This window comes from Rhodococcus sp. 27YEA6, assembly GCF_044908235.1.
GTDB classification, from domain to species: Bacteria; Actinomycetota; Actinomycetes; order Mycobacteriales; family Mycobacteriaceae; genus Rhodococcus_F; species Rhodococcus_F qingshengii.
Map to the genome: position 1 here is coordinate 111995 of NZ_JBIYCY010000007.1, position 57671 is coordinate 169665.

Below are 57671 nucleotides of genomic sequence, written 5' to 3' on the forward strand. Positions count from 1 at the left end.
TGTCGCCCGATCGTAGGTTCGCGCAATGCCGGCCAGGAGTAGGTAAGACGCCCAGAGGCGAAGTGTCGAACAATCGTCCAGGGCTGAGTCGACGCTGAGCGCATCAAAGTATGGATTGCAGAGTGTTTACCAACCGCGTGCTGGTTTCCGTCCAAACGCGGAGCCCAAATGGGGTAGGCGATGAAAACTATAGGTACGCAATGGTAATGGTGAGCAATGTTCACTCCTTCTTGTCGGAGGGTGAATAACTGACGTCAATGCTGGCGTCGGGAAGAACTTCGGAAAGCGCTATTGCCACGCTGTCCGGAATGTGGCAAACTCCTCACTGGTACTGACCAGCTAGCCGAAGAGTTGCCAAGATGTGAGTCCTGGCAATATCGAGGCCGGCGACGTCAGCGGGCGAGGAGAAATCGCCGATCGTCCTGTGTTTGGGTTGTTAGTGGACTCTGCTTCAATCATGGGGTGTGAGCTGCGGCAATGCCGCAATAATCGACAGTTGGGCCGAGGCCTGACAATAGTCGCCGGGTTAACTGCAAGGCGCACGTAATGCGACCATACGCACTGAACGCAGCAATGCGGAGCAGTTGCTTCGCTGTCGAAGTTTCGGGAATCGGCAAGGCGGTCCGATGGACCTCGGCCGGTGAACATCTTCAGGCCGAATTCTGTGCATGGGGAAAGGTTTCTGAACACATGACGGTTCTCGAGATGGCCGCGCCCACGAAAGAGCGGCCACAACAACACCGACGAGTAACGCCGGAGAGGGCCGGTGGAGTTTCCGCACGCAGGAAATGGCAATCTGCGTATCTTCGTCGTCTGGCGATCACCGACACGATCATCGTTGCGGCAGTTGTGTTTCTGGCTCAATGGTGGCGATTCGGTAGCGACGCGGATGTCGTCGACGGTGAAGCATTCGGCCATTTCAGCTACACCGCACTGTCTTTCGCCCTGATTATCGGCTGGTTTGCCGTACTGAGGGTATTTCGGACCAGATCTCCTCGTGTGATCGGAAGCGGCCCTGAAGAGTACCGATTGATCGCTGTCGGAACGCTCCGCCTGTTCGGACTGATTGCGATCGCCAGCCTTCTCCTTCACCTGGAGATCGCGCGCCTGTACCTTGCCGTGGCGTTTCCGATGGGATTGACCGCCTTGATCGCGAGTCGTTGGATCTGGCGACGGGTGATTGCTCGTGAGCGAGCCCGAGGTGAATTTCGAACTGCCGTACTTGTGGTCGGTGTGCGAGGGGCGGTTGTCGATCTTGCACGCAACCTCGAGCGCGACGATGCCCATGGATACCGAGTTGTCGGAGTCTGCGTACCCGGCTACGGAGGAGACGTGGGCGAAGTTGTCACAGTGAACGGTCGGGACATTCCGGTGCTCGGAGACGAGCACAGTGTCACCGACGCACTCGAACAGGTCGGTGCCGACACGGTGGCGGTGACGGCGTCGGAGCGACTCGGACCGGAAGGGCTGCGCAAGCTGGCCTGGGATCTCGAGCGCGATCATGTGGACCTTGTTGTCGCACCGGGGATTCTGGATGTGTCCGGGCCGAGGCTCTCGATGCGCCCGGTCGCAGGATTTCCGCTGATTCATGTCGAGCGTCCGCGCTATCACGGCGCACAGAAGTTCTCGAAGACGACCTTCGACGTTGCTTTCGCGGCGCTCGTGCTGGCCGTGATCAGTCCGGTGCTTCTGGCGGCTGCGATCGCCGTCAAGCTCACGAGCAAGGGTCCGGTTCTGTACAAGTCGGAGCGGATGGGGTTGGACGGTCAGCCGTTCCCCATGCTCAAGTTCCGCTCGATGGTCCAGAATGCGGATTCACAGGTCACGGCACTGATGAAGGAGAACGAAGGCGCCGGAGTGCTTTTCAAGATGCGAGACGATCCGCGTGTGACGACGGTAGGTCGATTCATGCGCCGATACTCGATCGACGAGTTGCCCCAGTTCGTCAATGTCCTCCGGCGAGAGATGAGTGTTGTAGGCCCGCGGCCACCGCTTCGGCGCGAGGTCGAGATGTACGACGACGCGGTCAGTCGTCGGCTACTGGTCAAGCCCGGTGTCACCGGCCTGTGGCAGGTCAGCGGACGTTCTGATCTTTCGTGGGAAGACACTGTCCGCCTGGATCTTTCCTACGTCGACAACTGGTCGATGATGGGTGACGTCATGATCGTCGCGAAGACGCTCAAGGCGGTGGTGGGAAGTGATGGCGCCTACTGACAAGAAGGCGGTACCGGCGCCTTGCGAAAATGAGGCACCGAACAATCCGCTGATCTTGCGAACGGCATTGGTGATCGCGGTCATCGGCGCGAGCGGAGCCTTTCAGGCGTACACGCAGATGACAGCGCTCGGATCGTTGCTCGTACACGGTTCGGCCGTTCTTTCGGCGACAATTGCGTTGGTCTACTTCCTCGACCGGCGATTCTCACGCAATACGACGTGGCCTGTCTTCACGCTTATGATCTCGGCCGGCGTCCCGGCAACCAGCTGGTACTGGTCGACACTGCCCCGGAACTCCGCCGTCGCCGGCATCGTCGTCGTGTGCCTGGCGATCACGGGAATCATCGTCGCCCGTGAGTTGACCTTCGCGGTGCGAGTGCGGACTGTTGCCCTCACCTTGCTGGTACTTCTCGTGCTGTCGTTGATGGTCGTGTTCCTCGATCCTTCGACTGGCATCGACGTGGACACCCGCGCCGTTGCTTATCGCGGAATCTTCACGCACAAGAACACTTTGGGACGAATGGCTGCCATCGAAGTTGTACTTGTCGGTGTCATGCTCATGCTTCCCGACGTCAAGCGTATTCCGTGGGTGGCGGCGCTGGCTGTCGCCGGCATCGTGTTGTTCGAGGCCCGGAGCCAGACCGGTCTCGTTGCTGCGGGGATTGCGCTGGCGACAATGGTTGCTCTGAGGTGCTTTCGACGGACACCGAACGCTCACCTCGCCTCGACTGTGATCATCGGCCTGTACCTCGGGGTGTCCGGCGCGATGAAGGTGCTCGGACCCGATGTCGCGGCGCTACTCTCGCGAGATGTCACGCTGACCGGCCGGTTACATCTCTGGACGGTATCCGACTACTACGCCGAACAGCGGCCTCTGCTCGGATGGGGCTTCGGCTCGGTGTGGGCGCCGGACAGTGCAGTGGGGCAGATGATTCGGTCAAAGCTGTCCTTTCCGGCGACCAGCGCACACAACGGAATGCTCGACATTCGGCTGCAGATCGGTTGGATCGGATTCCTGCTGCTGTTGGCCGGCTATTACCTGCTTCTGAGCACGGCGCTCGGGCGAGCCCGCAGCAGAACGGAGTACATCGCCGTCGTCGCGATCATGGTTCTAGTCTTCTCGATGGACTTGACGGAGTCGACGCTCTTCTTCGGCGCCATGTGGCTGATCGCATGGGTCTTCCTGGCGCCGTACGGACCCTCGACCCACCGCTCTCACAGTGCGGGCAACGCCGAGTTGTCGATCCGTGGGGTTCGTGGCGACAAGAACGACGCGTACAGGTTCGCTCCGGAGCGAAGAGGAGGTCACTGAGATGTACAAGTCGTTCGATGTAGCGCGTTCGAAGCCTGAAGTGAACCCGACGTCCGCCGGTGGATTCACGCCGCCGAAAGCCTTGATGTTCCATGCGATCTATCGGAATCCGGGTGGTGAGGAGCAGAGCTTCGCCAACGAATCCAAGCTCCTGAAATCGATCGGATACGAGACGGTTCAGTGCACCACCGAGAATTCCAAGATCTCCCGGGGACCGTGGGCGGCAGTCACCGCAGTGTTCAGTCCTCGCGTACTCGTCGATGCGTTGCGCATCATCCGTTCGGAGCGCCCCGACGTCATCTACGTGAACAATCTCTGGCCGGCGTTCTCGGCTTCGTTGCTCGTGGCCGCAAGAGCCGCCGCAATTCCTACGTTGCAGGCGGTTCGAAACTATCGCCTCGCCACACCGTCAGCCAAGTTGCGCGCAGATGGCACGTGCACCGAATGCGGTTCCACCAAATACTTCACGAGTTGTGTCCGCAACGGATGCTACGGAAACAGCCGACTGCAGAGCCTTGTCTGCTACCTGAGCGCTACGGCGGTCAAGCTGAGCGTCTTGGGGTGGAAGCAGCACAGGTTCGTCGCAACGAGCGCGATGACAGCACGTCTGGTCGAAGGACGACTGATCAGTTCTGGCCGCGTCGTGGTTCGTCCGAACTTCGGATTCGAAGAAAATGAACCCGAGTTTCGGAGCACTGATTCGGTTGTGTGCGTCAGCCGACTGACACCGGAGAAGGGCGTCCTGGATTTGGTGCGCAACTGGCCGCAGGGCGCTGGAAGTCCCTCGCTCACAGTTCTCGGTGACGGACCGCAGTACGGCGAGATCTCCAGCATAAGCGCAGCTCTCGACAACGTCACGCTGGCCGGATTCACTTCGCACGAAGATGTGATCGAGATACTTCGCGACAGTGCGGCGTCCGTGGTGCCGTCTCAATGGGCAGAACCGTTCGGACGCGTTGCGATCGAATCGATGTCGGTTGGCACCCCGGTCATCTACGCAACCAACGGTGCACTCGCGGACATCGTCGGACCGGGCGGAACGCCTCTCCATACCTTGGAAGAGTCGTCGATACGCGAGGCCCTCGATCGAATCTTCGGAGCGGACGATCGATCGGCGATACGCAGATCCGCTTATCGTCACTACTCGAATCGCTTCACATCGCGCAAAGCGGCGACGTCGATGCGTGAGCTCATCGACGAGGTGAGATCGTGAAAGATCGCACTCGGCATGTGACATTCATGGCCGATCAAGGGCTTTCGAGCGTCCTCACTTTTGTCGTTCTCACCTCGGTGGCACGACTCGGTGGTCCGATCGAAGTCGGCCAGGTTGCCGTGATTCAATCGGCGGGTCTGTTGGCACTGGCACTGGGGAGAGCGATCGGCGTCGACGTCTGGCTGTCGCGAGGGGCGGGGTCCGACGAGCGTGGACCGGCGTTGGCGCCCACGATCGTGCTGGCGGCGGTATCGGTGACATCGGTGTGGGCACTGTTCGTGATCGCCGGCTCGGACTCGATGAATCTCACGGTATACGCCTTGGCTGCAGCTGGTTTCGTGGTGTTGGACGTGATACGCACGATGCTGATGCACGACGGTGCGAGTTGGATCTCTGTGTCGATACAGATCGTGACACTCTCGTTCGTCCTTATTGCAGCTTTCCTGGTCGAGAATCTGACACTTGCACTCGTGACCTATACGGTCGGTGTCTTCGTCGCGCTCGCTCTCGGTCACGCATCCATGCGTCTGGTACCGCCGGTACCGTCGATCAGGTACTCGCGCACTCACCGATATAGATCAGTGCCGTTTGCGATCGAGATATTGATGGGATCAGCTGCTCAGCAGGCGATGTTCTTGATACTCACTGTGGTGGCGTCGATCTCGATGATCGGTGAGATCAGAACTGCCCAGACACTGCTCGGTCCGCTGTCCTTGATGTTCGCGGGCATCTCGCCAATTCTGATGCGTAAGTTCGGCAGTGGTGTCGAAGCGATGAGCCCGAGCGAGTGCATGGCACTCGGCCGCCGAGTGGGCTTGCAGATCTTCTGGGTTTCGATCATCTGCGTTTCGCTGATCTGTCTCACGCTCGAGATTCGACTCTCGGGAGTGCGATTGATGGATCATCTGGTCGGGCCGCACTTTCCGAACTTGATACCGGTCATTCTGCTGTGCGGGTTGGCGGTGGCGTTCAACGGGATTCTTCTGGGCGTCGGTACCTCGATCCGCGTCGTGGACAAGACCGCAAACCTCAACACATTTCGCGCCATGCTGTTGCCTCTACAGTTTCTGATCGTTCTCGGGGCGGGACTGACCGACAGCGCCGTATACGTCGCAGGAGCATTGGCCGTGTCGGCGTGCGCCAGCGCGAGCGTCGCACTTCTGGTTTCGATGAACCGTGACGCCCGACCGAAAGTTGACCTCTCATGAAGAATCCCAACGGCGTCGTAGTGGCGATTCTGACCTTTCGTCGTGAATCGGAACTGGCTGTCTGCATCGAGAGCGTCCGGGCATCGATCCAGGCTTCCGGTGCCTCCGCCCAGGTCGTAGTAGGCGACAACGATCCGGAATCCACCACGCCGACGTATGTTGCCGACGGGATCGAACGACTGCATCTCGGATTCGGCGGGGTATCTCCGGCGCGACGTGCGCTGGTCGATCTCGCCCGTGCACGAGATCGTCGTTACATCGTCTTCGTCGACGACGACGAGTACGTCGATGTCGACTGGCTGTCGAATCTCCTCACCTGCGCCGCAGATTTCGACGCAGGTGCTGTGGCCGGTCCTGTGATTCCGGTGGGTCTGCCTGCCTCGGAACTTCCATTGCACACTCGCGTTCGCCATTCGACCGGCACCCCGGTTGCGTCTGCAGGCGCTGGAAATCTGTTGTTGGACCTGAAGGCTTTGAACGGCTTGAACTTCAGTGACGACTGGGATCTACCTGGCGGCGAGGACACCGAGTTCACGCTCAGGATGAGCGCCGGCGGTGTCCGGTTGGTGTGGTGCGACGAGGCGCTTGCGTACGAACCGGTAGACGAGGATCGGCGTCGGGATTCCTGGCTCTTCGCCCGGTATGTCAACAACGGACGAATCCTCGCGGTCTGTCAGGGACAGCTCGAGCTGCCACTGTTGGCGGCTCAGAGTGCCAAACGCGCTCTGCTCGTACTCGCGTCGGCGACGTTGATCCCCGTTGCCTTGATCAGTCCACGGATCAAGCGCGTGGTTCTCGACAACGGTGCACGCAACATCGGTTGGTTCTCAGAGCGATTCAGCCGCAGCGATTCTCGGACGCCGCGCGCACAGAGGCTGGTGGTAGCGCGATGACACGGTTGTTGATGACGGCATACGCCTGCGATCCGAATCAGGGGAGTGAATCCGGTGCGGGTTGGGCGCTTCTCTCGGCAGCTTCCGAACTGTGTGAGTCGATCACGGTGGTGACTCGCTCCGGTGAGGCTCCCGCATTGGAATCAGAGTGTGAACAGCTCGGTTGCGAGGTTCGTGTCGTGCGAATAGCGACTTTGCCCGCGGAAGAAGCCGGATCGTACGGTCGATACCTCCGATGGCTCTGGCACACTTCACTGTTCGTTCGGCGTGAAGCGGCAAACTTCGACGTCCTGCACCATGCAACTTTCGCCTCCGACTGGCTGCCCCCACCGGTGCTGTTCGGTGGAGCCGGCGGAGTACGACTGGTATGGGGGCCTGCTGGGGGCAACACCTACCCGCCGATGCGGCTCGCCAAGCGCATCGGTATGCGGTATCTGGCATCCACGGTAGTTCGAACCTGCTCGACGAAAGCCGTTCGGTCACTGACACACATCTTCATGTCCGGACGAGTTGACACTTTCATCGCGATGAACTCCGACAGCGGACGTGGCGCACCGCGGGCACGCAATGTCGTCGTCCAACCCAATTGTGTTCTGGGCTACGACGGAATCGAGAAGCAAGCGGTACCCAGACCGAAACGAAGACTCTTGTTCGTAGGAAGACTGTTGCAATACAAAGGAATCGACCTGATTCTGGATGCGCTCGAGCAGCTGGGTACCGAGTGGTCCATGACCTTTGTCGGGGAGGGACCCGCCCGCGGGCGGATCGAGAAGTCGCTTCCGTATCGGCGCGGTCAGATCACGCTTCGCGGATGGCGCGACAGATCGGAAGTGGTGGGCGAGATGGGGGCCTCCTCCGCTCTGCTCTTCCCGAGCATGCACGATTCGGGCGGCTGGGTGGCGGCCGAAGCGGCTGCGGTGGGCCTGCCGGTGGTCTGTTTGGAACTCGGCGGTGTGCCGACACTGGCAGGTAGGAACGCCGTGACGATCCAGGTTGCTCCGGCGTCGACTCTCTCCTCTCGTATCGCTCGATCGATTGTCGAGACCGAGCTTTCTCTCTTTGAACCGCAGCGTGATTGGACTCGGTCCCGGTTGACATCGGTCTTGTCGCGCAGCTACGGCCAGTGCAATGAACGTCGACATACGAACTCGGAAAAGTGGTGAGACAGATGAGCAGTCCGTTCGAGGTCATCGAGGTGGGTGGCATTCCGTTTGCCGCGACCAATCTCGAGAGAGCTACCGATTGGGTAGTCAACGACAGACGAGAGGGAGCAGGAACCGGAGTCTCCGTGAGGTTGTCGAATTCCTACTGCGTGTCGGCGGCGCACAGTGATCGCGACTACTCCGCGGTTTTGAAGGGTCCGGGTGTGAACTTCGCAGACGGAACCCCGGTCAGCTGGGTGATGCGCCTGATCGGCGGCACCGCCGATCACGTCGGTGTTCGACCAGTCCGGGGTCCGTCGTTCTTCGAGGCCACCCTGGACAAGGGACGCCGCTACAGCCTTCGTCACCATTTTGTCGGCACGACAGAAGAGACGTTGAATCTCTTGACGGATCGAGTCGAGGAGTTATACCCGGGAATCAAGGTGGCCGGCACATATGCCCCGCCGTTTGCCGCGTTCAGCAAGGAGTTCGTCGACGACATCATCACGAAGATCGATCCGACGTCACCGGACATCGTGTGGGTCGGTCTGGGTGCGCCGAAGCAGGACTTTGTCACGAAGGCGATAGCGGATCGAACCGACTACGTGGCCGTCGGTGTCGGCGCTGCCTTCGACTTCTTGGCCGGAACTGTTTCGGAGGCACCATCTTTCGTCCAGAACTCGGGTTTCGAGTGGTTGTATCGACTTGTATCCGAACCCAAACGTCTGTGGCGGCGCTACCTGTTCGGTAACTCGACATTCATACGGCTGGCATCACGTGACATACGAAAAGTCTTCGGCCGTTTGGGGGGACGCGCATGAGCGAGATCAAGACTGCCGAGCGATTCGGAGGACTACGGACCACGACCGTGGTTTCGCAACTATCAGGCGGGCTGTCCCGCAACGGAAGGAACGCAGGATGAAACGCGCACTGATTACCGGAATCACGGGGCAGGACGGCTCTTACCTTGCCGAGTTGCTGCTCTCCAAAGGCTACGAGGTTCACGGACTGATCCGTCGATCCTCGACGTTCAACACTTCGAGGATAAACCACATCTACGTTGACCCGCACGATGCGGATGCTCGACTTTTTCTTCACTACGGTGACCTCAGTGACGGAGCGCGCCTGGTGACACTACTCGCGCAGATCAAGCCGGACGAGGTGTACAACCTCGCTGCGCAGTCTCACGTCAGGGTCAGCTTCGACGAACCCGAACACACCGGGAACACCACTGGCGTCGGGTCGATCCGACTACTCGAAGCGGTTCGGATGGCCGGACTCGACTGCCGGTTCTACCAGGCGTCGAGTTCCGAGATGTTCGGTGCCACACCGCCACCGCAGAACGAGGAGACACCGTTCTACCCACGTTCGCCCTACGGTGCGGCGAAGGTGTACTCGTACTGGATCACCAAGAACTATCGTGAGGCATACGGGATCTTCGCTGTGAACGGAATTCTGTTCAATCACGAATCCCCTAGGCGTGGTGAGACATTCGTGACGCGCAAGATCACGCGCGCGGTCGCACGCATCCAGGCAGGTATCGAGGATCATCTGTACATGGGCAATCTCGATGCGATTCGCGACTGGGGATATGCGCCGGAGTACGTGGAGGGAATGTGGCGCATGCTGCAGGTCGACGAGCCTGAGGATTTTGTGCTCGCCACCGGTGGCAACTACTCGGTGCGCGACTTCCTGACCGTCGCGTTCGAACATGCAGGTCTGAACTGGGAAAACCACGTTCGATTCGACGAACGGTATCTTCGGCCGACCGAGGTGGACGCACTGATCGGGGATCCGAGTCATGCCGAGCGCAAACTCGGTTGGAAGGCCGGCGTGCACACACCCGAACTGGCCCGGATCATGGTCGAGGCAGACATCGAAGCGCTCGAACACGAAGGGCGACCGTGGATCGACACTCCGGCACTTCCCGACTGGTCGGCGACGCGATGAGTGATTCATTCGCAGCGCGACCACTCGATCGAGGCGCACCGTTCTACGTGGCCGGCCACCGAGGTCTGGTCGGCTCTTCGGTGTGGCGACACCTGGAATCTGCGGGCTTCACCAGGTTGCTCGGAAAGACGTCGGCCGAACTCGATCTACGTGACCGGGAAGCTGCTTTCGATTTCTTCGCCCGCGAAAAGCCGACCAACGTGATCCTCGCAGCAGCAAAAGTTGGGGGGATTGCGGCGAACAGCACTTTCCTCGTCGACTTCCTGTCGGAGAATCTGCGCATCCAGGTGAACGTGCTCGACGCTGCCCTCGCACACGGCGTCGAGCGTCTCCTGTTCCTCGGATCATCGTGCATCTACCCGAAATTGGCACCGCAACCGATCAAGGAGGAATACCTGCTCACCGGGCATCTCGAGCCGACCAACGACGCCTATGCAATAGCAAAGATCGCGGGAATACTCCATGTTCAAGCTGCCAGGCGGCAGCATGGTCGCCCCTGGATCTCAGCTATGCCCACCAACCTGTACGGCCCGGGAGACAATTTTTCGCCGCACGGATCGCACGTACTTCCCGCCCTCGTTCGGCGTTACGACGAGGCGCAGTCGTCGGCAGTCCAGTCGGTTGTCAACTGGGGGAGTGGCAATCCGCGACGTGAATTCCTGCATGTCGACGACTTGGCGTCGGCGTGTCTGCATCTGCTCGACAACTACGACGGTGCATCGCATGTCAACGTGGGAACCGGCGAGGACCACACAATTCGCGAGATCGCCTCGATGGTCGCCACGGAGGTCGGATACACCGGCGAGACGCAGTGGGACACCTCGAAGCCTGACGGAACGATGCAGAAACTGCTGGACGTGAGCATGATTCGGGAACTCGGATGGCGGCCGACAATCGGATTGCGCGAAGGAATCGCGTCGACGATCTCGTGGTACCGCGACAACATCGGTGCCGTACGTACCTGAATCACTTTTCCCATCAACACACTTCGCACACTCTCGAGAAAGCAGATCGAGCAACATGAGCACTCGCATAGCAGTATTCGGCACGGGATACCTGGGCGCGACACACGCGGCCTGTATGGCCGAACTCGGTCACGAGGTCCTCGGAGTGGATGTCGATGCGGCAAAGCTGGAGAAACTGGCAGCAGGTGAAGTTCCGTTCTACGAGCCAGGGTTGGGCGAGGTCCTACGAAACAACATCGATCGAGGGCGACTGAAGTTCACGTCGTCGTACGACGAAGCCGCAGAATTTGCGGACGTGTTCTTCCTCGGGGTCGGTACGCCGCAGAAGAAGGGTGAGTTCGCCGCGGACATGGTCTACGTGGATGCCGTGATCGAGACTTTGGCGCCGCTGCTCACCAAGCCCTCGGTCATCTTCGGCAAGTCCACGGTACCGGTGGGCACCGCGGAACGGCTCGGCAAACGCGCGCGGGAACTGGCACCGATCGGTGACGGCGTCGAAGTCGCGTGGAATCCCGAGTTTCTCCGTGAAGGATTTGCCGTCCAGGACACGTTGCACCCGGACCGACTTGTGCTCGGAGTCGATCGAAATGTCCGCGGTCGAGCGGAATCTGTTGCGCGCGAAGTTTATGCAGAGCTCCTCGATGAGGAGATTCCGTTTCTCGTCACGGACCTTGCGACGGCGGAGTTGGTGAAAGCGTCAGCGAACGCTTTCCTGGCCACCAAGATCTCGTTCATCAACGCCATCTCCGAAGTGTGCGAGGCCGCGGGCGCCGACGTCACAGTGCTCGCCGACGCGATCGGGCACGACGTTCGGATCGGACGTCGATTCCTCAACGCGGGAATTGGTTTCGGCGGAGGGTGTTTGCCGAAGGACATCCGCGCCTTCATGGCTCGCGCCGGTGAACTCGGTGCCGATCAAGCACTGACGTTCCTGCGCGAAGTCGACAACATCAATATGCGCAGACGTACACGCATGGTCGAACTGGCGCGGGAGGCATGCGGATCGCTTCTCGGTGCGAGAGTCGCAGTTCTGGGTGCCGCGTTCAAACCGGACTCGGACGACGTTCGTGATTCGCCGGCGCTCAACGTCGCGGGTCAGATTCAGCTCCAAGGTGCTGCAGTGAACGTGTACGACCCAAAGGCCATGGACAATTCGCGCGCGCTGTTCCCGACGCTGACCTACTCGGCAAATGCATTGGAGGCCTGCGAAGGTGCCGATGTCGTCCTGGTATTGACCGAGTGGCCCGAATTCTTGAAGTTGCAGCCGTCCGATCTCGATTCGGTGGTTCGCAAGAAAGTGATCGTCGACGGGCGCAATTGCCTTTCCCACGACGAGTGGCGAGGCGCAGGTTGGAACTACCGCGGACTGGGACGCCCGTGAGCACAGGACGTCTCGTCCGTCGCAGCTGATCTATATCGAAATGAGAAAGCCCGGTTCGCCCTCGCGGTCCGACCGGCAAAGACCGCTCAGACCCGCAGTGGACATGCGTGAGCCGAAGGAGACATCAAGATGGAAATTGTCGACTACCTGAAGATATTGCAAGCCAGATGGCGAATAGTCGCTGCTGTAACCGTGCTCGGAATCCTGGGAGCCCTTTGCGCTTCTCTTCTTTCGACGCCCGTTTACCAGGCCTCGACGAGGCTGTTCGTTTCGACGTCGGCGGGTACCTCGGTCAACGAGGCACTGCAGGGCAGTCAACTTTCACAGCAGCGAGTTCTGTCCTATACAAAACTCCTGACCGGCCGAACACTCGCACAGCGGACGATCGACGAACTGGGACGGAGGGTGGTCGGCGGGATGTCGGCTGACGAGTTGGCCTCCAAGGTCACTGCGACGTCGGCGCCCGACACTGTGTTGATCGACCTCGCAGTCAAGGACGCGTCACCGGAACTCGCACGCGAGATCGCGAACACTCTCTCATCCGAATTCGTGGCATTGGCAAAGGAACTGGAGACACCCGAGAACGGCGGAACACCGCCTGCACGTGTGGTCGTCGAACAGCAGGCTCAACAGCCGACTGTTCCGGTGTCACCCAAGACTTCGCGCAACCTCGCGCTCGGCGCGGTGGCGGGACTGGTTGTGGGGATCGCGCTTGCGTTGATTCGTGATCGACTCGACAACACGGTGAAAGATCGTCGAACTGTAGAAGAGATCGCGGGTTCGGCGATGGTGGGCACGATCCCGTTCGACAAGGACGTCGAAGTCAATCACGCGATCGCTTTCAGTGACGGAAGTTCCGTGAGTGCCGAAGCCTTCCGTGAGTTGCGCACCAACCTTCAGTTCCTCGAGGTGGACCATCCACCGCGTGTCATCGTCGTCACGAGTTCGCTTCCCTCCGAAGGTAAGACGACCACGGCCGTGAACATCGCTCTCGTCTTGGCGGAGGCCGGCAAATCAGTGTGCCTGATGGAAGGCGACCTCCGGAAGCCGCGAGTATCGAAGTATTTGGGATTGCTCGGAAGTGTCGGCGTCAGTTCGGTGCTCTCCGGTCAAGCGACGCTGGACGATGTGCTTCAGCCGACCGAGTTCGACGGGCTGACAGTGCTCGCCTCCGGACCGATCCCGCCGAACCCGAGCGAACTACTCGGCACGGACACGGCCAAACATGTTCTCGAGGAACTGCGGGCGCGATACGACTACGTCATCATCGACGCCTCGCCGTTGCTACCCGTCACGGATGCCGCGGTCCTGGCCGCGATGTCGGACGGTGCCCTGGTGATCGCCCGACACGGCTCCACGAAACGCGATCAACTGGCGCGCGCGGTCGGAAACCTACAGAGTGTGGGTGCGCACGTCCTGGGCACTGTCATCACGATGACGCCGTCTCGCGGACGCAATGCGTACGAGTACAGCTACTACTACGAGTCGGACAAGTCGCTACCGCAGTTGACCGCGGTGCCCGCGCTCAACGCTCACCGAAGCGAAGTCGGCTGAGCAGCGGGCCGAGGAGATCGGCGATCTCGAGTCCGATCTCGTGAAACACGTTCTCTTCCTTACCCATCGGATCCATGACGTCCTCGGGTTCGGTGGCACGAAATCGGGGTCTGGCGGCGGCGAGGTCCTCGACAGTTCCTGCATCTGCGAGCGAGCCCAACCGTGCGGCTTCTCGAAGTGTGAACGTGCGCTTGAGCCGCGCCGGAGCCATCGCCAGGACTTTGTCTCGCTGACTTTCGGTCATCGTGAGAATGAGGTCGGCGTCCGAGGCCAGCGCTGTTGTCATGCGTCGGGCTTGAAACTCCGTGGGGTCGCCGCCGAGCCCCGCGAGAACCCTCGCAGCAGTCGGCTCGATCGGGTGTCCGACCATCGCCCGGGTTCCGGCACTCGACGCGGTGAATCCGGTGACCCCGGCTTCGGCGGCATAAGCACGTGCAAGGCGTTCGCCCGTGGGTGATCGGCAGATGTTTCCCGTACAAACGAAGAGAACGTGCATGGCAGAAGCATAGGTTGCACACGCGACACACTCGTCGTACGCCCGATGTTGGTTTCGCGCCCACCTGGCGTACGCGTTTCGGAAAGTTCGGACGCATACCAACAACACATGAAGATGACCGTGTTCGGAACGGGATACCTGGGGGCGACCCACGCAGTGTGTATGGCCGAACTTGGCCACGACGTGCTGGGAGTCGACATCGACCAGTCCAAGGTCGACAAGTTGTCTCGTGGGGAGGTCCCGTTCTTCGAGCCGGGTCTGACCGACATGCTGGAGAAGAATCTGGCGTCGGGTCGGCTGCAGTTCACGACTTCCTACTCCGATGCCGCGGATTTTGCGGACATCCATTTCGTCGGTGTGGGGACGCCCCAGAAGAAGGGGGAGTACGCCGCAGATCTGAGTCATGTTCATTCGGTGATCGACATGTTGGCGCCGTTGTTGCGAAAGCCTTCGCTGATAGTCGGGAAGTCGACGGTGCCGGTAGGCACGGCAGCGGCTCTCGGCGAGCGGCTCCGAGCGACTGCGCCGGCGGGTGGCTCGGTAGAAGTGGCCTGGAATCCGGAGTTCCTGCGTGAAGGACACGCGATCGCGGACACCTTGAGCCCTGACCGGTTGGTTCTGGGGATCGATCGTGACCGGCCGGGAAACGCCGAAGGCCTTCTTCGCGAGGTGTATGCCGAGATACTGGACGCAGGGGTGCCCTTCCTCGTGACCGATCTGGCGACGTCCGAGTTGGTCAAAGGATCTGCGAATGCGTTTCTCGCGACCAAGGTGTCCTTCATCAATGCGATTGCGGAGGTGTGCGAGGCGACCGGGGCCGACGTCACGATGTTGGCCGACGCTCTCGGGTACGACGCTCGGATCGGTAGGCGATTCCTCAATGCGGGCTTGGGGTTCGGCGGTGGTTGCCTGCCGAAGGACATTCGGGCGTTCATGGCACGCGCCGGGGAGTTGGGTGTCGACCAGGCGCTGTACTTCCTCCGCGAGGTCGACAGCATAAACATGCGACGACGGACAAAAGCTGTGGAACTGGTGACGGCAGCCTGCGATGGCAGTTTGCTGGGAGCTAACGTGTCGGTGCTGGGAGCCGCGTTCAAACCCGAATCCGACGATGTACGCGATTCGCCTGCGCTCAACGTTGCAGGAATGATGCAGTTGCACGGGGCGGCGGTCACCGTTTTCGATCCGAAGGCAATGGATAATTCTCGCCGACTGTTTCCCACCCTTCACTACGCAACCTCCACGTCAGAAGCTTGCAGGAATGCTGATGTGGTCTTGATCGCCACTGAATGGGACGAGTTCGCCTCACTGATGCCCGCCGATTTGGAACCACTCGTTCGGCGGCGGGTGATCGTTGACGCCAGAAATTGCCTCGATCCGGACCTGTGGCGCGCCGCCGGTTGGAACTATCGCGGATTGGGGCGGTAGGTCGAACGTCCAGGTAGCGAAAAAATAGCTGCGAGAAGGCCTTAGGTGAGATGCGCGAACCTCGCAGACCATGCCCAGTGGGTAGACTTCCGGCCGGGGAATGACGGGGTCTGGTGACGGAACCCGTCGACGGTCGACGAAGGTGGATCATGAACTTGGTTTTGGGTGTGACGGTGGGAGCCAGCGCTGTGCGTTTGGCGCGCCCGGGGACGCCCGACCACAGTGGTCCGGTGTTCCGATCCAGAGCGGTCGATCGAGGCCGCGAGATTCCGGAGGAAGTCGCAGCAGAGGCAACCGGCGTGGCCTTGACCGAGAATGCCGACCTCGGCAGCAATACGGTCGTCGCCTACCGGGATCAAGCACAGGCCGGAGCACTCCAAACAGCGTTCGAACAGAAAGGCATCCACAGCTTCGAGCTGGTTCCCGAAGTAATCGCGACGCTTCGAATGCTCGAGGAGTCCGGTGCGTTGACCGACCAGAGCACACTCGTCGTCGTCGACATCGGTAGTTCTGGATCGACGATCAGCATTGTGGACAGGCAGATGCGGTCTACCGTCGTCACCGCCCGGTCGACGCGGGTCAGTGGAGATCACTTCGACGAGCTCGTCTACTCGGATCAGACCGTGCGTCGCCGTATAGCTACGCCGGCCGACCCGGGCGGCGATGCCGAACTGCAGGCGCGATGCCGACTCGCGAAGGAACAGCTGTCCTCACGAAGTGCGGTGTGCCTGCCCGGCCCCGGCGGGCTTCTCCTGCTGTCGCGGGAAGTTTTCGATTCGTTGGTCGTCACGTCGGTGGAGGCCTTCGCACGCGAGATACGAGAGGTCATCGCAACGTCCGGCCGTAACCCCGACGCGATTCTCCTGATCGGTGGCGGTGCACGCATTCCGATCGTGCGGGCGACCCTCGCCGCGTGGCTGGAGTGCCCCCTCATCGCGCCCGAGCAGCCGGAACTCGTGACTGCGCAAGGTGCTGCGCTGATCGCGGAGTCGTCGATGACGCCATCGGCGCGCGCGGTATCTGCCCCGGTTCAGGTTCCGGCTGTAGCGCCGATCTTTGCGCCGTATCCGATCCACACCCCGGCGGAGGTACCTGTTCCGGTTCAGGCGTTCAGCCACGGAGGGGTCGCAACGCTCGCGGAATCGGAGCGGCCGAATGCCTTGTCCGAAGTCACTTCCGGCACGAAGTCCGTTCCGCAAGAACAGGTGCCGAGCCCTTACGCGGTGGAACTGCCTCAGCCGCGACCGAACCGACACGAGCAACGATTCGATCCGGCCGCAGATCTCGTGGTCGCCGACAGCGACCCGGCCACGGACGGATTCAGCACAGAACGTGACGCAGACACCGAGGCCGTGATGGTTGACGCCCAGGCGTACTCGGCGATGTACGAAGGCGAGGGACCCGGAGCAGGAACCGCACACCCGTCCTGGCTCGCCGGGACACAACCCGTTGAATCGACATCCAAAGAGCCGAGAAACCCGCTACGGTTCGCGGGCCTCGGCGCCGGTGTGATCGCGGCGATCGTGATCGTGGGGTTGGGATTGGGCTACGGAGGAAAGGTCTTCGATTCCGAGGACGCCGGACCCGTGGCAACCGAGGTGACCACGACGGCACCGACGACCACGACTACTCCGCCGCCGACGACCACAACGACCGCGCCCCCGACGACGACGGAGGAAGCCCCTCCGGTCGTCGAGGCTCCGCCAGTCGTGCAGGACACTTACGTGCCTCCCGCGCCCGCGCCCGCGCCCGCGCCGCCACCGCCGGCGATCTACATCCCGGGGCTTCCGCCGATTCTGTTGCCGGTTCTCCCACCGATTCCCGGACTCTGAGCAGTTGATTCCTGGACCCTGAGTCGCCGATTCGTGGACTCTGGGGCCGGTTGGGCTGTTCCTGACGGGCGGCGCGGCCTTCGCAAAGCAGGTCCGGTGATCGACTTCACAGGGTTCCCGAAGGCTGGATAAGCAAATTTCTGGCTACTTTACTTTGGTACCGAATTTCTTTGCTTTCGTGTTCCAATAACCGGGTTGTTGGTCTCTTTTCGCCCAAAAATTCAGGCAATTCCCCCTTTGAGCTGTAATTATTCGCCTTGCGAACAGTATCTTGCGACGATTTGGCTTATGCGAACGAGGTCATGGTTTGCGCTCAGACGGATGACTATCCCGTGCATTCGGCGCAGATTCGTGTAGGTTTCGATTTGCTGATTGGTAGCGATTCGATGAATCTGTATCGATTGAGCATCACTGTGAGGCACACGACCGAAGGAAGCACATCATGGACAACGACGCCCCTGCGGCAGACGAGCGTATGCGTTCGGCGACGATGCGCCCCCGTGTCACGGTGATCGTGCCGGCGATGAACGAGGCGAAGAATCTGCCTCACGTGGCTGCTCAGATGCCGAAGGGAATCGACGAGATCGTGTTCGTCGATGGAAATTCGGTTGACGACACCGTCGAGGTCGCCACGATGTTGTGGCCCGACGCCACGGTGATCACACAAACGCGCAAAGGAAAAGGAAACGCCCTGGCGTGCGGGTTCGAGGCGGCGACCGGCGACATAATTGTCATGATCGATGCCGACGGGTCCACCAACCCCGGCGAGATTCCGCTCTTCGTGCAGGCACTCGTGGATGGGGCCGACTTCGCCAAGGGTTCGCGATTTATCGCAGGGGGTGGAAGTTCGGACATCACAAAGTTGCGGCGGCTAGGCAACTACGGCCTGAATTCCCTGGTGAATATCCTCTTTCGTACGCATTTCACAGACCTTTGCTATGGGTACAACGCGTTCTGGCGCAATGCACTCGACGTCATGCAGCTCCCGGATACAGACATTGCTGCAGCTCAGTGGGGTGACGGATTCGAGATCGAGACGTTGATCAATGTTCGTGTAGCTGCCGCCGGATTGGGAATTGCGGAAGTCGGAAGCTTCGAGGCCGATCGAATTCACGGTGTCAGCAACCTCAATGCCTTCTCTGACGGAATGCGCGTGCTGCGTATCATCGGGATGGAGTGGCGCCGCCGACGCAGCGCACGCAGGGGCGCTACCTCGCGTCGCTCCAGCCCTCTCGACCCGCAAAAATTGACGTTGCCTGAGTCGATCGTCAGCTGAAGCAGGTTGGAGCGCACATTAAATCGGTTCCTGTTCGCGTCTGGTTGCCGGTTCGGTACCCAGGACCGTCGCCAGCGCGATCAGTCCGATCAGTGACGGGTACACCGTGAACCTTTGGATCGTGCCCTGCCCGAGCATGCCGAGACCGCCGACTGTGTGGATGAAGTAGGCGCTCAGTCCGAGTACTCCGGCTGCGAGGGCGACCCATTTTGCTGCCGACGGTCTGCGGAGCGTCCGGGACGAGGTCGCGATCATGATCACGGCGGTGTTGGCAAAGACGAAATACATGTTTGCGCCGATTCCATGGAGGATCGATCCGCGGTCGAGGGGCGACACGGCGATCAGGATCAAACCGCTTGCCGACACGAGTAGAAAGGAGCCTTCTGTAGGCGATACGACTCGCGACTTCCACCACAGAAGTGTGCCGACAGATATTCCCAATGCAGTGGTCACGAAAGAAATGTTCATCAACCAGTACCAACTGCACACGCCCGCACGACTGTCGCAGACACGAACACCTAGTTCGCTTACGAATTGATTGCGGCGCGAGTAGTTTCCTCGCCAGCTCCACGCGGTCAAGAATTCACACACAAAAAACAGGGATGTCGAAATCCATGCGTATCTGGCGAACAGTTCGATAATGTGCGAGGATTTGCCATTTCCTTTGTTTGTGACGAATTCTTCGTTGTAGTCCGAGTGGATCATTCAGCGATTCCTTCTCTGAAGAACTTCAGTGGATTTTTGCATGCATTCTCGAATGCGGATCCGATTCTTTCGGCGTCGAATACATTGTCGTGAAACGAAAACGAGACATTGTTCAAGGTTCCCAGTCGTCCGACTGCAATCACGATATGTTCGGGACTTTCAGGTAACAAGGTCGCGATATAGACAGATTCCTTCGGGGTGCCGGTCAATGGAAAATTCTTGAACTGCGGAGCGCCTGACATATCGCTGTAAGCGATGCGCGCACGAGGGTGTGCCGGAGCGCTCGTCACAGCGTCTCCCACCGGCTTGCGCGTAATGCGACCGAGTCGGGACTTTACTGAAGTGGCGGCGAGATTGAGCAGCGGTCGACCCGAATCGGCCGCAGCGGAGATACCGTCCCCGACGGATGCAGGTGAGCCCGCATCGTCGAATGACAAGTCCAGGCCTGCCGCGAAGTTGGAGAGCGTCCGGTGGTTCTCGGGGAGGTACCGCCTGGCGTCGAACAGGACCTTCACGGTGTTGTCCACCTTGATACCTTCCTCTCGAAGTGCGCGCACTATGGAGGCGAAGAAGATCGACGACAACGACGCGGGAACGGCGTTTGCTTTCCTCCAAGCTGCGAGATCACCAAGCGCAGTGGGTGACGATGTTGCGAATCCGACGTGATGGGAAGGTTGCCACTTCGCTGTAATTGGTTGTGAAGAAACCTCTTTTGGTCTCCCTGCGGTCACGCTGCGGAGAAGCTTGCCGGGGCTCGACGCATAAAGATTCCAGGAGGCAGCCGTCAGCGGGAATCGTGTCGGTTGTAGCGCAGTGCACCATTGTGGGACTTTGCCGGTACGCGTCGCAGGGTCAGCGAGCGCGCGCGTGAGATTGACTGTGGTCTGGCCGTCTCCCACTCCGTGTGCAAGTCGCACGATCAGGTATCGGCCGCAGACCGTCACCGCAATAGGCAGCGACACGTCGGCCAGGCGGACCGCAGCGGCGAGGGTGGCAGGTAGGTCTTGTGTGTGAACAGCAGGGATTTCGTGCACGCCGCGCTGCAGTGAGTCCGGTTCGAACACCCAATTCCGAGTTCGACTGCTCGGGATCAGTCCGACTCGCGCGTGTGGGCCCGCGGACGCGATCGTGCGGAGCGCAGCGCGAACTCCTTCCACACCTCCATGGTCGATTGGCCCCATTGCGACTAATGTCCAGTTTTCAACCATGGCAACGTCGAGATCGGTAACTTTGTAGCGCGTGGGCTGAATCTCATTTCGCACGGTGAGGCCTTTCTAATAGTAGAAAGTGGGGAGATATGCGACATTTCGGAAATTATGTCCTCATGGCGCGTGATTCTTTCTTGGTATGCTAATTCAGTGACGCGTAGCGAGGTTATCAAAGTGCTTGGAGTGACGCTTTCGGAGAATGTCGGCGGAACCGATCACAGCTTCCGAAATCTAGCTCTCGTTCTTGCCTCGGAAGGTATTCAATTGTCGCTGGCAGGCCCGTCCGGAGATACCCCGACCCGGCGCTGGTGGACAGAATCGAACCTTGAATATGTTCCGCTGGAAATTCCCAAACGAGTTGGATTGCGTCCGACAAGCGGGGAAGGCTTCAACTCCAAGTATGACTTTTTCTCGCAAGTCCCGAAAAGTATGCGCGCGGTCAAGGCTTTGATCGGGAAGGTTCGTTCCTTCGATGTCGTCCATTCGAACGACTTGATGACTCACGTGGACGTCGTGCTCGCCGCGCGACTAGCAGGAAGGCCGTCGTTGCTCGAGTTGCACGACATCGTGCCCCCAGGTGGTGGGCGGCTGGTGATGAGTAGTGCGGTGTCCACCGCAAACGCAGCAGTCGCCGTGAGCGAGGCTGTATTCGAGCAGTTGGGCCCGCTGGCACGGAGGAAGACCCGGGTCGTCCATCAAGGTGTCGACTCTGTTCGATTTAGTCCGGGAGTGGCCGATCCATCGATTCGCGCCGAGCTGTCAGCAGATCCCCGAGCATTGCTCGTGGCGGTGGTGGGGAGGTTGGACAGAGAGAAGGGCATCGGCGAGTTGATCGAGGCACTGGGGTCGTTGCGTCGATCGGGAGTTGACGTACATCTGGCTGTTGTCGGCGCACCGGCCAAGAATGACGCTGCATTTGTCGACGCGTTGCACACCTTGGCGCGGGCATCGATGCCGGGCGCCCATCGGTTCCTGTCGCCCAGAAATGACATTCCGTCGATTCTGCGTGCCGTCGACGTCCTCGCGTGCCCGTCTCACGACGAGCCTTTCGGGCTGATCGCGTTGGAAGCTCAAGCCTCCGGAGTCCCGGTGATAGCCAGTGACAGTGGAGGATTGCGCGACTTCGTTCACGACAACAGGACCGGCGTGGTCTTCCGGACAGGGGACGTCGATTCTTTGACCGTTGCCGCACAACGGCTTCTCGGCGATCCCGCACTATGCACCCGAATCGCCGCCGAGGCGTTGGGCCGGTCCAGAGACGACCTGTCCATCGAGCGACGAGCAGATTCGTTCGCCACGACGTACAGAGCTCTGCTCCGTGACGCAGGACGGCGGAGGCGAATATCGAGGTTCGATTCGAACGGGCAGGGGTGATCATGTCTTCGTCGCCGGTTTCGAAGGTCGAATTCCTCTACAAGACAACATGTTCGGTATCCGTGGTGATCTGCGCGTACAGCATGAGTCGGCTCGAGATGCTGCTCGCTGCGGTTGATGCCGCCACTGTCCAGGCAAACGGCCCAGGCGACGAGGTCGTTGTTGTCATCGATCACAACGAGTCCATGCTTGCTCATGTTCGTGCACACGTACCAACGGGGGTCCGGGTGGTGCCCAACACTGCCGAGCAGGGCTTGTCCGGCGCGAGAAACTGCGGAATCAGTGCAGGCAACGGTCATCTGGTGGCATTTCTCGACGACGATGCGATCCTCCGGACTGGCGGGATCGACGCGATCCGAGCAACGATGAGTGCAGATCCCACGATTGCGGCAGTCGGAGGGGCAGTGCACGCACGGTACGAGGGGTCTAAGGCTCGGTGGTTTCCGGAGGAATACGGCTGGGTCGTCGGCTGCGACTACCGCGGCCTCCCACCAGACGGAGAACAGATTCGCAATCCGATCGGCGCATGTATGGCGGTTCGGCGCACCGCGCTCGAGTCCATCGGCGGGTTCTCGAGCGAACTCGGGCGGGTCGGCACGTTGCCGGTCGGTTGTGAGGAGACGCTGATGGGAATCAAGATCCGCCAGCGGGATCGCACTGCCAAGATACTGCGAGTCTGTGATTTCGCAGTCGATCATTTTGTTCCTGCCGACCGCCAGCAGTTTCGCTATTTTCGTCGACGTTGTTTCTACGAAGGTCGGTCCAAGCGAATTCTCACCCAAGCGGTGGGGAGCGCGGACGGGTTGTCCAACGAACGGGCGTACGTCGTCGGTGTCTTGAGCAGTGGAATCTTCACCGCAGCCAAGGATTCGATTCGAGGCGATCGCTTCGCGCCAGCCCGCGCGGCAGCTCTGATTTTCGGGTTCCTTGCCACCTTGCTCGGGTTCCTTTCGGCGAGAACCGTATTCGGTGGAGAGCACCTGGTTGACGACTGCGACGACATAAACGCCGATGAACTGGTGTCTGTGGTCGTGGCCACCGTCGGCCGTGATTCGCTCGCTCGGACACTGGACGCTCTGTTGGGTCAGAGCCACCACAATCTGCAAATTCTGGTGGTCGACAACAAACCTGATACCGATCGCGTGGACCAGGTCCTGTCGGCGATGGACGACGAGCGTTGCGTGATACTGAGACAACCAGTCAAAGGTGCTTCTGCCGCGCGTAATCTCGGACTTCACCACGCGAACGGGCGAATCGTGGCCTTCACCGACGACGACGCGGAGCCCGACCCATTGTGGATCGAGAAGATTTTGGACGTCTTCGTGCTCGACGCCTCCCACGAGGTTGCTGCGGTGACCGGTCGCGTTGTGGGAATTGGCATCGACACCGCCGAACAACGGTGGTTCGAGGAAGTGGGCATATTCGACAAGGGCGATACCACGACCTTGTGGGCGATGGAGACGCCGAAAATTGCTTCGATCGGATTGGGTCAGCGGGGGACTTCACCGCTTTTCCCCTACACGGCAGGCGAACTCGGTAGCGGCAACAACATGGCCTTCCGCACCGAAAGCATCCGACGTCTCGGCGGGTTCGACGAGGCACTCGGACCCGGAACACCGACGCTCGGAGGCGAAGACCTCGACCTGTTTCGGCGGGTAGTTCTTGCTGGAGCGACGCTGGTTTACGCCCCCGAGGCAACAGTAGGACACCATCACCGCGCGAGTGTCGCGGAGTTGCGGGACCAGATGTACGGCTACGGAACGGGAATGTCCGCGGTTTTGGTCAAGATCATTTCGGGCGGCGACCGGACTGCTCTGGGTTTGTTGAAGGTCGTGCCCCGAGGTGTGCGCATGCTTCTCGTTCCCGACACTGCGCGTTTCGGTGACAGAAGTACAACGATGCCCGGCGATCTCAAGCGAGTGGAACTGGCCGGGTATCTGGCCGGCCCCTATCTGTACGCTTCCAGCAAGCTACGCCTGCGTCGTAGGCGGGCGCAGGCGGATCAGTTGTCCCGATGATCGTCGGACAGGCGTCGACTAAGGGGGACGCGGAAACGAAGCGAGGTCGTCATCGAGGTGACCTCGATGACGGCGGAACCACTCGCACCGCACAACTGGGACTCGATCATGTCGTCCTCATCGCAATCGCTGTATTGACCTGTACCGCGCTGATTCTCGCGTTGCTTGTTCGCCGCGATGGAGGGGAGGGAGTTCCATTCTCACTGCGCGTGTTGATCGGGGTCGCGACGACGGTTCTGGTTCCTGGTGTGCCTATTGCACTCATGGTTCGCATTCCGGATCCAGTGATCACGACGGCAGTGGGGATAAGCCTCTCACTCTCGGTCAACATCATTGTTGCGCAGTCTCAGTTCGTTATCGGCGCATTTCATCCGACCTTGATTCAGACAGTGCTGTGCGGGCTGTCCCTCCTCTCCTGTGCGGTGGCGTGGAAGGTTATGCCCTATCGAGAGATCGGACCGCCGCGGGTAGGGCGTCGGCGAATGCTCGCCGGTGTGACGATCACGGTTGCAGTGCTCTTCTTCGCGGTGGCAGTTCGAACTCTGGACACCGCTGCCGCAGGCGCCGCAGGAATCATTCCAGAAATCGGGTGGGCGTACTACGTTGCGCTTTTCCTGGTCTCACTCGTAGCCGGGATCGCACTGACTTCGCGCAGACTCGACGCAGTAGTGCTGACTGTCGCAGCACTGACTTTGATCACATTCACGACTTTGCTGGTAAGCCTTGCAGACGGGGTGACATCAATCCCCACAGCTTACGTACATCGTGGTCTCATCGAGATACTCGTCCATTTCGGAGAACTTCCACCACCCTCCGACGCGCGCTTCAGTTGGGCTGGATTCTTCTCCGGGAGCGCCCAAATGAGTACCGCCTACGGGATTACCGATTTCACCGCCATTTTCATCTGGGCACCCGTGTTCTTCAACGCGATGATCGCGTTGCCGATCTACTCGATCGGGTTGTCGATATCACGGAGTCGACGTGTGGCATGGCTGGGCGTGTTTGTCTATTTGCTTTTCAACTGGTACCAACAGGACTACTTTGCGCCACAACCAACCGCAATGATGTTCTACACCAGCGTGATTGCAGTGCTCTTGTGGCAACTGCGTCGTGCTCCACTCCCCGTGGTCGAGGGAGGGTTGGTGGCGAGAACTGTCGGCGCATCTCGTCGCACTCCGGGGCGTGTGCCTGGGCAGAGTTCGGCGCAGACCCTCGCCGTAGAGGCGATTCTGGTTGTGATTCTGGCGGCGATGGTTGTGACACACCAGTTGACGCCGATGGTGATGGTCGGTGCACTGTTGATGTTCACGCTGACGGGATCGACTCGCTATCGGTTGTTGTGGGTGGCCGCCGGCGCGCTCTTTCTCGTCTGGTTCAGCTACGGCGCAGTCGACTACTGGAAAGGCCACCTTCAGGCGTTGCTGTCGGATGTCGGGCAGGTGAGCGGCGCGGTGCAAGGCGGTGTCAGCAAACGCATCGGCTCCGGGCCGACCTACCAAGCAATGCAATATCTGCGGCTCGCAGCTACAGGTTTCATGGGATTGCTCGGGTTCCTCGGCTGGGTTCTGACACGTGGACAAAAGACGTGGTTGATGTCGGGAGTGCTGTGTGTGGTTCCCTTCGGATTGGTGGCAGTACAGAGTTACGGCGGCGAAGTGGTCATTCGGTGTTTTGTCATGGCAGCTCCGATCCTGGCTCCACTTGGCGCCGTGACGATTGTGCGTAGTGCCGCTGCGCTTCGGAACGTTCTGATGAATTCGAGACGACGGCGTGGCGGGCGTATACCGCGTGTTGTCATGGCGTCGCTGTCGATTCTCGTTCTCTCCGTCATTCTCACCGCTACTCGAGGGTTGAACACCTCATTCGAGCACTCGTCGCCTTATCAGATCCGGATTGGTGATGCACTCCTCGCGTCAGTACCGGACGGTGCCACGATCATGGCGTGGGGACCGTCCGCGCAACTGGTCTCCCCGCGAATTCTCACCGGAGTGACGGTTTCTCAAGTTGATTCGATCGATTGCCTGGACAACTTCGATACATGTGTCGCTGATCGAGATCCGGACTACGTATTCGTTGCGCAGCAGGCTTCCTCCCAGATATCCCTTCAATACGGATACCCTGCGGGAATGTTCGACGATGCCATCGCCGATATGCTCGCGTCCGGCAATTTCGAGATCGTCGTCGAGAATGCCGATGTCACCGTGCTGCGTCGCGCTGGTGCCCCCGAGATCGACCTGGAACAGCGATGACAAATCTGTTGGGAGCATGCATCTTCGGATTGTTGTTCGTTGTGCTCACTCTGATTACGGTGACGCGGGAACGGCAGGTGCCGGACCTCGGCACCATCGGCCGTGGGAAGGCTGCGAGAGCTCTTACCGTTCTCGGGGTCGTCCTGGTCCTGTGTGCAGTCGCCGTGGTGTTCTTACGATTCGACCAGATCGCGCTGATCTCGAGTCAGGAGTGAAACACATTGTTGTTCAACAAAATAACGGCCCTCGGTGGAGTTGTCGCTCTGTGCTTGTCAGTGGGGTGTTCGGTCACGGGTGACGTGCCAACCGACGCATGTGAAGAAGGACCGAGCGCGCCAGGCACCACGAATGCGCCGACAGGGGATCTGCGCGGGTGGACGCAAGTATTCGTGGACAACTTCGATCGCTGCGAGCTGGGAGAAATGTGGGGGCGTACAGCGGCCAACCTGGGGGTGATCCTCACAGTTGGTGGGAGCCTGAGAAAGTCAGTGTCACCGAGGGGGTTTTGCGCCTGCGTGCGCAGCAGGATGGCGACCAGTGGGTCACTGGCGGTGTTTCTAACAGTGCAGTGTCGCAAACTTATGGGAAATGGATGGTTCGTCTGCGGGCGGGGGTATCGGACGAGATCAGCTATCATGTGTTGCTGTGGCCGCGAGACGAGGTATGGCCGCCAGAGATCGACATCGCGGAAAGTGTGTCGGGTCGACGTGAGTCGATGTCATCTTTCATTCATTGGTCCGACGAAGGTGAGCATCACTTCGCACAAGCGGACACAACTGGTCGATTCGACGAATGGCATACCGTCGGTGTGGAGTGGGGCCCGGGAATTGTTCGATACCTTGTCGACGATAGTGAGTGGGCTGAATTCGAATCATCTTTTGTTCCATCGACTTCCATGTGGTTGGGGATTCAGGCGCAAGCCGGGCATGTGACAAGCAGAGGGAGTGGGGAACGGGGGATTGCCCGGTTTCGGGGTCGCCGGCAATCGCTGACATCGATATCGATTGGGTCAGCGTCTACTCGCCCGATTTCGCGGCTCTGGCAGCTGTCGAGTCTGCGCGAAGTACTGATCTCGAACTGATCGAACTGACTCCACGTCGGTAGTAGCTGTGGATTAATTGTCGCTGAAAATTTATACCTTTAGTCCCAATTGGTGCGTTATGCTCGGGTAGCAGATGAACATTCACTGCGACTAGACGGTGGCATGATGGTAAATCCACGGCAGCGTGTTTCGAAGCGGTTCTTCGGTTGGCTCAATCTTCTTCTTCTGTCTGTTCTTGTGGGAATAGTGCCGCAGGCAACCGTGAGCGCAGCTCCGCTGTGTTCCTCGGTAGCGAGCTCCGGTACCAAACCTGCTCCGGTCGGGAATATTTCGACCTGGCCGAAGTGGCGCCAGATCTTCATCGACAACTTCGACCGGTGTTCGCTGGGCGGGGACTGGGGTCCTTACTATGGTGCACCAGGTGGCAATTCGGCGAGCTGGTGGGATCCGTCGATGGTTCGCCTCGACGGTGGCAAGCTGCAGCTTCGTGCGCAACAAGTAGATGGTCGATGGCTCACGGGTGGGGTTTCCAACTTCACCCGCGCGCAGCAGTATGGCAAATGGGAAATGAGATTTAGAGCAGACAAGTCCGACGAGATCAGCTTCCATCTTCTGTTGTGGCCGAAGAATGAAATATGGCCACCCGAGATCGACATTGCGGAAACTGTTGACGGAAACCGGAAGTCGATGTCGGCGTTCGTACACTGGAATACACCGACAGATGGATTCGGTCAGGGGCAAGCAGACATCACAGGCGACTTCAGCAACTGGAATACGGTGGGAGTGGAGTGGGGGCCAGGAATTGTTCGCGGCACTCTCAACGGTCGCGTGTGGACTACGTTCGAATCTGCAACCAAGGTTCCGGCGACGCCGATGTGGCTCGGACTGCAAACCGAGTCCGGGGCCTGCGCGCGGAAAGTGGCGTGGGGAGTGGGGTCCTGTCCATCTGCGGGTACGCCTGCGGTCTCGAACGTCGAAATCGATTGGGTGAGCGTCTATGCCCCCGGCTGGTGATCGACCGTCGATTCGTTGGATTCGATTTGAGTCGGAGTACGTGCGGCGCGTCGCAACATTCCGACCAGTGGAACCGAAACAATTGCTGCGGAGAGAATTTCGGCCGCGAGGTAGGACCAGCCGACACCGGCTATGCCGACGTGAGGTGTCAGGACAATTGATCCGGCGATGACCACGATGGTGTTGAGTACTTGCGCAACAACAGCCGAGCCCATTCTTTGGTACACCCTGGCGAGTGCGTTGTGTAGAACGACGAGTGCGGATATCGGAATGATGATCGCAGACAAGCGAAGTAGGGTCGTGCCTTCTGTCCGATAGTGATCGCCGACGGATCCCAGCGCAACCGGTGCCACGAGTGCGAGAAAGATTGCACCGAGAACGGCGAGTCCGGACAGTAGTGCGATGAATCGACGGGTCAGTGACTGTATCTGCGTCGGAAAGGCGCTCGCCTCTGAGACGAATGGGCCCATGAGCATGTAGAAGAGTACGAACAGGGCGCTCACCAATGCCCAGGTTATCGCGAAGTATGCATTCTCCTCCGCACCGAGAAGTGAAATGACAACGAGCGGCACTGCAAGCGGGGCAAGGGAACCGAGCGTCATGAGGCCGTACGAGTGGCCGAAGTACGACCACAGTTCACGTGCAGGGGGAAGTGCCGGTTGGGCCGCGGACTCACCTCGCGTGCGCAGCTTCCGACGTATCGCAACACCGAGGACCAGGGCCGCGATCGCCGCCGACCCACCCCAGGCTCCGACGACAGCAAGTTCATGCGCTGTGAATGCCAGTGACGCGACAAGAGCTAGTTTGGCGATGGCATGAACGATGTTCTTCGCGGCTGACCACCTCGCAACTCGAAGACCGTTGGTGGTCTGGTCTTCGAGGGCGAACAGCGCGAGGGTAACGACGAGCCCTACATACGAGAGCATGGCCCACCCCGAGGAGAACAGTTTTTCACGTGGACCGAACATCAACAGTGCGGTGGCGAGGATTGTCGCGAGGAGCGCTACGAGGAGATATCCGCGCGCCACCAGTGCGCCGGCACGGCTTCCTGCCAAAGGTAGGAATCGCTCGTACATCGATCCGAGGCTCAACGTAGACAGAGTGGACAGTACCACCGCCGAATTGATCACCGCAGATGCCCGGCCGACAACGTCGACCGGATACATCCGAGCTGTGACTGCCCAGAACACCAGCCCGAGTACTGCCGTGACGGCGCCCGAGATCAGCACGGCGATCGAGTCGTACTCGAACTTGCGCTTGTCTGTAGCTGGCGTTTCTGGTGATGCCACGGTTGTGACCGGTGATGAGTGCGTCATGTCCACTTTCGGAAGTCGATCTTCCGATGCTACTTGCCAGTAGTTAACTTGTGCATGTCGACGGGTCGGTCAAAATTGCTCTATTGAGAATCGTTGCACTTCAAGGCGGGTGATAGCGCGAATAAATTGTGAACTTCCATGTGCGAGCGATTTGCCTGATGCGACCGGCTGGTCGGGTTTGTGCAGTCCAGTACGATGGCGCCGTGGCTAATGGCGAGGGCGAAGTATGTGCATGCGGTCATGCAGAGGTGGCACACAGCCATCATCGTGCGGGAACCGACTGCGCCCTCTGTGACTGCGTCAGGTTCAAGCGTCGTGGGAGCATACTTTCCCGTCTGCTTCGCTGAACAGCTGGTGTCAACGCTTGGAGTGTCGGCCACCTGACGTGGGGCCGGCCTTGACCGCGCTACCGGGCGGACGGGCGAGAATCACGGCGATGGCAGTGGTGAGTGGAACCGAAAGCGCCAGGGCTATTCCGCCGACAGCGGACCTTACGATCTCGATTGCGACGGCGTCACCGACCAGGACGTCCTGAAGAGGGCGCCCGCTGACGCTGAAGAGCAGTAGCAGTGGCAGCGCCCCACCCGCGTACGCGAGAACCAAGGTGTAGACCGTGCTGGCGATGTGATCACGTCCGACCCGCATCGCACCGCCGAAGACTTTTCGACGGGACGCATGCTTGTCGAGTTCGGCCAACTCGAATGCCGAGGATGCCTGGGTGATGGTGACGTCGTTGAGAACGCCGAGCGAGCCGATGATGAAGCCCGCCAGCAGCAGGCCGGTGATGTCTATGTGCTCGATATAGGTCTGAACATTGGTGTTCTGCTCTTCAGACAAACCGGTGAGGTGTGTCAGTTCAATGCAGAGGTAGGAGAGAACCGCGGCGAGCACCATGGCGGCAAGGGTGCCGAGCAAAGCAGAACTGGTCTTGAGTGAGACCCCGTGCGCCAGATAGAGAACCGCGTACAAGATCACCGCCCCGGCGACCAGCGCAACCGGTATCGCAGGCTTGCCGTCGAGCAGAGCGGGTAGGAGAAACCCGACGACTACGCCGAAGGCGATCACCAGGCCGACGAGTGCGCGCAGCCCTCTCCACCGTGCGACTGCGATGATGACGACGGCGAACGCGATGACGATCAACGCCAGCGGGAGCCCACGCGAATAGTCTTCGAAGGAGTACTGCGTGTTTCCGTTCGGGTCGGTCTGACGCACCAGGCGAATGTGGTCACCCACGCGAAGGTCCGGCTGACCGGCGCCCGGAATGACCTCGAGCAATGTCTTCGTTCCGGCATTCGGCCCGGATTCGATATCGACGATACTTCGCTGGCACTGGTAGGCGGAGGTAGGCGGCGGTTGCGGGGCACCGACGAATACCCTTCCGGCAGAGGAACTTCCGCAGTCACCGAGATCCTGCATCGTGACGGTGCCCGCCTCGGTTTCCACCGAGCTGCCGTCGGCATTCTGGAAGGGGAGTGGGACGGGAATGGTGTTCTTGTCCGGCCACAGTGCGACAGCTGCCGCGACGACGACCATGCCGATGACGACGAGCAGCCCGATGACGACGCGTGATGCGGTGGGGCCGATCTGAATGGGGCCACCGTGGCCGTGGCCGTGACTCATCGGAAACTGAGTGTCGGACTGGGGATTTGCACCGGTGCAATGTTATCGGCTCCGAAGCGAATGGTCAGCTTCTGACGGCAGTGTCGGTGAAAGGCAGTGTCGCTTCAAGGCAGAGTCGGCGAAAACCGGTGCTACCGATGAGGGGTTGTGAAACTGGGATTGGTCGAGCTGGGTGGCGGGGAACAGGGGGGGTTGTCCCCGCCACCAACCTGGTATCCACAGGGGGGGGAGGGATACCAGGTGCTCGCGGCACCGAAGTGCTGCTAACTAATGTACCCAATTTCAAACCGATTTGGCGCGTTGTCCAACTACCAATTTTACAACGAATCACGTACCGGTTGGACCGTTTTCACATCGGGGCAGGTCACTAAATAGTTAAAGAGTCAATCAAACCGCATGGTTTGCGAAAAATGTGACCAAGGTCGCACAAATGCCCCGCAGTTTTACGTTTACGGGGCATTTGTACAACGAATTGTTTACTCGATTTCAGCCGGATTCAGCGTGAGAATCTACTGTTTGTAACTGGTGAGGAAGTTGCCGAATCGCTCGATGGCCACGGCGAGATCTCGGGCCCACGGAAGGGTGACGATCCGAAGGTGATCGTGATTCGGCCAATTGAACCCGGTGCCTTGAACCATCAGGATCTTCTCCTGGAGAAGCAGGTCCTGAACCAATTTCTCGTCGTCGTGGATCTCGTAGACGTTCGGATCCAGACGAGGGAACGCGTAGAGCGCGCCGCGAGGCTTCACACACGAAACGCCCGGAATCATGTTCAATCGCTCCCAAGCGACGTCGCGCTGCTCGAGCAGGCGGCCGCCGGGCAGGATCAGGTCTTCGATGCTCTGGTGACCGCCGAGGGCGACCTGAATGGCGTGCTGTCCGGGGACGTTGGGGCACAGACGGGTCGACGCCAAGAGATCGAGTCCCTCGAGGAAGCCGGCCGCGTGATCCTTCGGGCCCGTGATCGCCACCCAGCCGGAGCGGTAGCCGGCGACGCGGTAGGCCTTCGAGAGGCCGTTGAACGTCAGGCACAGCAGATCAGGGGCAAGTGTTGCCAGCGAGATGTGCTTGGCGTCGTCGTAGAGGATCTTGTCGTAGATCTCGTCGGCGAGCAGCAGAAGCTGATGCTTGCGTGCCAGATCGACCAACTGCTGCAGAACCTCCATCGAGTACACCGCACCCGTGGGGTTGTTCGGGTTGATGACGAGGAGAGCCTTGGTCTTGTCGGTGATCTTGGATTCGATATCGGCGATATCGGGATTCCAGTCGTTGGCCTCGTCGCAGAGATAGTGGACGGGCGTCCCTCCGGACAAGCTCGTCATCGCAGTCCACAGGGGGTAGTCCGGTGCTGGGATCAGAACCTCGTCGCCGTTGTTGAGGAGGGCCTGCATGGTCATCGTGATCAGCTCGGAAACACCGTTGCCGAGGTAGATGTCGTCGACGTCGAGCTCGGGGAAGCCGGGAACCAGCTCGTAACGCGTCACGATTGCGCGCCGCGCCGACAGAATGCCCTTCGACTCCGAATAGCCCTGTGCATAGGGCAGGGCGGCGATCATGTCCCGCATGATCACATCGGGGGCGTCGAATCCGAACGGTGCCGGGTTGCCGATGTTGAGCTTGAGGATCCGGTGTCCTTCCGCCTCCAACCGGGCGGCATGCGCGTGCACCGGTCCACGGATTTCGTACAGGACGTTCTGGAGCTTCGACGACTGCTCCAGCTCGCGCTGCGGCTGACGGTGGCGGACGGGTTCTGGTGTGCTCACGAGTTACATGATTCCACCACTGTGCAAGTGCATTGTCGGGGACCGTGTCGCACGCCCCGTTGGCTATTGTCGAGCGATGACCCCCAGCGAGCAGATTGCAGCCCCGTACGGATCGTGGACTTCTCCGATCGGAGCAGCTGATCTGGCTGCAGGTGGGCACCCTGTCGAGGGTGGACGATACGTCGGTGACGAGATCTGGTGGGCTGAACTTCGTCCGACCGAGGGTGGTCGGACCTCGATCCGTCGATCTGGTCTCGACAACCAACCCGTCGACATCCTCCCCGCGCCGTGGAACGCGCGTACCAGGGTTCACGAGTACGGCGGTGGCGCCTGGACGGTCACCGAGTCCGGAAAACTGGTCTTCAGTGAATTCTCCAATCAACGGGTGTACATCCTCGAAGGAGTCACTCCACGGGCTCTGACGCCCGAACCGGCGTCGCCGGCAGCGTGGCGATACGCAGACCTGCAGATCGTGAACGGCGAGGTGTGGGCGGTTCGGGAAGCGCACGCGGAGGACGGGGCGATCACTCGCGATATCTGCGCGATTCCGCTGGACGGTTCCGGCAACATCCGCTCGATCGTCGGCGGCTCGGACTTCCTCTCGTCACCGAGGCTTTCGCCGAGTGGAACCAAGATCGCCTGGATCGCATGGAACCATCCGCAAATGCCCTGGGACGGTACCGAACTGCGGGTAGCTCCACTCGTCGACGGCGTCGCTCAGGCGTATTCCGTGCTGATCGGCGGACTTGAAGAGTCCGTCCTGCAGCCGGAGTGGATCACCGACGACGAACTCTACGCAATCAGCGATCGCAGCGGCTGGTGGAACATCTATCGCGTCGGCGGCAAGATCAGCCCGATTTGCCCGGTGAACGCGGATTTCGGTGGCCCGCAGTGGCGCTTCGGTGGGCGCTGGTTCGTCGAACTCGGCAACGGGCACCTTCTCACCGCACGCACCGTCGGAACCGACACGCTGGCGGTACTCGACCCGGCGTCGGGGGAACTGCGCGACATCGCGACCCCGGGTGTCACCAGCATCGGCCTCATGCAAGTTCGCGGCGATCGGTTACTGCTCATCTCGGGAGGCGCGAAACTGGCGGGCGCGCTACGTGAACTGGACCTCGGTACCGGCGAACTCACCGAAATCCGTTCGTCGGTCGACGAATTGCCCGAGTCTGCCTACCTTCCGGAAGCGCGAGCCGTCGTGGCTCACGGACACGGGCGAGAAGTTCACGCCGTTGCGTATCCGCCGCGCAGTCCGCGATACAAAGGGCTCGACGATGAACGACCGCCGTATGTCGCGTTTGTTCACGGTGGGCCGACGGCGCACGTCGCACCGGCCCTCAACCTCGTCTACGCCTTCTTCACCAGCCGCGGAATCGGCGTCGTCGACGTGAACTACGGCGGGTCGACCGGTTACGGACGTGAGTACCGTAATCGATTGCGTGGTCAGTGGGGTGTCGTCGACGTGCAGGACGTCGTCACCGCCGTCAACGGGTTGGCCGAGCAGGGGCTTGCCGATCCGGCCCGCCTTGCCATCGAAGGCGGATCCGCCGGTGGTTGGACCGTTCTGGCCGCACTGACGACGTCCGACGTGTTCGCTTGTGGTGCTTCCTATTTCGGCGTGGCCGAACTGGACCTGTTCGTGCAGGAAACTCACGATTTCGAATCGCGTTACGTCGACGGTTTGATCGGCCCGCTGCCGGAATCTGCCGACCTGTACGCGGAACGTGCTCCACTCAACAACGTCGACGGGTTGAACTGCCCGGTGTTGCTTCTCCAGGGTCTCGACGATCCGATCGTGCCACCCTCGCAGGCGGAGCGATTCCGGGATGCTCTGGTGGCCAAGGGCATTCCGCACGCGTACCTGGCCTACGAGGGTGAATCTCACGGATTCCGCAAGCAGTCGACCATCATCAGCTCACGCAACGCCGAGCTGTCCTTCTACGGGCAGGTGCTCGGATTCACTCCACCCGGCATTCCGACGCTCGAGCTGTGGAAGCCTGCGATCAGTAGCTGACGGCCCCGTGGCTGCGCGCGAAGGCCGCCAGGATCCGACTTGCCACCAGTGACGGGGTCGACAGGTCGGCCCACGTCCACCTCGCGCCGGAAGATCTGTCGTTGGTTCGCGGAGCTTCTCGTTCCAGAGCGCGTCCTCGGGGCTGCGACCGGCGGGCACCAGTCGGCCGTACTTGATGCGGCCGTCGAACTCTCCGATGGTGCGCTGCTCACGCCACAGGAAGTCGACGCGGCCGGCGAACCCTCGAGCGTCGTGGATGTCGACCTGGGGTTCGGGGAGCGGCAGGTGTTCGTGCAGGAACAATGCGAGGCTCCGTGATTCACCGACGCTTTCGATACGGGAGTCCATCGCGGTGAGCGCGTGGAGCGCATGTCGATGGCGCGGATGGTTCGGGCTGAGTGCCAGCGAGGCTGCAACCGCGTCCTTGGTCAACCTTGAACGGTGCAACGCTGAATTGCCCACGACGAGAGCCTGTTCGAAAGTGAGTGTCCTCGCGAGATCCGCAACAGTTCGTGCCGGAGTCGTGACGCGCAGCCCATCGACTTCGGTGATCTCGTTGTCCGCCAGCCATGTCGAGTGCACATGACGTCGAGCGGACTTTCGGCCACCACCTCGCCGGTTCCGGGACAGGTGAACGACGTCGAGCGGAGTGTTCCAGAGTTCGAAACCGTGCAGAACCGCAGCCGAGACGTGGCTGACAGTGGCACCGGGTGAAGCGGCGCAGGCCACGGCCTCTGCCCGCAATCGATGTCGTCCGTATGCGTCGAGGCGGGACAGGTGGCCGCTGTCCACGTACGCACCACGATGGATTCTGGCCCAGGTTCCACTAGCGCAGGCCTGTCGGATCTCGGCATCGGTGCGACCGATCGACAGTTGCTCCGGCCTCCGGATGATATGTGTCTGTTCCCCCATGTCGATCGATCTTGCTGCGCCCGGCGCTGGAAAGGAAGCCGTGACCCCGGGGGTGTGGATAGCCGTGAGTGAACACCACTTGTCCACAGTTCGAACCGGTTTCGCGTCGCTGGAGGGGGTGTTCGGTATGGGGAAACGGTGGCAGGTTCCCGGTGTCGCGCTCTAGGAAACCCTTGCGTCCGGAGCGTTCGCGTGCCAGGCTGTTCAACTATGACTACAGGAAAGGCGGACTCCGCCACCGTCGCGTGAGCGCCGCACCGATTCGCTCGTCGGCATCACATCGAGCGACATTGCCCGAGAACTTCAATCTCTTCGATGAAGACAGTCTGGCCCTGGAAAAGATCCGCGACGTGTGGCTCGAACGCGGATTGTGTACTCGTCCTGCTGATCGAAACACCGCAGAAGCCTCTGTCGCGCAACTGTATCGACGCTCCGGGCTCCCGAAACCGGAGTTCGTCTGGGTCCCGTCGCCGTCTGCTGGTTCGGACCTGATCGTCACCGAAGGACTGTCGACCAAGATGTCATTGGACGGCACCGGCCTCGACTGCGCTTCCGGGTATATCGCGAGCATGTTTGCGGCTTCGCGCCGACGCATGGACGCGCGAATCGAATGTCGGAGAACTGGCTGGCAGATGGAACGCCGGCAGGGGGAGCGCCTGATCAGGGCGTCCATTTGGGAATCGTTGCACACCACGCTGTTCGACGGCGTCGCAGCTGCGATACGAACGATGTTGACCCCGGTGGCCGGGGAAGTGACCTGGTACGGGCAGCAGGACGCACATCGAATCGCGTACTACGACACATGCCATCGATTCGGTCTTGCGACCTTCCGCTCGGAAGACCGTGAACTCCTCGACGTGCAGACCGCACTGGCTGACTCGACCGGGTGGTGGTGGGCGTTCGACGACGCGTGCATCATGGCGGAACGACCCACCGCCTTACATGCCGAACCGATACCGGGCAGCGCGCAGGGGGCACGACGCTTGCATCATTCTGATTCCCCCGCAATCGAATTCGTCGACGGTACAAAGGCGTTCGTTCTACACGGAGCGATCGTTCCCGACTGGGTGGTGCTCGATCCCACCGCCGAACGCATCGCACACGAGCGCAATGTAGAGATCCGTCGATGTGCAATCGAGCGGATCGGGTGGGATTCCTACATCGAGCTGGCCGGCCTGACACTGGTCGACCAAACCGACGATCCCGGTAACGCCGGTTGCCTGCTGCAGCTCTACGCGTCGCCGGAGGGCTGGGGTCGAAGTGGACGGATTCTCCTCGCGGTCAACGGTTCTCTCGAACGCGACGGGCATCGGCGTCGATACGGCCTTCACGTACCCGGATGGTTTACCTCCGCGTTGGATGCCGCCGGATGGACTTACGGCATCACCGGTACCGACTATTCCCGTCTCGTTCGTCGAACCTGAATCTCGAACCCTCAATCCTCGAACCCTCAATCCTCAAACCCTGGGTGATACTTATGAACTCGAACATGACCTTGTCCGCTCTCACCACCCTCACCGGCCTCGATGTCTTCGACTACCTGGACCAGGAAGTGTCCATTCCTGTGATCGACGGACTCCAGGCGCAAGGCGATCTCATCGTGATCCCGTTTTCGCTGCTCGCAAATATCGTGGCGCCCCTGCCATGGACACGCTCTGTGAGAGTGCCGCTCTCCGGCGTGGAACTGCTGCGAAGTGCGGCGGGAGGGAACCCCCACAGTCTGGTTGCAGACGAAGGGGAGTGCACGTGGTCGACGCCGGTGAAAGATGCTCGGGGCCTTGCACTCGGCATGCTCGACACCCGGGTGGCCGCGTACCTCATCCACCCGGAGCACGGCGCGACCGGTATCGCTCCGGGGCGATACGTCATCGGCCGGCAGCAGGAAAGGGGCGTCGGGCGTGCGCGCGGTGCGGTGATGCTTGTCGCCGATTGACACGCCGGCCTCGAGTTGGCGGGGGAGTGAGCACCACTTGCACAGGGCGAGCACCGGTTTCCGTGTGCTGGACGGTGTGTTGGGTCGAGGGAAAGGGTGCTCGGTCGGCAAAGGCTCCCGCACAAACGCGAATGCCCTCACCGTGACGGTGAGGGCATTCGCGTGTGGTGCGCTTACTTCTTGCGGCCAGGAGCCTTCGCGCCGGCCTTGAATCCGAGTCCGCCTGCCTTGGGGGCGGGCGGCGCGGCAGCAGGAGCCGGAGCTTCCGCGGGTGCGGACGCCTCAGGTGCTTCGGCGGGTTCTGCCTTCACAGGTTCGGCCTCGGGAGCCGGGGCCTCAGCAGCCGGCGCCGGGGCCGCAGCGGGAGCTGCCTTCCGGGCACCGGGAGCCTTTGCGCCCGACTTGAATCCGAGTCCGCCGGCCTTGGCAGCAGGCGGAGCCTTCGGGGCTTCCGCCTCGGCGGCCGGAGCCTCTGCCGGAGCAGCAGCAGGTGCTTCAGAAGCAGGAGCAGCCTTTGCTCCAGGAGCCTTGGCCCCGCCCTTCATCTGCAGTCCCTTGCCGCCGGGTGCCTTGGCGCCGGACGCCAGGCCCAGACCCTTCGGCTTGGCGACGGGTGCAGCAGCTTCGGGTGCAGCAGCCTCAGCTGCCGGAGCTTCCGCTGCCGGTGCGGCAGCGGCCTTTGCTCCGGGTGCCTTGGCGGCGCCCTTCATCTGCAGTCCCTTGCCGCCGGGTGCCTTGGCCCCGCCTGCCAAGCCGAGACCCTTGGGCTTTGCGACAGGTGCTGCCGGTGCAGCAGCTTCGTCAGCGGGAGCTTCCGCGCTTGCGGCGGGAGCCGCTTTCTTGGCGCCGGGAGCCTTTGCCCCGCCGGCCATTCCGAGCCCCTTGCCGGGTGCCTTGGCACCGGGAGCTTTTGCACCTGGTGCTTTGGCGAGGCCCTTCATGGCCAGACCCTTGCCTGCCGGTGCAGCCTTGGCTTCCGGAGTCGCGGCAGCTTCCTCGACTTCGGCGACCCGATCCTGCTCGACGGTCTCGGCCTTTGCCTCAGCAGCGACCGGTGCCTTCTCGCGTGGGATCACCTTGATGTTCTCGCCGAGCTGGGCGGGATCGAGACGAGTGACGGAGTTCAGCATCAGCTGCGCGACGTCGACGACCTCGACGCCTTCGCCCTGGCCTTGCTCCTGGCGGGCAGTGACGCCGTCGGTGAGCATGACGCGGCAGAACGGGCAACCCGTGGCGATCTTCTTGGGGTTGGTGGAGAGCGCTTCGTCGACGCGGTCGACGTTGATGCGCTTGCCGATGTTCTCTTCCATCCACATGCGAGCACCACCGGCACCACAGCACATGGAACGTTCGCCGTGACGCGGCATTTCGACGAGCTTGGAGCCTGAGGCTTCCATGAGTTCACGGGGAGCGTCGTAAACCTTGTTGTGGCGTCCGAGGAAGCACGGGTCGTGGTAGGTGACGTCTTCGCTCACGGACGCAACCGGGATCAGCTTCTTCTGGCGCACCAGACGGTTGAGCAGCTGAGTGTGGTGCACGACCTCGTAGTCGCCGCCCACCTCCGGGTACTCGTTGCCGAGGGCGTTGAAGCAGTGCGCACAGGTGACGACGATCTTGCGCTTCTTCTGCTCGATACCGTCGAAGACCGAATTGAGCATCTCGATGTTCTGCATCGCGAGCTGCTGGAACAAGAACTCGTTGCCGGCACGACGTGCGGAGTCGCCGGTGCAGGTTTCGTCGGCGCCGAGGACCATGAACTTCACTCCCGCGGTGGCGAGGAGTTCGGCGACAGCCTTGGTGGTCTTCTTGGCACGGTCTTCGTAGGCGCCGGCGCAGCCGACCCAGAAGAGGTACTCGTAGTCCTCGAAGCTGTCGGCGTCCTTGCCGAAGACAGGGATCTCGAAGTCCATCTCGTTGATCCAGTTGAGACGGTCCTTGGAGTTCTGACCCCAGGGGTTGCCCTTGTTCTCGAGGTTCTTGAACAGGCCGGCGAGCTCGGAGGGGAACTCCGATTCGATCAGGACCTGGTAGCGACGCATGTCGATGATGTGGTCGACGTGTTCGATGTCGACGGGGCACTGTTCGACGCAGGCGCCGCAGTTGGTGCAGCTCCACAAGGTTTCGGCGTCGATGACCGGGGCCATCTCGCCTTCGACGGTTTCACCGACGAGCTTGCGGTCGGCCTCGAGGCGTGCCGCCTCGGGGATGGCTGCGAGGGCGCCTTCCTTGACATTGCCTTCGCTGTCGACGAGACCGATCTCGTCGCCGCCCATGTCCTTGCGTCCACCAGCGAGCAGGTACGGGGCCTTGGCGTAGCCGTGGTCACGCAGCGACATGATGAGCAGCTTGGGAGAGAGCGGCTTTCCGGTGTTCCACGCGGGGCACTGGGACTGGCAACGACCGCACTCGGTGCAGGTGGTGAAGTCGAGCCAGCCCTTCCAGGAGAAGTCTTCGATGTTTCCGGCGCCGAGAGTGTCGGTGTCGGGGTCGACGTTCTCCATCGTCAGGACTTTGCCCTTGGACATCATGGGCTTTGCCGCGCCGAGGGCGACGGTGCCGTCGTCTTCACGCTTGAAGTAGATGTTGAAGAACGCCGAGAAGCGGTGCCACGCGACGCCCCAGGTGATGTTGCGGCCCACGATCGCGAGCCAGATCATGCCGGTCATCAGCTTCACGAATGCGAACACCGAGATCATGACGGGGCTGGCGGGAAGCAGTTTCGCGACCTGCATGGTGAAGAAGTCGGTCCACGGGTTGGCGTGACCGTAGGTCGCGATCTTGCCTGCCTTGACCATGATCATGCCCAGGCCCTCGAGCAGGACGATGCCTTCGATGACGTAGGCAGCCTTGAAGTTGGAGCCGCCGAAACGGGACAGGCGCGCGGGCAGACGCGGGTGGTTGAGCTGACGGATCACGATCAGCGTGGTGATACCGATGACGGTGCCCAGGCCGAGGATCTCGTCCCACAGGTGCCACGCCCACGTGTTACCGAAGATGGGCCAGTGGAATTCGGGGTTGAACGTCTGGCCGTAGGCCTCGAACCACAGCAGGAACCCACCGAGGAAGCCGACCATGACGAGCCAGTGGGCCCAGCCGACGCTGCGGAACTTGTTCATGCGCGTGTGCGCGATGAACTCGATGATCATCTGCTTGAAGCGAGGGAAGAACGGGCGCCATCGATCGGGTGCCGACTGGCCGATGCGCACGGTGTTGAACATCCTCAGCGCGCCTGAGAGGAAGATGTACCAACACACCAAGCTCAGCAGAGCACCAATCGTGCCCAACGTAATCGTCAGGGCATTCATGTCGCGGCCTTTCGTTTCAGGGCGACGCGTCGGCCACCTCGGGACAGCCCACTGATACTAACCTGCGTTATGTTACCCGCCAGTAACTAGCATTACCAGCCTGTAGGTACCGGCTGGTAACCGCTCGTGGCCTGGAGAGATCGATCTTCTGCGTCGGACGGGCTGGGCCAGACGCAGACATGTCTGGTCGTCACGTTAGGCGGTGCCCGTCAGGTGTCCATCTGTCAGGCAGCCCTAAGTCGGGTTCCGAGCAGGTGAGAACAACCGACCGGCTGTTATCGTTACGCCCGTCACGCACAGGGGAAACGGGTGGTGTGAGTCATCGACTGACGCCCGCCCGATCCCGGGGAGGATCAAAAATGTTCATTCGAAAAGCTGCGGCCGTCGCAGCGATGACCATTGCCGCTACGGGCATCGCTGCAGGTACTTCTTACGCAGCTCCGGAGACGTCACCCGACGTTTCGTACACCGCCGAGGTCGTCGACCAGGCCGTTGTCACCACCATCGACGCCGGAGCATTCCGGGTCTCGGGCGACGGAACTCACGTCGACTTGCAGAACAGCCAGGGCGCAACTCTCGTGAGTCTTCCGCTCGCGTTCAACCTCGGCGACGTTCAGTTCCCGTTCGACGAGACCGTCAGTGAGGACGGCAAGACCCTCACCCTCAAGCCGAACCTGGACCCGGCCAGCTCCAAGCCGAAGCCGGTCGCTGCCGAGTTCACCCCGGTTGCTTCGCCTGACGAGGATCAGAAGGCAATCGAGAAGTTCCAGTCACAGCTCGGGCTTGCCACGCAGATCGGTAGCCTCACCGGCACGATCGTCGGGGCGGTCATCGGTTGCATCGTGGGTCTGCCCGGCCTGGTCGTCGGCTGCCTGCCCGGCATGGTCACAGGGGCCGGTATCGGTGGAGTCGCCGGTACCATCCTCGCCGGTGGCGGAACCGCCGTCGTCGCGGGCTTGGACCTGATCAAGGTTCTGAACGCTCCGGCTGGAACAACTCTCTTCCAGTAGAACGTCACGAATGCCGAAACGGGCGCCACACCTTCAGAAGGTGTGGCGCCCGTTTTGCTGTCTCGCGGAATGCGTGTGATCAGTAGTCGCGAACCTTCAGGCCTGGGTTGGCGGCGAGGATGTCGTTGATCGGCGTCGCGTACTGGGTCGGGGCATCTTGCCCGAACAGTGTCTCTGCCTGAGCGATCTCGCACAGGGGAGAGGTGGCGACGTTGGACGCACTCGTGATGCCCACTGCCAACGTTCCGGAGACGATGGGGCCACCGCTGTCACCCTGCAGGACGCAGATGTTGGTGGTGAAGCCGTTGTCGAGGGTGTGATCCAAAACCTTTGCGACGCGGTTGACGCCGGTGACGACGCCGCAGCTGAAGCCTGTGGTCGATCCTGCCTTGCAGACCGGGGCGCCCACGACAGGATCGGCGGTACCGGTGATGTTGACCGAGCGGTTGAACGGGACCCGCACGCTGTTGTTCTCGAAGCGGTACTTCGCGTTGTCGTCGATGTTGATGATCGAGTAGTCGCGCCCGTCGAAGCTGCTCTTGGCGAAGTACCCGACGCGGGGCCCGGTCTGGTTGTTCACCATCGGGAAGACCTGGCTGGAGTTCGAGGTGCCGGCAGCGGCACGGTTGGGATCGCAGTGACCGGCGCTGATGTTGACTGTGCGTCCTGAACCGTCGGTGCCGTTGAAGCCGAATGAACAACGCAGTCCTGTGTTACCGGAGGTTGCGCCGAAGGCGTCTCCGCCCAGTGCAGCGTCGCCGATTGCGGATCCGGTTGCGGGGATGAGGTCCGCGACGATCGGGGGAACCAGTAGCGGAGCAGCGGTATGGACGACGGTCCGCTTCAGGAATTCAGGCAATTCGATGCCGGCGGCAGGATCGGCCGTGAGGGCGACTCCGTTGCCGACGACGTCGACGGCGATGCCACGCACGAGGTCTGCGACCTCGGCAGGCTGCGAATCGAGCCAGGTGTTGAGTGCCGAGAGTTGACCTTGCAGAGCCTGCTCGCTCTGCGCGACGTCCTTGACCTCGAAACCGGCCTTCTCGGCGGCCTCGCGGGCAGCATCCTTGTCGCGACCGTCAGCGAGAGCGACGATGCCCTTGCCGAGGTCGTCGAGCCACACTCCGGCAAAAGAGTCGGGAAACTGGACGCGCGCGATGGCGGCGAACTCCGCGAGCTTCTGCGCGAGTTCGGAACGCGAGACGAACTGGTCGGGCGTCAGCGCCAAGTCGTGCTGTAGGGCTTCGGCGAGTTCGACGGGCAGATGGGCTGCCTGATCGGATACCCCGGATTCGTTCGGTTCTGCGTTCGCGACCGCGGTAATCGGTCCGAGGAGCAGCAGCGCGGCCGAACCGAACACTGCGGCGCGACGTGCGATGGAGCTTCGCATGTGGGCCTTTCCACTTCGTTGACCGCGTACCACCCCCCTGGGAGCACACGGATACGGCTCACGGACTTGTGGTGAGCCGATCACAGTCGACCATGACTATATGGGTTCGAACGCGCTATTCCCACCCGTTACATGAGCAGACAGCGCTGACCCCGACCGACAACAGCACTGTGCCCGCCGATCGCGAAACGGATCGGCGGGCACAGTGCGTGAATCAGTGGTTGGTCAACCTGCAGTGCGGACGCGGATTCCGGCACCGACACCGCCACCGGAAGCGCGATCTGCCGCGTCGAGGATGTCTCCGACCGGAATACCCAGATTCGAGGTTCCACCGGAGGTCGCCAGTACCAGGTTCGCTTCGTTGCAACTGGGTGCTCCGCTGCTGTTGGAGCCGCTGGTGATGCCCAGAGCCAAGGTTCCGGAGACGATGGCGCCGCCGCTGTCCCCGGCGAGGGTGCACGCGGTACCGGCGAATCCGCGAACGGTTCGTGAATCACCGTCCGCCATGACCAGTTGAGTTTCGACGCGATCGGCTGCCACGACACCACAGGTGAAGGACGACGTCTGGCCGGACTTGCAGATGGGAGCGCCGATCACGGGACGTGCTGTTCCCGTGATCGCGAGGGTGGTCCCGTTGGCACCGCGGACGGCAGCACGGTCGAGGCCCGCGTCGATGCCGGACTGGTCGAACTTGATGACCGAGTAATCGAGATCGCCGGCGTTGTTGCCGACGGAAGACTGTGAGAATGCTCCGATCAACTGACTGTCGTCGACGTTCGCGTGATTCGGCAGGTAGACGGGCGACTTCGAACCCTCGGCCGGATTGCAGTGTCCGGCACTGATATTGAGAGCATTGTTCTGATCGTCGACGGCGTTGAACCCGAACGAGCAGACCGAGATGTTCTCGGTCGGTGTCTCGCGAATGGGGCCTGTCGACGTGATGTAGGTGTCGCCGCCGAGTGCTCCGGGATCAACCGATCCGCCACCGTCCGGGCTGAGAACGATCTTGGTGTTCTCGAGCAGGGTCGGAAGATTGAGCGCCTGCCCGACGGGGCTGTTCGCGACGTCGATGACGACCTGGTTGTTCAGGACGTCGATAGTCGCCGAATTGACTGCGCGTGAGATTTCCTTGGGCAGCCCGGCAATCCATCCGTTGACGTCGGCCAGCGTCTTCTCGAGGGTGTCGGCGGAGACGGGGGCGACGTGCGTGCGGTAACCGTCGTCGGCCGCGATGCGTGCAGCTTCGGTGGTGGTGACGGCTACGACGGGTTGACCGTCGAGTCCCATCCACGAGCCGGCGTAGTCGCCAGGGCGCTCGGACTTGAATTCCTGGGCGTATGCACCGAGTTCCTGAGCTTTGGCAGCGCGGTCCAGATACTCCTGTGGGGAGATCTTCAGATCGCGTGTGATTGCCTCGATCAGCTCAGCCGGAAGCTGATCTGCCCCGAGCTGTTCGACATGCGTGTCGGAGGCGGGCTCTGCCGATGCCGTCGTGGTGAATGGAGCTGCGAGCAGTAGTGCCGAGGCGCCGACCACAGCGGTGCGGATCGCCAACGAGTTACGCATGAAATCCCTTCAAGTCCCCGGCACCGAGCCGGTAGGTACCGCACCCACCATAGGGGAAAAGTTTCGACGAGGAATATGTGCCTGTTGTCGGCAAGTCGAATTATTCTGTCTAACTTGGCATTCCGGGTCTCGGGGCCAATGGCATGACGGGCATGTCGGGATTCGGAACCACCGGATCGGTTGTGTCGGTCGGGTTGGACGGCTGCGTCGGCGTTGTCTGTGTATCAGTGGGGGCGGTCACGGCGGGAGTGTCCGGGGTATCCGGATCGACCGGATCCAGCGGTCCGACGACCGGCGGCAGGTTCTCGATCCGAAGGGGATCGATCTGGATGGTGATCGGCGATCCCTGTTGCGCGGGGACGTTCGCCGTAGTGGATTTCTCTGTACCGGTGCCCGGACTCACCGGAATGGGCTGGGATTCGGATGAGGTCGATTCCGCTTCGGATGCCCACGACTGCGCCGTCGGCTGCGCGCCGAGAGCGGGTACTTCCGGTGGGGGTGAGGTCGCTGATTGCGTGCCTGTCCCGGATGAACTCGTCGGGGTGGCAGCTGTGTCCGTCCCGGGGGACAGGGAAGATTGTGCGTCGAGAATCCTGGGTGCTGAAATGGTCGGAGTGTGTCCGATGATGACCGCTGCCGCGCAACCCGACACCGTCAGAAAGACTGCGGCGGCTGCTGCGGCGATGATCGGTCGGCGCTCCGACCGCCACTGGCGATTCAGCCAACCGTCGATGCTCGGTTCTTTCGTGACCGGTGCCTCCACGCCGGATTCCGGCTCCGGTTCGATCAGAACGAACGGCGGAAACTCTTCGGGGGTGTCCTCTGGCTCGGCAAATTCGGTTGGCTGGGGTTCGGGACAGGTAGAGGTGATCGAGAAGGGTGCGGCCAACGCTGCGGCTCCGCGAGCAGCACGGTCGTCGGCGTCAGGATCCGCGAGCCAAGCCGCAGAGGCTTCATCTTCTGAAATCAGTTCGACGCCGTCGAGATTCATGCTGTCGAGTGCGCCGCGCAGTACGTCGACGGAATCGCTCGACCAACCTGCGGGGATCACCGCAGAGATGTTCAGGTTCTGATCGGTGAGTGTTCGGACTTCCTTGACCAGGCAATACATTGCTGTCGCTACCAGTTCCTCCCCTCGCGTCATGTGCTCGGAGAAGTTGTCGGTATCGTCGGTGCCGACCCTGTCGAGGAACCCGCGCAACCCGGTGGACCCCGCCGCGGTTCCGCCTAGCTGCACGGTGCCGTCGGGGGCGTGGTGCAGAACCGATTCGCGTTCGAGGGTCACCAGCTCCGAGTCAGGTCTCGCGATCGCAGCAATGCTTCGTTTGTTGCCGACGGCGAGTCCGACTCCCCACTTCATAGCGATCCCCGTTTCACAGTTACCGAACTTTGCTCGGCAGGCATGTCCTGATTCCTGTGAAAACTATCACTTAAACGGATATACGCAACCCTCTGGACAATATGCAGCTAACTACTTGTTCGGCGGTGTCATGCTGCGAAGGATGGTGAGCAGTTCCGAACGAGACTGCGCCCCGACGCGCCGCTTGATGCGTGCGACATGGTGCTCGACGGTTTTAGCGGAGATGTAGAGGCGTTCGCCGATTTCCCGATACGTCAGTCCGACGACGACGAGTTCGGCAACTTCTTGTTCGCGCTCGGTCAACACCGACGGTGGCGCCGCACTTGTGGCGGTATCGGTTGCACTTGTCTCGGCCGTCGACGTTGTGCGTAGCGAGCGCGCAACGTGGAGCAGTGCCGTGGCCGATTTGGTGTCCGGGGTGCGCAGCGCTGCTTCGCCGGCGAGGCGAGCGGCGTCCCACGGGAGTCCGATCCGACTGAGCGTTCGTGCGGCGGCTTCGACACCGTCTGCGTCGACGTTGCCTTGCATCAGTAGGAGCCACTGGCGTCCGGCGATCGCCAAACCGGCTGCGTAAGTGTGAGTTTTGGCTGATTCGGCGAGTGTATGGGCGTGTGGGAGGAGATCGGCCGGCGACTGCGAGAGGATCGACGCCTGGACGCCGTACCAATGCAGCGGCGACGACCACAGCGGCGGCTCGCCGAGCGCGCGGAGGAGTGAGCGCGCGTCGTCGACGAGATGCTCGACCTGCTCGGTCTCCTCGAGCCGTACTGCCGCAAGCCACAGTTCGCCGATGGGAAGCAGATTGAACAGATCAACGCTGCAGGACGAGAGGGTGCCTGCCGCGCCCGACCAAGCTCGACGCAGCTGGGCGAGATCGCCGGAACGCCGAGCGAGACCCACGATCAGAGCATGCAGAAACAGTGCGTCACGCTCACGGAGGGGGCCGCGGACTACCTCCTGCGGTAGGTCTTCGAGAATCGTGTCCTGCCCGCGGACCATCGCGATCCAGGCGCCGAGAAGGTGAAGTCGCGCCCACGTGTGGCTGCTTGCGTCGTCGGCGGCGATCGCGGACGTGACGACAGCGGCGGCCCGTTCATGGGCGCCGTTGTGCAGGAGTGCGAGAGCTACCAGCGCCGGGGCGGAATCAGGCTGGAATTCAGATGTGTCGGCTCCGCCGGGGAGCGAGAGTGCGCGCGACATCGTGTTGAGCGCACTCGGTGCGCTCCCGGTGACCGATTGCATCAGTCCGTTGGCCAGTGTGGTAGCGCCGACCGTCGAGCTCGACGGTGATCCGGTGTGTCCGGTGAGCGCCGCGTTCGCGTCATCGACCTTGCCGATGCCGAGGAAAGTGATTGCGGCGAAGGGGGATTCGTTTCCGGTGCGCCCTGGCCCCAGCCAGGTGTAGAGATCTGCAGCGGCGCCGAGTTGGCCGCATGCTGCGGACGAAGCTGCGCGGATTCGCACCGCCGCAGCCAATCTCGCGTCGTCGAGATCGGGTGCGGCGATGACGGAATCGGCCAGACGGCAGGCAGTGTCGAGGTCACCACTGCGAGCCGAGACCTGGGCGTACAGCAGCGTGTCGGCCACGCCGAGAGGCTCGATCGAATTCACGCGGCGAAAGAGATCTGCCGCGACCGCCGGCGTGCTCGCCTCGACGGCGTCTCGTAGTACACCCGTGAGATCGCGGTGGCGGATTCCGGAGTCGAAAAGTCTTCGTGCTGTGTCGATATCGAGGGTTCTCGTGTGTGCGCGTGATGCGACGATTCTGATCAGCTCGCTGCGGATACGCCCGGTGCTCGTCGACTCGGCGAGCACGCTCGCGACGAGTGGTGATCGCGAACCGAACAGTCCGGTCGCCAGTGCCCGGTCGAATGCAGCTGTGAGGCTGAACTTCTCCTGTCCCAGATCGAGCTCGAAGGCGTCGATGTCCGGGACGGCGAGTGAAACTTCGAGGATCTCGCGCTCGATCGGATGCAGAGCGGTGACCTGGTGGAGGATGTGTGTGCGTATGGCGTTCGGCATTTCCAGGCGGCCTGCCGAGGCGGCGGCGAAGTACGCTTCGATCGCCCCGAAGGAACCACCGGACAGATGCTCGAGCGCCACCACGGCGCGGTCGTCGAGCGGGACTCTTCGCTCGGCCGCGATCTTCCGAATATCGTTTCGGTTCAACGGGTTCAGATGCAACACGGTGCCGAAACTCGAGATGTTCGAGTAGATCGGTGCGAGTGGTGGATCGATCCGATCGGAGGCTACGACAACTCCGAGGTCGTCACGTTGGACAAGCTCTTTCAGGGCACGGATTTCATCGGAGGTCAGAGCTTGCGCGTCCGCGATCACCACAATCGCGTCGGCGGGGACGTCATGCGTGACTGCGGTGACCACGGGCTTGTCACCCGATTCGATTCGCTTCCGTACAACCCTCGTCACTTGGGGCCGAGCGCTGGCATCGGTCCCGGTGACGAATAGGCGCAGTGGCGATGCAGTCAGGTCGACGTCGCGCAAAAGTCCTGCGATGAACGACGATTCGGTGCCGTTGTCACGGTTCATCGAAAGACCGCCGGTCAGCGGATCGGTGCGGTGACGCCGCCGACGACACCACCGACCACGTTTCCGACACCACCGACGACGTTACCGAGACCTCCGACCACGCCGCCGACTCCGTTGCCGACACCGTCGACCAGACCGCCGACTCCGTTTCCGATGCCGGTCGCAGCGTCACCGACACCGGTCCCGACGCCGGCTCCAGGCGCGGGTGCTGGTGCCGGGGCGGGAGCAGGTGCGGGCGCCGGGGCGCCGGGTGCGGCAGGTGCAGGCGCCGACGGAGCGGTCTCGCCCGGTGCGGGCGAGGATCCCGCCGGTGCGCCGGCAACCGGAACTGCCCCCGGCGCCGTCGTCGAGCCGCCTGCGGCAGCAGGAGAACCGGGCTGATTGCTTTGAGTGCCGTTGTTCGCAGTCGTGGATCCGGTGCCTGCCGCTTCCGCTGCCGTGGTGCTGCCGGGAGTAGAGCCCGCGGTGGTCGAAGCGGTCGAGGAGGTGGACTCGCTGGTGGTGTTCGCCGAACTGGACGGAACGTTGATCTTGTCCATGGCAGTTCCGATTCCGAGCCCGCCTGCGGCGAGCACGATGAATGCTCCCACCACTGCAGCAACGACGCCGACCCTCGACGAGCGTCGAGTCGCCGTGTTCTCTTCTTCGGTCGGCTCGGCAAGCAACGGAGTGGAGAAGGCGGGAACTGGTGCGGGCTTGCGAGACGGCTCGGCGGGAATCACTGCAGTGGCGGCGGCCGGTACTTGCGAGTCTCTGGCGTCGAGTGCGAGGGCCGCGGCGCCGGACGCCGCGCACGACGCTGGATCGGCGTCGGCGATCACCGGGACACGAAGCTCCGCCGACAGTAGTTCGGCGACAAGGGGAATTGACGAGCTTCCGCCGGCCAGGACAACCTGATTGACGTCACTGGACTCGACGCCGGCAGATCGCAGGCTTTCGCGAACCAATGCCACCGATTCGGTGAGGGCGGGCCGGATCAGATCTTCGAGTTCGGAACGAACGAGTCGAACGTCGCTGACGGCACCGGGAAGCGCCACGCGGGCAACGGTTTCCGTCTCGGTGGAAAGTTCCTCCTTGGCTGCGCGGGCATGCTCGCGCAGAGTTTCCAGCGCTGCAATCGTCTCGGGTGCAAAGGGATCAAGGGTTGCGAACTGGTCGGAAACCGCATCGAGCAGGTGAACGGTGACGAGGTGATCGAATTCGTCGCCGCCGATGTCCTCGCTGCGCAGCGGCTTACCGAATATCTCGCTTCGTCCGTCGGTCGTGGACATCATCGTGACGTCGAGCGAGCGAGCACCGAGGTCGTAGACGACGGTCAGACCGTCGCTGACGACAGTTCCGGAAGCGGCGAGCCACGCCATGACGGCTGCGGGTTCGGCGACGAGAGTCGCCCCGTGAATTCCGGCGTCGTCCAGAGCGGACTCCATGGTGCGTGCTGTGTGGCGGTTCCACCCCACCGGGTGAGCCAGGACGACAGTTGGCCCTTCGTTACCGCCTGCCTGGTCTACCAGTGCGCCGACCGCTGTCGCCGCGAGAGCCTCGCCGCGGTACTCGGTACCGTCGGCGGCAAGTATCGGAATCGGGTCCCCGACGCGCTCGACAAATCCGGTGATGACGGATCCGTCGTCCAATTGCAGCGCACTGGGTAAGCGGACCTGTTGCGTTTCACCGGTCGAGCCGTCGGTGACAGCTACGAGAGTGGCCGAACCGATGCTGATGCCGAGCCCTGCCGCCATGAACGAACTCCCCTGGTCGTGGGCGACAGAAGGACTGTCGCGGTTGTCTGCGATGTCGGTTTCAGGACCTAGATCGTTACCGGATCGGAGGAGTCGCGACGAAGTAGGGGACCGATCCCCTAATCGGGGCAAATCCCCTATTCCGACCGGGCGTAGCCCAATGGGGGGCTTCCCCACCTGTCCCTGGAGAAGAGGGGGGTGCTCCCCGTTGGCCCCAGTCGCAAAAGTTCTTAGCGTTGATTCCACTCGCTACCTCTGGCAGCGCACCAGTTTCCGGACCACCGGCAACTACCCACCGGCAACAACCCGGTCAACGAACTTCAGGAGAACCCGCCATGGCAACGAACGCCGTACTCGAATTCATCCTCGGGCTACTTCGTGACGACGAGGCAGCTGCCAACTACTGCGCCAACCCGACCGCGGCACTCGATGCTGCCGGTCTGTGCGACGTCAGCCCCGCCGACATCGTCGCGGTCGCTCCGCTGGTCGCCGAGTCCGGACTCTTTGCCGGTGGCGGCGCCGACCTGTCCGCGATCGTCAACGCCGGTGCGTCCGCTGCCGGTGCAATCGGCGGCGGTCTCGGACTCGGCGGTGGTCTCGGTGGTGGACTCACCGGTGGTCTCGGTGGTGGCCTCGGCGGCAGCCTGGGTCTCGGCGCCGGTGCAGGAATCGGAGTCGGAGGCGCCCTCGGCGGCCAGTTCGACCTGGTCGGCGACTTCGCAGCAGCCCTCAGCGCTGCGCTTGCCATCGGTGGCGAGATCAGTGCCGAACTCGGCGCAGCCTTCGGCGCGGTGATCGAAGCCGGTCTCGGTTTGGGCGGCGCACTCGATCTCGAAGGAGCTCTCGATCTGGGCGCACAGCTCAGCGCGGCTCTGGGCGGCGCCCTCGGTGTGACCGGCGGTCTGACTGCGGAGCTGGGAGCAGCCCTCGACGCCGCGATCGGCGCAGTCGGCGGACTCGACCTGACGGCAGGGCTCAGCGGAGCTCTCGCACCCATCTTCGCCATCGGTGGTGACCTCGGAGCCGATCTCGGCCTGGCTCTCGGTGGACTCCTCGGCGGCGCAGCAGACCTCAGCGGTCTCCTTGACATCGGCGGCGAACTGGGCGCGAGCCTGACCGGCGCACTGGAATCCGCTCTTGCACTCGGCGGCGGCCTGGATCTCGCCGGCGCTCTGACAGGCGACCTCAGCACGGCATTGTCCGGCGCGCTCTCGGGCGTCCTGGGAGCCGGCGGCACGATCGGCGCCGATCTGGGTGCATCGCTCGGTGGCGTCCTCGGCGCGATCACGGATGTCAGCGTTCTCACCGATATCGCGGGCGGCCTCGATCTCGGTGCTGCCCTGAGTGGCGCCCTCGGCGGAGCACTCGGCGTCGGCGGCGGTGTGGAAACTGCATTGGGCGGCGCACTCGACGCAGCACTGGGTCTCGGCGGCGGACTCGACCTCGACGCCGTACTCGGCGGCGGCGCAGACCTCGGCGCGCAGCTCAGCGCGGCACTCTCCGGCGCCCTCGGTGCCGGCGGAACGGTCGGAGCCGACCTGGGTGGCGCACTCGGTGGACTGCTCGGGGGAGCACTCGACCTCGAAGGTGGTCTCGGCGCAGACCTCGCGGCAGCTCTGGGCGGAGGCGCGAATCTGTCGACGGCCCTCGAGGGTGTTCTCGGTTCGGCACTCGGCGTCGATGCCGGGCTCGCGGGCGGTCTCGGCGGCGCTCTCGACGCAGCGCTGGGCGCAGGCGGACTTACCGGAATCGACCTCGGTGGTGCACTCGGTCTGGGCGGTGAAGCAGGCTTGGCAGCCGGTGTCGCTGCGGCTCTCGACACCGCCCTCGCAGGTGCAGGCGGCTTGGGTGCTGTCGGTTCCGTGGGCACGGACCTGACCGGCGCGCTGGACGGTGCGCTGGGCGCGGGCCTCGGGCTGGGGGGCTCTCTCGACAGCGTTCTCGGTGCCGAAGGTGCACTCGGTGGAGCGCTGGACACGGCACTGAACCTCGGCGGAATCGACACCGGTTCGATCGGTGCCGACTTGCCCTCCGTCGACCTCGGCGCTGTGAACCTCGGCCCGATCTCCGCTGAACTGCCTTCCGTCGACCTCGGAAGCATCGCGGCGGACGGCCTGAACCTCGGCGCTGTGACCGGTGATCTCGGAGCAACTGTGGGCGGTGCTCTGGACGCAACAGCAGGTCTCGACGCAACAGCAGGTCTCGAAGCAGCCACGAACGCTGCGGCCGGCTTGAGCGGATCGCTCGGCGGCGCACTGAACGGCGTCACCGATCTCGGCGGATCGCTCGGCGGGGCTGTCGGAGCAGTCACCGACGTGACCGGTTCGATCGGTGCCGACGCAGCCGCAGCTGCCGGTGGCACAGTCGACGGCGGCGGAACCGTTGGCGGCGGCGGAGTCGCTGACCTGGGCGGATCCCTCGGTGGAGCAGTGAGCGGAGTGTCCGACCTGACGAGTTCGTTGACCGGTGCGCTGAACCCGTGGTCGTCGATCGATGCGACCGATGCTTTCGGTTCGGGTTCCACTTCGGGTCTGAGCGCCGATACCGAACACTCGCTCTTCGCCGAGGATTCGGTTGCAGCACCGGTCGATCACATCGACCCGGTTGCGGTTGTCGATCACCTGCATCCCTGATCTGCTGACGCAGGAACTGAAATCGGTCAAAATGACCTGATGTAACAAATCCGGCCCTGCGCGCGCTATGCGTTCGCAGGGCCGGATATTCGAGTCGGGAAGAATTGCGGGTCAACGTAGCTCATGAGTGATTCAGCGAGTCAGGTAAGCAGTCGGAAGGCGCGCGTCGCGTCGTCGACGGCGTCGTTGCTCGAACGAACAGCCGTCGTGGCGAAGGATTTCGGGCGCACGGATCTGGTGCGCCGACTCGAGAACGCTCAGGTGAGAGTCAACGACCCGCGTATTCGCATCGTGGTGGTCGGACCCCTCAAGCAAGGCAAGAGCCAGTTCGTCAATTCTCTGCTCGGCATCGACGTGTGCTCGGTCGGTGACGACGAGACCACTGCCGTGGCGACGGTAGTTCAGTACGCGGAGACCGCGGTCGCCGAACTGATTCTCGCCGATCCGGGTGCGGCGCCCATTCGGGTGCCCCTCCCGCTCGAGGAACTGATGGGGATCACCCCGGCCACGCCTCGCGCCGAAGGGCGTGAGGTTCTGCGTGTGGAAGTGGGTGTTCCCAGTCCGCTGTTGGCCGACGGTTTGGTTCTGATCGACACTCCCGGTGTCGGCGGTCACGGAAATCCTCATGCTGCAGGAACATTGGGATTGATCACTGCGGCCGATGCAGTGTTGGTGCTGTCGGACTCCAGCCAGGAGTTCACCGAACCGGAGCTGGGATTCATCCGCCAGGTCGTCAATCTGTGTCCTGCGGTAGCCGGGCTGATCAGCAAGACCGATCTGTACCCGCACTGGCGGCAGATCCTCGACGCCGATCGCGGACATCTCCAGCGTGCCGGGTTGGATCTGCCGCTCATTCCGATCTCCTCGGTACTGCGCTCGCACGCGCTGAGGCTGGGGGACAAGGAACTCGAAGCGGAATCCGGATTTCTGGACCTCTATCAGTTCTTGCGGGACAACGTCGTTGCGCGTGCCGAATCGAATACTCGACGCGCAGTTGCGATGGATGTGCGTTCTGCGGCAGCGCATCTGACGTTGGAGATGGGCAGTGAGCTTGCGGCGCTGAAGGATCCGTCGACCGCTCAGGCAGCGGTCGCGGGACTGCAGCGTGCCCGGGCAGCGGCCGAGGAACTGCACAAGAAGACCTCACTGTGGCAGCAGAGCCTCGGTGACGGCATCGCAGACCTCGCCGCCGACATCGATCACGACCTCCGGGACCGGTTGCGCCGGGTGACCCGCCAGGCCGAGGAGACGGTCGACGAAGGCGATCCCGGTAAGGACTGGGACGTCGTGGGGGAGTGGCTCGAACAGGAGATCGCCACCGCGATCGGTGACAACTTCGTGTGGGCGCATGATCGCGCACAGTGGCTGGCAGAAGTTGTGGCGCAGCACTTTGCGGAGACCGGTGACGTCGCGCTCCCGCATCTCGACGTCGCCGACACCGACGGTTTCCTGGAACCGGTCGGTGCATTGGCGGACCTCGAATCCGGCCGAATCGGCATCACTCAGAAAGTCCTGGTCGGCATGCGCGGCTCGTACGGCGGCGTGCTCATGTTCGGCTTGATCACCACGATGATGGGCATGGCTCTGGTCAACCCGATCTCCATCGGCGCCGGGGTTCTGCTGGGCACCAAGGCTTATCGTGAAGACAAGCAGGCTCAGGTGCTCAAGCGTCGCGCTGAGGCGAAAGCGGCCATCCGACGGTTTGCCGACGACGTCAGCTTCCAGGTGGGCAAGGAGTCGAAGGATCGCCTACGCCTGGTGCAGCGGCTGTTGCGTGATCACTTCACCGACATCGCCGAGCAGGCGCTGCGCTCGATCAACGAATCCCTCCGCGCCACTCAGGAAGCCGCGCAGTTGGAGTCGAGTGAACATGCCGCTCGGATCAAGCGTCTGGAGACCGACATGCGCGTCGTCGCGGAGCTCGACGCCGTTGCCGGAACGCTGATCGGCGAAACTCCCGCTCCTGCCTCGGCAAAGGTGACCAACGCATGAATGCCACGACCACCGTGACCGCAGTGGAGTCGGCACACGCCCTGATCGACCACGCCAGACGTGCCTACGCCGATCAGCCGCAGACGCGCGCCCAGTTGGAAGAATGTGCGGCCAGGCTCGACGAGCCACTCCGGGTGGCGCTCGCCGGCTCCCTCAAAGCGGGTAAGTCGACGCTGCTCAATTCGCTTGTCGGACAGGATATAGCGCCTACCGACGCGACGGAATGCACACGCGTCGTCACCTGGTATCGGAACGGGACGACGCCGCAGGTGACCGCGACGGCCGAGAACGGTGCCAAGTTCAACGTGCCGGTGACGCGCCGCGACGGCAGGCTCACGTTCGATCTGGGCGAGTACACCGCAGACTCGGTGGACCGCATCGACGTCGACTGGCCGTCTTCGGCATTGGCTCGTACGACGATCATCGACACACCGGGCACCTCGTCGCTCTCGACCGAGGTCTCGGCCCGCACCTGGGACATGCTCGTTCCCGACGGTGAGGCACCGGGCGCGGATGCAGTGGTCTACCTCCTGCGGGCTCTCAACGCCAGTGACATGCAGTTCCTCGGGAAGATCGCGGATCACGTGGGCGGAGAATCCGGGCCACTCGGAGTGATCGGAGTTCTCTCGCGTGCCGATGAGGTCGGCGCAGGCAGGCTCGACGCGTTGTCTTCGGCGAAGGACGTCGCGGCGCGATTTGCCGAGGAGTTGGAGCGAACCGGCCTGTGCCAGTCGGTGGTTCCGGTGGCAGGTCTGCTCGCGCTCGCTGCTCGGACGATGAGGCAGAGCGAGTTCGCGGCCTTCTCGGCGCTCGCGCAGGTTCCGGCCGAGGATCTGAGCCTTGCGCTCCTCTCCGCGGATCGCTTTGCCAGGCAGGACAGTCCGCTGCCGGTCGATGCGGCCATGCGGGCGCAATTGGCCGATCGGTTCGGGCTCTTCGGAATTCGCCTCGCCGTGACGTCGATCAAGTTGGGGGCCACTGATTCACCGTCCCTGGCGGCCGAATTGTTGGAGCGCAGCGGCCTGGACGAACTGCGTCAGGTGATCGACGTTCAATTCGGGCAGCGGGCAGATCAGCTCAAATCGCACACGGCGCTGGTGACGCTGGGAAGAATCCTCGAAGCCGATCCGAGCGAGGAAGGCGATCAGATCGCGGCGGAGGCGCAACGGTTGCTTGCCGATGTTCACGGCTTTCACGAACTTCGCCTGCTCGGGCGTCTTCGTTCGGTACACACGGATCTGCCACCCGACGACCTGGCACAACTGCAAAGACTGATCGGCGGCTACGGAATCCGGGCAAGTGACCGGTTGGGCTGCGAACCGGAAGAATCGCCGGAGGTGCAGCGTGCGCGGGCCACGGCGGCTGTCCGCAGATGGCGCGAGTTGTCCAGACATCCGCTCTTCGACAGGTTCACCTCGCGCGCCTGCCTGGTCGCCGCCCGCAGCGCCGAGGGCGTCCTGGCTGAAATTGTGCCCGAATAGGGACCCGTTCACTATGCGAGCGCCGGACGAGGGTTCTATCTTGAGTTCGGGATGATCCGGACATAACTCCCAGGTTCGGGTCCCACCTCGATGGGAGCACGCGCATGGCGAGTGACATCAAGTCCGCTTCACCGGATCGAGCCACCCTCGTCCTGGGGACGCTCATCCTGGTCGCTGCGGTCGCGAACCTCAATCTCTCGGTCGCGAATGTCGCTTTGCCCGATATCGGGCGGGCTTTCGACGCCAGTCAGACGCAACTGAACCTGATCGCGGTCGGCTACTCGCTGGGCCTGGCCGGAACGGTGCTCTACCTGGGGGCCTTGGGAGACCGATACGGCCGCAAGATGTTGCTGGTCACCGGCATGGCGCTGTCCATTCCGGCGTCGATCGTGGCGGGATTCGCCGGGAACTTCGAAGTGCTGTTCCTCGCTCGGATAGTCGGAGGCGTCTCGGCAGGTCTGGCGTTCCCGACCACGCTGGCAATCATCACGGCGTTGTGGGCCGGACCGGCACGAACCAAGGCGATTGCCATGTGGTCGGCAATCGGTGGCGCGATTTCAGCACTCGGTCCGATCGTCTCGGGGGCGCTGCTCGAGCAGTTTCACTGGGGTTCGGT

At 61.9% G+C, this 57671-nt stretch carries 41 protein-coding genes (1 of these 41 cut by a window edge); 28 read left to right on the forward strand and 13 right to left on the reverse strand.

Going from position 1 to position 57671, the window contains the following annotated elements; translation table 11 throughout:
• Nucleotides 1-690: 690 nt before the first annotated feature.
• The 11 genes from ABH939_RS19435 to ABH939_RS19485 all read left to right on the forward strand — a co-directional run bounded on the left by ABH939_RS19435 (nucleotide 691) and on the right by ABH939_RS19485 (nucleotide 13832).
• Entirely contained in the window at nucleotides 691-2214 is a 1524-nt protein-coding gene (locus ABH939_RS19435; RefSeq protein ID WP_047269061.1) for a sugar transferase, read from the forward strand.
• The gene (locus ABH939_RS19440; RefSeq protein WP_376137763.1) at nucleotides 2201-3526 is read left to right on the forward strand and encodes an O-antigen ligase family protein; all 1326 of its coding nucleotides are present in this window, start codon (nucleotides 2201-2203) and stop codon (nucleotides 3524-3526) included. Before ABH939_RS19435 ends, ABH939_RS19440 begins: the two co-directional genes overlap by 14 nt.
• Nucleotide 3527: 1 nt before the next feature.
• Nucleotides 3528-4739, forward strand: a complete 1212-nt coding sequence (locus tag ABH939_RS19445) for a glycosyltransferase family 4 protein (RefSeq protein ID WP_081557493.1) — start codon at nucleotides 3528-3530, stop codon at nucleotides 4737-4739.
• Nucleotides 4736-5947 carry a hypothetical protein gene (locus tag ABH939_RS19450; protein WP_054187552.1) on the forward strand — a complete coding sequence of 404 codons (1212 nt, stop codon included), beginning with the start codon at nucleotides 4736-4738 and terminating at the stop codon, nucleotides 5945-5947. The genes ABH939_RS19445 and ABH939_RS19450 overlap by 4 nt, the downstream gene beginning before the upstream one ends.
• The gene (locus ABH939_RS19455; protein WP_064114237.1) at nucleotides 5944-6840 is read left to right on the forward strand and encodes a glycosyltransferase family 2 protein; all 897 of its coding nucleotides are present in this window, start codon (nucleotides 5944-5946) and stop codon (nucleotides 6838-6840) included. The genes ABH939_RS19450 and ABH939_RS19455 overlap by 4 nt, the downstream gene beginning before the upstream one ends.
• Nucleotides 6837-8003 carry a glycosyltransferase family 4 protein gene (locus tag ABH939_RS19460; RefSeq protein WP_404649983.1) on the forward strand — a complete coding sequence of 389 codons (1167 nt, stop codon included), beginning with the start codon at nucleotides 6837-6839 and terminating at the stop codon, nucleotides 8001-8003. Before ABH939_RS19455 ends, ABH939_RS19460 begins: the two co-directional genes overlap by 4 nt.
• Before the next feature lie 5 nt (nucleotides 8004-8008).
• Complete coding sequence (locus ABH939_RS19465) at nucleotides 8009-8803, forward strand: WecB/TagA/CpsF family glycosyltransferase (RefSeq protein ID WP_042452261.1); 795 nt, start codon at nucleotides 8009-8011, stop codon at nucleotides 8801-8803.
• A 97-nt stretch (nucleotides 8804-8900) separates the two neighbouring features.
• Nucleotides 8901-9932: a GDP-mannose 4,6-dehydratase gene (gene gmd / locus ABH939_RS19470; protein WP_007726640.1), complete on the forward strand. Its 1032-nt coding sequence runs from the start codon at nucleotides 8901-8903 to the stop codon at nucleotides 9930-9932.
• Entirely contained in the window at nucleotides 9929-10897 is a 969-nt protein-coding gene (locus ABH939_RS19475) for a GDP-L-fucose synthase (RefSeq protein ID WP_076948814.1), read from the forward strand. Before gmd ends, ABH939_RS19475 begins: the two co-directional genes overlap by 4 nt.
• Before the next feature lie 55 nt (nucleotides 10898-10952).
• Nucleotides 10953-12278 (forward strand): UDP-glucose dehydrogenase family protein, encoded by a 1326-nt coding sequence (locus ABH939_RS19480; protein WP_404649984.1) that lies wholly within the window; start codon nucleotides 10953-10955, stop codon nucleotides 12276-12278.
• A gap of 129 nt (nucleotides 12279-12407) precedes the next feature.
• On the forward strand, nucleotides 12408-13832 hold the full coding sequence (locus ABH939_RS19485) for a polysaccharide biosynthesis tyrosine autokinase (protein ID WP_404649986.1): 1425 nt from the start codon (nucleotides 12408-12410) through the stop codon (nucleotides 13830-13832).
• Here the strand turns inward: ABH939_RS19485 and ABH939_RS19490 are convergent.
• Nucleotides 13804-14328: a protein-tyrosine-phosphatase gene (locus ABH939_RS19490; RefSeq protein ID WP_058038968.1), complete on the reverse strand. Its 525-nt coding sequence runs from the start codon at nucleotides 14326-14328 to the stop codon at nucleotides 13804-13806. The genes ABH939_RS19485 and ABH939_RS19490 overlap by 29 nt on opposite strands.
• 108 nt (nucleotides 14329-14436) lie before the next feature.
• On the opposite strand from ABH939_RS19490, the gene ABH939_RS19495 reads away from it, so the two are divergent.
• The 3 genes from ABH939_RS19495 (at nucleotide 14437) to ABH939_RS19505 (ending at nucleotide 18864) form a co-directional block, all read left to right on the forward strand.
• The gene (locus tag ABH939_RS19495) at nucleotides 14437-15756 is read left to right on the forward strand and encodes a UDP-glucose dehydrogenase family protein (RefSeq protein WP_404649987.1); all 1320 of its coding nucleotides are present in this window, start codon (nucleotides 14437-14439) and stop codon (nucleotides 15754-15756) included.
• 149 nt (nucleotides 15757-15905) lie between these two features.
• Nucleotides 15906-17588: an Hsp70 family protein gene (locus ABH939_RS19500; protein ID WP_404649988.1), complete on the forward strand. Its 1683-nt coding sequence runs from the start codon at nucleotides 15906-15908 to the stop codon at nucleotides 17586-17588.
• A 442-nt stretch (nucleotides 17589-18030) separates the two neighbouring features.
• A complete protein-coding gene (locus ABH939_RS19505; protein WP_404649989.1) occupies nucleotides 18031-18864 on the forward strand; it encodes a glycosyltransferase family 2 protein in 834 nt (277 codons plus the stop codon).
• Nucleotides 18865-18882: 18 nt separating this feature from the next.
• Here the strand turns inward: ABH939_RS19505 and ABH939_RS19510 are convergent, their stop codons facing one another.
• Together ABH939_RS19510 and ABH939_RS19515 are read right to left on the reverse strand one after the other, a co-directional pair.
• On the reverse strand, nucleotides 18883-19569 hold the full coding sequence (locus tag ABH939_RS19510; RefSeq protein WP_081557499.1) for a DUF998 domain-containing protein: 687 nt from the start codon (nucleotides 19567-19569) through the stop codon (nucleotides 18883-18885).
• Nucleotides 19566-20726 carry a hypothetical protein gene (locus ABH939_RS19515; protein WP_404649990.1) on the reverse strand — a complete coding sequence of 387 codons (1161 nt, stop codon included), beginning with the start codon at nucleotides 20724-20726 and terminating at the stop codon, nucleotides 19566-19568. The genes ABH939_RS19510 and ABH939_RS19515 overlap by 4 nt, the downstream gene beginning before the upstream one ends.
• 159 nt (nucleotides 20727-20885) lie before the next feature.
• Here ABH939_RS19515 and ABH939_RS19520 point away from each other — a divergent pair, with 159 nt between their 5' ends.
• The 6 genes from ABH939_RS19520 (at nucleotide 20886) to ABH939_RS19545 (ending at nucleotide 28474) form a co-directional block, all read left to right on the forward strand.
• Nucleotides 20886-22151, forward strand: a complete 1266-nt coding sequence (locus ABH939_RS19520; protein ID WP_080961027.1) for a glycosyltransferase family 4 protein — start codon at nucleotides 20886-20888, stop codon at nucleotides 22149-22151.
• A gap of 2 nt (nucleotides 22152-22153) precedes the next feature.
• Entirely contained in the window at nucleotides 22154-24169 is a 2016-nt protein-coding gene (locus ABH939_RS19525; RefSeq protein WP_404649992.1) for a glycosyltransferase family 2 protein, read from the forward strand.
• Nucleotides 24166-26418: a serine/threonine protein kinase gene (locus tag ABH939_RS19530; protein ID WP_404649993.1), complete on the forward strand. Its 2253-nt coding sequence runs from the start codon at nucleotides 24166-24168 to the stop codon at nucleotides 26416-26418. Before ABH939_RS19525 ends, ABH939_RS19530 begins: the two co-directional genes overlap by 4 nt.
• Complete coding sequence (locus ABH939_RS19535; protein WP_007726658.1) at nucleotides 26415-26633, forward strand: hypothetical protein; 219 nt, start codon at nucleotides 26415-26417, stop codon at nucleotides 26631-26633. Before ABH939_RS19530 ends, ABH939_RS19535 begins: the two co-directional genes overlap by 4 nt.
• Before the next feature lie 209 nt (nucleotides 26634-26842).
• Nucleotides 26843-27499 (forward strand): glycoside hydrolase family 16 protein, encoded by a 657-nt coding sequence (locus ABH939_RS19540; RefSeq protein WP_404650031.1) that lies wholly within the window; start codon nucleotides 26843-26845, stop codon nucleotides 27497-27499.
• Nucleotides 27500-27622: 123 nt separating this feature from the next.
• On the forward strand, nucleotides 27623-28474 hold the full coding sequence (locus ABH939_RS19545) for a glycoside hydrolase family 16 protein (protein ID WP_007726660.1): 852 nt from the start codon (nucleotides 27623-27625) through the stop codon (nucleotides 28472-28474).
• Here the strand turns inward: ABH939_RS19545 and ABH939_RS19550 are convergent.
• From ABH939_RS19550 to ABH939_RS19560, 3 genes are all read right to left on the reverse strand, one after another.
• Nucleotides 28456-29763, reverse strand: a complete 1308-nt coding sequence (locus ABH939_RS19550) for a lipopolysaccharide biosynthesis protein (RefSeq protein ID WP_230691577.1) — start codon at nucleotides 29761-29763, stop codon at nucleotides 28456-28458. The genes ABH939_RS19545 and ABH939_RS19550 overlap by 19 nt on opposite strands.
• A 384-nt stretch (nucleotides 29764-30147) precedes the next feature.
• Entirely contained in the window at nucleotides 30148-31410 is a 1263-nt protein-coding gene (locus tag ABH939_RS19555; RefSeq protein ID WP_003943628.1) for a YibE/F family protein, read from the reverse strand.
• 509 nt (nucleotides 31411-31919) lie between these two features.
• On the reverse strand, nucleotides 31920-33173 hold the full coding sequence (locus ABH939_RS19560; RefSeq protein WP_003943683.1) for a pyridoxal phosphate-dependent aminotransferase: 1254 nt from the start codon (nucleotides 33171-33173) through the stop codon (nucleotides 31920-31922).
• Nucleotides 33174-33249: 76 nt separating this feature from the next.
• Here ABH939_RS19560 and ABH939_RS19565 point away from each other — a divergent pair, with 76 nt between their 5' ends.
• Nucleotides 33250-35190 carry a prolyl oligopeptidase family serine peptidase gene (locus ABH939_RS19565; RefSeq protein WP_404649995.1) on the forward strand — a complete coding sequence of 647 codons (1941 nt, stop codon included), beginning with the start codon at nucleotides 33250-33252 and terminating at the stop codon, nucleotides 35188-35190.
• Here ABH939_RS19565 and ABH939_RS19570 read toward each other — a convergent pair.
• Nucleotides 35092-35982, reverse strand: coding sequence for a hypothetical protein (locus ABH939_RS19570; RefSeq protein ID WP_404649996.1), 891 nt, complete (start codon nucleotides 35980-35982; stop codon nucleotides 35092-35094). The two genes, ABH939_RS19565 and ABH939_RS19570, sit on opposite strands and share 99 nt — an antisense overlap.
• 365 nt (nucleotides 35983-36347) lie before the next feature.
• Here ABH939_RS19570 and ABH939_RS19575 point away from each other — a divergent pair, with 365 nt between their 5' ends.
• Nucleotides 36348-37526, forward strand: coding sequence for a DUF6745 domain-containing protein (locus ABH939_RS19575; protein ID WP_314681788.1), 1179 nt, complete (start codon nucleotides 36348-36350; stop codon nucleotides 37524-37526).
• A 53-nt stretch (nucleotides 37527-37579) separates the two neighbouring features.
• Entirely contained in the window at nucleotides 37580-38035 is a 456-nt protein-coding gene (locus ABH939_RS19580) for a hypothetical protein (protein WP_404649997.1), read from the forward strand.
• A gap of 173 nt (nucleotides 38036-38208) precedes the next feature.
• On the opposite strand, the gene ABH939_RS19585 is transcribed toward ABH939_RS19580, so the two are convergent.
• Nucleotides 38209-41340 (reverse strand): heterodisulfide reductase-related iron-sulfur binding cluster, encoded by a 3132-nt coding sequence (locus ABH939_RS19585; RefSeq protein ID WP_404649998.1) that lies wholly within the window; start codon nucleotides 41338-41340, stop codon nucleotides 38209-38211.
• 359 nt (nucleotides 41341-41699) lie between these two features.
• Between ABH939_RS19585 and ABH939_RS19590 the strand changes: the two genes are divergently transcribed.
• Entirely contained in the window at nucleotides 41700-42350 is a 651-nt protein-coding gene (locus ABH939_RS19590; RefSeq protein WP_003943407.1) for a glycine zipper family protein, read from the forward strand.
• A 79-nt stretch (nucleotides 42351-42429) separates the two neighbouring features.
• Here the strand turns inward: ABH939_RS19590 and ABH939_RS19595 are convergent, their stop codons facing one another.
• From ABH939_RS19595 to ABH939_RS19615, 5 genes are all read right to left on the reverse strand, one after another.
• A complete protein-coding gene (locus ABH939_RS19595) occupies nucleotides 42430-43740 on the reverse strand; it encodes a S1 family peptidase (protein ID WP_404649999.1) in 1311 nt (436 codons plus the stop codon).
• A gap of 225 nt (nucleotides 43741-43965) precedes the next feature.
• A complete protein-coding gene (locus ABH939_RS19600; protein WP_054187118.1) occupies nucleotides 43966-45306 on the reverse strand; it encodes a S1 family peptidase in 1341 nt (446 codons plus the stop codon).
• 109 nt (nucleotides 45307-45415) lie between these two features.
• The gene (locus tag ABH939_RS19605; protein WP_404650000.1) at nucleotides 45416-46666 is read right to left on the reverse strand and encodes a hypothetical protein; all 1251 of its coding nucleotides are present in this window, start codon (nucleotides 46664-46666) and stop codon (nucleotides 45416-45418) included.
• A gap of 111 nt (nucleotides 46667-46777) precedes the next feature.
• Nucleotides 46778-49213, reverse strand: coding sequence for a LuxR C-terminal-related transcriptional regulator (locus ABH939_RS19610; RefSeq protein ID WP_064114246.1), 2436 nt, complete (start codon nucleotides 49211-49213; stop codon nucleotides 46778-46780).
• A 14-nt stretch (nucleotides 49214-49227) separates the two neighbouring features.
• On the reverse strand, nucleotides 49228-50949 hold the full coding sequence (locus ABH939_RS19615) for an Hsp70 family protein (protein ID WP_404650001.1): 1722 nt from the start codon (nucleotides 50947-50949) through the stop codon (nucleotides 49228-49230).
• A 335-nt stretch (nucleotides 50950-51284) separates the two neighbouring features.
• Here ABH939_RS19615 and ABH939_RS19620 point away from each other — a divergent pair, with 335 nt between their 5' ends.
• The 4 genes from ABH939_RS19620 to ABH939_RS19635 all read left to right on the forward strand — a co-directional run.
• Entirely contained in the window at nucleotides 51285-53582 is a 2298-nt protein-coding gene (locus ABH939_RS19620; RefSeq protein WP_404650002.1) for an IniB N-terminal domain-containing protein, read from the forward strand.
• Nucleotides 53583-53705: 123 nt separating this feature from the next.
• Nucleotides 53706-55574 (forward strand): dynamin family protein, encoded by a 1869-nt coding sequence (locus tag ABH939_RS19625; protein WP_007726689.1) that lies wholly within the window; start codon nucleotides 53706-53708, stop codon nucleotides 55572-55574.
• Nucleotides 55571-57055: a dynamin family protein gene (locus tag ABH939_RS19630; RefSeq protein WP_054187122.1), complete on the forward strand. Its 1485-nt coding sequence runs from the start codon at nucleotides 55571-55573 to the stop codon at nucleotides 57053-57055. The genes ABH939_RS19625 and ABH939_RS19630 overlap by 4 nt, the downstream gene beginning before the upstream one ends.
• Before the next feature lie 104 nt (nucleotides 57056-57159).
• Nucleotides 57160-57671: the 5' portion of an MFS transporter gene (locus tag ABH939_RS19635; RefSeq protein ID WP_218694965.1), read on the forward strand. It continues 1072 nt past the right edge of the window; the window shows 512 of its 1584 coding nt (coding positions 1-512); the start codon lies at nucleotides 57160-57162; its stop codon lies off the right edge, out of view.

Bases quoted from the DNA above. Each gene is read 5' to 3' on its own strand.
- ABH939_RS19435 (WP_047269061.1), top strand. From the start codon at position 691: ATGACGGTTCTCGAGATGGCCGCGCCCACGAAAGAGCGGCCACAACAA.
- ABH939_RS19440 (WP_376137763.1), top strand. From the start codon at position 2,201: ATGGCGCCTACTGACAAGAAGGCGGTACCGGCGCCTTGCGAAAATGAG.
- ABH939_RS19445 (WP_081557493.1), top strand. From the start codon at position 3,528: ATGTACAAGTCGTTCGATGTAGCGCGTTCGAAGCCTGAAGTGAACCCG.
- ABH939_RS19455 (WP_064114237.1), top strand. From the start codon at position 5,944: ATGAAGAATCCCAACGGCGTCGTAGTGGCGATTCTGACCTTTCGTCGT.
- ABH939_RS19460 (WP_404649983.1), top strand. From the start codon at position 6,837: ATGACACGGTTGTTGATGACGGCATACGCCTGCGATCCGAATCAGGGG.
- ABH939_RS19465 (WP_042452261.1), top strand. From the start codon at position 8,009: ATGAGCAGTCCGTTCGAGGTCATCGAGGTGGGTGGCATTCCGTTTGCC.
- gmd (WP_007726640.1), top strand. From the start codon at position 8,901: ATGAAACGCGCACTGATTACCGGAATCACGGGGCAGGACGGCTCTTAC.
- ABH939_RS19475 (WP_076948814.1), top strand. From the start codon at position 9,929: ATGAGTGATTCATTCGCAGCGCGACCACTCGATCGAGGCGCACCGTTC.
- ABH939_RS19480 (WP_404649984.1), top strand. From the start codon at position 10,953: ATGAGCACTCGCATAGCAGTATTCGGCACGGGATACCTGGGCGCGACA.
- ABH939_RS19485 (WP_404649986.1), top strand. From the start codon at position 12,408: ATGGAAATTGTCGACTACCTGAAGATATTGCAAGCCAGATGGCGAATA.
- ABH939_RS19490 (WP_058038968.1), bottom strand. From the start codon at position 14,328: ATGCACGTTCTCTTCGTTTGTACGGGAAACATCTGCCGATCACCCACG.
- ABH939_RS19495 (WP_404649987.1), top strand. From the start codon at position 14,437: ATGAAGATGACCGTGTTCGGAACGGGATACCTGGGGGCGACCCACGCA.
- ABH939_RS19500 (WP_404649988.1), top strand. From the start codon at position 15,906: ATGAACTTGGTTTTGGGTGTGACGGTGGGAGCCAGCGCTGTGCGTTTG.
- ABH939_RS19505 (WP_404649989.1), top strand. From the start codon at position 18,031: ATGGACAACGACGCCCCTGCGGCAGACGAGCGTATGCGTTCGGCGACG.
- ABH939_RS19510 (WP_081557499.1), bottom strand. From the start codon at position 19,569: ATGATCCACTCGGACTACAACGAAGAATTCGTCACAAACAAAGGAAAT.
- ABH939_RS19520 (WP_080961027.1), top strand. From the start codon at position 20,886: ATGTCCTCATGGCGCGTGATTCTTTCTTGGTATGCTAATTCAGTGACG.
- ABH939_RS19525 (WP_404649992.1), top strand. From the start codon at position 22,154: ATGTCTTCGTCGCCGGTTTCGAAGGTCGAATTCCTCTACAAGACAACA.
- ABH939_RS19530 (WP_404649993.1), top strand. From the start codon at position 24,166: ATGATCGTCGGACAGGCGTCGACTAAGGGGGACGCGGAAACGAAGCGA.
- ABH939_RS19535 (WP_007726658.1), top strand. From the start codon at position 26,415: ATGACAAATCTGTTGGGAGCATGCATCTTCGGATTGTTGTTCGTTGTG.
- ABH939_RS19545 (WP_007726660.1), top strand. From the start codon at position 27,623: ATGATGGTAAATCCACGGCAGCGTGTTTCGAAGCGGTTCTTCGGTTGG.
- ABH939_RS19555 (WP_003943628.1), bottom strand. From the start codon at position 31,410: ATGAGTCACGGCCACGGCCACGGTGGCCCCATTCAGATCGGCCCCACC.
- ABH939_RS19565 (WP_404649995.1), top strand. From the start codon at position 33,250: ATGACCCCCAGCGAGCAGATTGCAGCCCCGTACGGATCGTGGACTTCT.
- ABH939_RS19580 (WP_404649997.1), top strand. From the start codon at position 37,580: ATGAACTCGAACATGACCTTGTCCGCTCTCACCACCCTCACCGGCCTC.
- ABH939_RS19585 (WP_404649998.1), bottom strand. From the start codon at position 41,340: ATGAATGCCCTGACGATTACGTTGGGCACGATTGGTGCTCTGCTGAGC.
- ABH939_RS19590 (WP_003943407.1), top strand. From the start codon at position 41,700: ATGTTCATTCGAAAAGCTGCGGCCGTCGCAGCGATGACCATTGCCGCT.
- ABH939_RS19595 (WP_404649999.1), bottom strand. From the start codon at position 43,740: ATGCGAAGCTCCATCGCACGTCGCGCCGCAGTGTTCGGTTCGGCCGCG.
- ABH939_RS19600 (WP_054187118.1), bottom strand. From the start codon at position 45,306: ATGCGTAACTCGTTGGCGATCCGCACCGCTGTGGTCGGCGCCTCGGCA.
- ABH939_RS19605 (WP_404650000.1), bottom strand. From the start codon at position 46,666: ATGAAGTGGGGAGTCGGACTCGCCGTCGGCAACAAACGAAGCATTGCT.
- ABH939_RS19610 (WP_064114246.1), bottom strand. From the start codon at position 49,213: ATGAACCGTGACAACGGCACCGAATCGTCGTTCATCGCAGGACTTTTG.
- ABH939_RS19615 (WP_404650001.1), bottom strand. From the start codon at position 50,949: ATGGCGGCAGGGCTCGGCATCAGCATCGGTTCGGCCACTCTCGTAGCT.
- ABH939_RS19620 (WP_404650002.1), top strand. From the start codon at position 51,285: ATGGCAACGAACGCCGTACTCGAATTCATCCTCGGGCTACTTCGTGAC.
- ABH939_RS19625 (WP_007726689.1), top strand. From the start codon at position 53,706: ATGAGTGATTCAGCGAGTCAGGTAAGCAGTCGGAAGGCGCGCGTCGCG.
- ABH939_RS19630 (WP_054187122.1), top strand. From the start codon at position 55,571: ATGAATGCCACGACCACCGTGACCGCAGTGGAGTCGGCACACGCCCTG.